The 57,671-nt window shown below is 61.0% G+C and carries 53 protein-coding genes (1 of these 53 running past the window's edge); 22 read left to right on the top strand and 31 right to left on the bottom strand.

Going from position 1 to position 57,671, the window contains the following annotated elements; translation table 11 throughout:
* Positions 1-243, top strand: partial view of a beta-ketoacyl-ACP synthase gene (locus KGB28_RS20220; protein ID WP_223447454.1) — the 3' portion only. It extends 984 nt beyond the left edge of the window; the window shows 243 of its 1,227 coding nt (coding positions 985-1,227); its start codon lies beyond the left edge, outside the window; its stop codon occupies positions 241-243.
* 139 nt (positions 244-382) lie between these two features.
* Here KGB28_RS20220 and KGB28_RS20215 read toward each other — a convergent pair whose 3' ends face one another.
* Positions 383-649: a DUF6124 family protein gene (locus tag KGB28_RS20215; RefSeq protein WP_223447453.1), complete on the bottom strand. Its 267-nt coding sequence runs from the start codon at positions 647-649 to the stop codon at positions 383-385.
* A gap of 521 nt (positions 650-1,170) precedes the next feature.
* Positions 1,171-2,073, bottom strand: a complete 903-nt coding sequence (locus KGB28_RS20210) for a LysR family transcriptional regulator (RefSeq protein ID WP_223447451.1) — start codon at positions 2,071-2,073, stop codon at positions 1,171-1,173.
* 118 nt (positions 2,074-2,191) lie between these two features.
* On the opposite strand from KGB28_RS20210, the gene KGB28_RS20205 reads away from it, so the two are divergent.
* Entirely contained in the window at positions 2,192-3,472 is a 1,281-nt protein-coding gene (locus tag KGB28_RS20205; RefSeq protein WP_223447449.1) for an MFS transporter, read from the top strand.
* Here the strand turns inward: KGB28_RS20205 and gspM are convergent.
* From gspM to KGB28_RS20090, 23 genes are all read right to left on the bottom strand, one after another.
* On the bottom strand, positions 3,465-3,896 hold the full coding sequence (gene gspM / locus KGB28_RS20200; protein WP_223447447.1) for a type II secretion system protein GspM: 432 nt from the start codon (positions 3,894-3,896) through the stop codon (positions 3,465-3,467). The two genes, KGB28_RS20205 and gspM, sit on opposite strands and share 8 nt — an antisense overlap.
* On the bottom strand, positions 3,893-4,999 hold the full coding sequence (gene gspL, locus KGB28_RS20195) for a type II secretion system protein GspL (protein ID WP_223447445.1): 1,107 nt from the start codon (positions 4,997-4,999) through the stop codon (positions 3,893-3,895). The genes gspM and gspL overlap by 4 nt, the downstream gene beginning before the upstream one ends.
* A complete protein-coding gene (locus KGB28_RS20190) occupies positions 4,996-5,847 on the bottom strand; it encodes a general secretion pathway protein GspK (RefSeq protein WP_223447443.1) in 852 nt (283 codons plus the stop codon). Before KGB28_RS20190 ends, gspL begins: the two co-directional genes overlap by 4 nt.
* Positions 5,844-6,386 carry a type II secretion system protein GspJ gene (locus KGB28_RS20185; RefSeq protein ID WP_223447441.1) on the bottom strand — a complete coding sequence of 181 codons (543 nt, stop codon included), beginning with the start codon at positions 6,384-6,386 and terminating at the stop codon, positions 5,844-5,846. The genes KGB28_RS20190 and KGB28_RS20185 overlap by 4 nt, the downstream gene beginning before the upstream one ends.
* Positions 6,379-6,762 carry a type II secretion system minor pseudopilin GspI gene (gspI, locus tag KGB28_RS20180; RefSeq protein WP_223447439.1) on the bottom strand — a complete coding sequence of 128 codons (384 nt, stop codon included), beginning with the start codon at positions 6,760-6,762 and terminating at the stop codon, positions 6,379-6,381. The genes KGB28_RS20185 and gspI overlap by 8 nt, the downstream gene beginning before the upstream one ends.
* Complete coding sequence (gene gspH / locus KGB28_RS20175) at positions 6,755-7,222, bottom strand: type II secretion system minor pseudopilin GspH (protein WP_223447437.1); 468 nt, start codon at positions 7,220-7,222, stop codon at positions 6,755-6,757. Before gspH ends, gspI begins: the two co-directional genes overlap by 8 nt.
* 3 nt (positions 7,223-7,225) lie before the next feature.
* Positions 7,226-7,681, bottom strand: a complete 456-nt coding sequence (gene gspG / locus KGB28_RS20170; RefSeq protein ID WP_223447435.1) for a type II secretion system major pseudopilin GspG — start codon at positions 7,679-7,681, stop codon at positions 7,226-7,228.
* Between the two features lie 3 nt (positions 7,682-7,684).
* The gene (gspF, locus tag KGB28_RS20165) at positions 7,685-8,893 is read right to left on the bottom strand and encodes a type II secretion system inner membrane protein GspF (protein ID WP_223447433.1); all 1,209 of its coding nucleotides are present in this window, start codon (positions 8,891-8,893) and stop codon (positions 7,685-7,687) included.
* 3 nt (positions 8,894-8,896) lie between these two features.
* Positions 8,897-10,369, bottom strand: coding sequence for a type II secretion system ATPase GspE (gene gspE, locus KGB28_RS20160; protein WP_223447431.1), 1,473 nt, complete (start codon positions 10,367-10,369; stop codon positions 8,897-8,899).
* Positions 10,370-10,373: 4 nt separating this feature from the next.
* A complete protein-coding gene (gene gspD, locus KGB28_RS20155; RefSeq protein WP_223447430.1) occupies positions 10,374-12,293 on the bottom strand; it encodes a type II secretion system secretin GspD in 1,920 nt (639 codons plus the stop codon).
* Positions 12,294-12,301: 8 nt separating this feature from the next.
* Positions 12,302-12,844 carry a hypothetical protein gene (locus KGB28_RS20150; RefSeq protein ID WP_223447428.1) on the bottom strand — a complete coding sequence of 181 codons (543 nt, stop codon included), beginning with the start codon at positions 12,842-12,844 and terminating at the stop codon, positions 12,302-12,304.
* A gap of 249 nt (positions 12,845-13,093) precedes the next feature.
* On the bottom strand, positions 13,094-14,560 hold the full coding sequence (gene gbpA, locus KGB28_RS20145; RefSeq protein ID WP_223447426.1) for an N-acetylglucosamine-binding protein GbpA: 1,467 nt from the start codon (positions 14,558-14,560) through the stop codon (positions 13,094-13,096).
* A gap of 294 nt (positions 14,561-14,854) precedes the next feature.
* Positions 14,855-15,922, bottom strand: coding sequence for a uroporphyrinogen decarboxylase (gene hemE, locus KGB28_RS20140; protein WP_150726584.1), 1,068 nt, complete (start codon positions 15,920-15,922; stop codon positions 14,855-14,857).
* 253 nt (positions 15,923-16,175) lie between these two features.
* Positions 16,176-17,594: an FAD-dependent oxidoreductase gene (locus KGB28_RS20135; RefSeq protein WP_223447425.1), complete on the bottom strand. Its 1,419-nt coding sequence runs from the start codon at positions 17,592-17,594 to the stop codon at positions 16,176-16,178.
* A 32-nt stretch (positions 17,595-17,626) separates the two neighbouring features.
* Positions 17,627-22,072, bottom strand: coding sequence for a glutamate synthase large subunit (gene gltB / locus KGB28_RS20130; protein WP_150756780.1), 4,446 nt, complete (start codon positions 22,070-22,072; stop codon positions 17,627-17,629).
* Between the two features lie 350 nt (positions 22,073-22,422).
* Positions 22,423-24,024 (bottom strand): AAA family ATPase, encoded by a 1,602-nt coding sequence (locus KGB28_RS20125; RefSeq protein WP_223447423.1) that lies wholly within the window; start codon positions 24,022-24,024, stop codon positions 22,423-22,425.
* Positions 24,025-24,034: 10 nt separating this feature from the next.
* Positions 24,035-25,135, bottom strand: a complete 1,101-nt coding sequence (gene aroB, locus KGB28_RS20120) for a 3-dehydroquinate synthase (RefSeq protein WP_223447422.1) — start codon at positions 25,133-25,135, stop codon at positions 24,035-24,037.
* Between the two features lie 151 nt (positions 25,136-25,286).
* Positions 25,287-25,805: a shikimate kinase AroK gene (aroK, locus tag KGB28_RS20115; RefSeq protein WP_057712350.1), complete on the bottom strand. Its 519-nt coding sequence runs from the start codon at positions 25,803-25,805 to the stop codon at positions 25,287-25,289.
* 4 nt (positions 25,806-25,809) lie between these two features.
* A complete protein-coding gene (pilQ, locus tag KGB28_RS20110; RefSeq protein ID WP_223447420.1) occupies positions 25,810-27,879 on the bottom strand; it encodes a type IV pilus secretin PilQ in 2,070 nt (689 codons plus the stop codon).
* Positions 27,880-27,892: 13 nt separating this feature from the next.
* Positions 27,893-28,420, bottom strand: a complete 528-nt coding sequence (locus KGB28_RS20105; protein ID WP_223447418.1) for a pilus assembly protein PilP — start codon at positions 28,418-28,420, stop codon at positions 27,893-27,895.
* Complete coding sequence (pilO, locus tag KGB28_RS20100; protein WP_223447416.1) at positions 28,417-29,040, bottom strand: type 4a pilus biogenesis protein PilO; 624 nt, start codon at positions 29,038-29,040, stop codon at positions 28,417-28,419. Before pilO ends, KGB28_RS20105 begins: the two co-directional genes overlap by 4 nt.
* Positions 29,037-29,603, bottom strand: a complete 567-nt coding sequence (locus tag KGB28_RS20095; RefSeq protein WP_223447414.1) for a PilN domain-containing protein — start codon at positions 29,601-29,603, stop codon at positions 29,037-29,039. Before KGB28_RS20095 ends, pilO begins: the two co-directional genes overlap by 4 nt.
* A complete protein-coding gene (locus tag KGB28_RS20090) occupies positions 29,603-30,667 on the bottom strand; it encodes a pilus assembly protein PilM (RefSeq protein WP_223447412.1) in 1,065 nt (354 codons plus the stop codon). The genes KGB28_RS20095 and KGB28_RS20090 overlap by 1 nt, the downstream gene beginning before the upstream one ends.
* 216 nt (positions 30,668-30,883) lie before the next feature.
* Between KGB28_RS20090 and KGB28_RS20085 the strand changes: the two genes are divergently transcribed.
* Entirely contained in the window at positions 30,884-33,322 is a 2,439-nt protein-coding gene (locus KGB28_RS20085) for a penicillin-binding protein 1A (protein ID WP_411740593.1), read from the top strand.
* A 265-nt stretch (positions 33,323-33,587) separates the two neighbouring features.
* Here the strand turns inward: KGB28_RS20085 and KGB28_RS20080 are convergent, their stop codons facing one another.
* From KGB28_RS20080 to rpmE, 3 genes are all read right to left on the bottom strand, one after another.
* Positions 33,588-34,856 carry a malic enzyme-like NAD(P)-binding protein gene (locus KGB28_RS20080; protein ID WP_223447408.1) on the bottom strand — a complete coding sequence of 423 codons (1,269 nt, stop codon included), beginning with the start codon at positions 34,854-34,856 and terminating at the stop codon, positions 33,588-33,590.
* 182 nt (positions 34,857-35,038) lie between these two features.
* The gene (locus tag KGB28_RS20075) at positions 35,039-35,839 is read right to left on the bottom strand and encodes a thermonuclease family protein (RefSeq protein ID WP_223447406.1); all 801 of its coding nucleotides are present in this window, start codon (positions 35,837-35,839) and stop codon (positions 35,039-35,041) included.
* A gap of 14 nt (positions 35,840-35,853) precedes the next feature.
* Positions 35,854-36,084 carry a 50S ribosomal protein L31 gene (rpmE, locus tag KGB28_RS20070; protein ID WP_053153366.1) on the bottom strand — a complete coding sequence of 77 codons (231 nt, stop codon included), beginning with the start codon at positions 36,082-36,084 and terminating at the stop codon, positions 35,854-35,856.
* 294 nt (positions 36,085-36,378) lie between these two features.
* Between rpmE and KGB28_RS20065 the strand changes: the two genes are divergently transcribed.
* The 10 genes from KGB28_RS20065 (at position 36,379) to KGB28_RS20020 (ending at position 49,402) form a co-directional block, all read left to right on the top strand.
* Positions 36,379-38,598 (top strand): primosomal protein N', encoded by a 2,220-nt coding sequence (locus KGB28_RS20065; RefSeq protein ID WP_223447404.1) that lies wholly within the window; start codon positions 36,379-36,381, stop codon positions 38,596-38,598.
* Positions 38,599-38,837: 239 nt separating this feature from the next.
* Positions 38,838-40,574, top strand: a complete 1,737-nt coding sequence (argS, locus tag KGB28_RS20060; RefSeq protein WP_223447402.1) for an arginine--tRNA ligase — start codon at positions 38,838-38,840, stop codon at positions 40,572-40,574.
* A 1-nt stretch (position 40,575) separates the two neighbouring features.
* The gene (locus KGB28_RS20055) at positions 40,576-41,289 is read left to right on the top strand and encodes an SPOR domain-containing protein (RefSeq protein ID WP_057712359.1); all 714 of its coding nucleotides are present in this window, start codon (positions 40,576-40,578) and stop codon (positions 41,287-41,289) included.
* Between the two features lie 230 nt (positions 41,290-41,519).
* Positions 41,520-42,050 (top strand): ATP-dependent protease subunit HslV, encoded by a 531-nt coding sequence (gene hslV / locus KGB28_RS20050; RefSeq protein ID WP_046031180.1) that lies wholly within the window; start codon positions 41,520-41,522, stop codon positions 42,048-42,050.
* Between the two features lie 54 nt (positions 42,051-42,104).
* Positions 42,105-43,442: an HslU--HslV peptidase ATPase subunit gene (hslU, locus tag KGB28_RS20045; protein ID WP_008047842.1), complete on the top strand. Its 1,338-nt coding sequence runs from the start codon at positions 42,105-42,107 to the stop codon at positions 43,440-43,442.
* 154 nt (positions 43,443-43,596) lie between these two features.
* A complete protein-coding gene (locus KGB28_RS20040; protein WP_223447400.1) occupies positions 43,597-43,974 on the top strand; it encodes a gamma-butyrobetaine hydroxylase-like domain-containing protein in 378 nt (125 codons plus the stop codon).
* Positions 43,975-44,233: 259 nt separating this feature from the next.
* Entirely contained in the window at positions 44,234-45,913 is a 1,680-nt protein-coding gene (gene phaC / locus KGB28_RS20035) for a class II poly(R)-hydroxyalkanoic acid synthase (RefSeq protein ID WP_223447398.1), read from the top strand.
* 156 nt (positions 45,914-46,069) lie between these two features.
* Positions 46,070-46,924, top strand: a complete 855-nt coding sequence (gene phaZ, locus KGB28_RS20030) for a poly(3-hydroxyalkanoate) depolymerase (protein WP_150726566.1) — start codon at positions 46,070-46,072, stop codon at positions 46,922-46,924.
* A 115-nt stretch (positions 46,925-47,039) separates the two neighbouring features.
* Complete coding sequence (gene phaC, locus KGB28_RS20025; protein ID WP_223447396.1) at positions 47,040-48,722, top strand: class II poly(R)-hydroxyalkanoic acid synthase; 1,683 nt, start codon at positions 47,040-47,042, stop codon at positions 48,720-48,722.
* Between the two features lie 59 nt (positions 48,723-48,781).
* Positions 48,782-49,402, top strand: a complete 621-nt coding sequence (locus KGB28_RS20020) for a TetR/AcrR family transcriptional regulator (RefSeq protein WP_223447394.1) — start codon at positions 48,782-48,784, stop codon at positions 49,400-49,402.
* Between the two features lie 193 nt (positions 49,403-49,595).
* On the opposite strand, the gene KGB28_RS20015 is transcribed toward KGB28_RS20020, so the two are convergent.
* The 3 genes from KGB28_RS20015 to KGB28_RS20005 form a co-directional block, all read right to left on the bottom strand.
* A complete protein-coding gene (locus KGB28_RS20015; RefSeq protein ID WP_223447392.1) occupies positions 49,596-50,417 on the bottom strand; it encodes a phasin family protein in 822 nt (273 codons plus the stop codon).
* Between the two features lie 10 nt (positions 50,418-50,427).
* Positions 50,428-50,850, bottom strand: coding sequence for a phasin family protein (locus KGB28_RS20010; RefSeq protein ID WP_150726562.1), 423 nt, complete (start codon positions 50,848-50,850; stop codon positions 50,428-50,430).
* Between the two features lie 244 nt (positions 50,851-51,094).
* On the bottom strand, positions 51,095-51,370 hold the full coding sequence (locus KGB28_RS20005; protein WP_150756793.1) for a polyhydroxyalkanoic acid system family protein: 276 nt from the start codon (positions 51,368-51,370) through the stop codon (positions 51,095-51,097).
* A gap of 155 nt (positions 51,371-51,525) precedes the next feature.
* Here KGB28_RS20005 and ubiE point away from each other — a divergent pair, with 155 nt between their 5' ends.
* The 9 genes from ubiE to KGB28_RS19960 all read left to right on the top strand — a co-directional run bounded on the left by ubiE (position 51,526) and on the right by KGB28_RS19960 (position 57,595).
* On the top strand, positions 51,526-52,296 hold the full coding sequence (ubiE, locus tag KGB28_RS20000; RefSeq protein ID WP_223447390.1) for a bifunctional demethylmenaquinone methyltransferase/2-methoxy-6-polyprenyl-1,4-benzoquinol methylase UbiE: 771 nt from the start codon (positions 51,526-51,528) through the stop codon (positions 52,294-52,296).
* A complete protein-coding gene (locus tag KGB28_RS19995) occupies positions 52,296-52,919 on the top strand; it encodes an SCP2 domain-containing protein (RefSeq protein WP_223447388.1) in 624 nt (207 codons plus the stop codon). The genes ubiE and KGB28_RS19995 overlap by 1 nt, the downstream gene beginning before the upstream one ends.
* Positions 52,916-54,520, top strand: coding sequence for a ubiquinone biosynthesis regulatory protein kinase UbiB (gene ubiB, locus KGB28_RS19990; RefSeq protein ID WP_223447386.1), 1,605 nt, complete (start codon positions 52,916-52,918; stop codon positions 54,518-54,520). Before KGB28_RS19995 ends, ubiB begins: the two co-directional genes overlap by 4 nt.
* A 92-nt stretch (positions 54,521-54,612) precedes the next feature.
* Positions 54,613-55,014 carry a phosphoribosyl-AMP cyclohydrolase gene (gene hisI / locus KGB28_RS19985; RefSeq protein WP_007989281.1) on the top strand — a complete coding sequence of 134 codons (402 nt, stop codon included), beginning with the start codon at positions 54,613-54,615 and terminating at the stop codon, positions 55,012-55,014.
* Positions 55,007-55,339 carry a phosphoribosyl-ATP diphosphatase gene (locus tag KGB28_RS19980; protein WP_008047820.1) on the top strand — a complete coding sequence of 111 codons (333 nt, stop codon included), beginning with the start codon at positions 55,007-55,009 and terminating at the stop codon, positions 55,337-55,339. Before hisI ends, KGB28_RS19980 begins: the two co-directional genes overlap by 8 nt.
* Before the next feature lie 25 nt (positions 55,340-55,364).
* Complete coding sequence (locus tag KGB28_RS19975; protein WP_007989280.1) at positions 55,365-55,637, top strand: twin-arginine translocase TatA/TatE family subunit; 273 nt, start codon at positions 55,365-55,367, stop codon at positions 55,635-55,637.
* 10 nt (positions 55,638-55,647) lie between these two features.
* Entirely contained in the window at positions 55,648-56,100 is a 453-nt protein-coding gene (tatB, locus tag KGB28_RS19970; RefSeq protein ID WP_150755665.1) for a Sec-independent protein translocase protein TatB, read from the top strand.
* Entirely contained in the window at positions 56,097-56,891 is a 795-nt protein-coding gene (gene tatC / locus KGB28_RS19965; protein ID WP_223447383.1) for a twin-arginine translocase subunit TatC, read from the top strand. Before tatB ends, tatC begins: the two co-directional genes overlap by 4 nt.
* Positions 56,888-57,595 carry a 16S rRNA (uracil(1498)-N(3))-methyltransferase gene (locus KGB28_RS19960; RefSeq protein WP_223447381.1) on the top strand — a complete coding sequence of 236 codons (708 nt, stop codon included), beginning with the start codon at positions 56,888-56,890 and terminating at the stop codon, positions 57,593-57,595. Before tatC ends, KGB28_RS19960 begins: the two co-directional genes overlap by 4 nt.
* Positions 57,596-57,671 lie beyond the last annotated feature (76 nt).

The raw sequence follows: 57,671 nt of genomic DNA, 5'->3' as shown, positions 1-57,671 counted from the left end.
CAGAAAAGCTTCCTCGGCCACACCCTCGGCGCCTGTGGTGCGCTGGAGTCCTGGTTCAGCATTGAAATGATGAACCGCGACCTCTATGCGCACACCTTCAACCTCGACGAAGTCGACCCGCATTGCGGCAAGCTCGACTACTTGCGCGGCGAGTTTCGTCAGATGAAAAATCAGTACGTGATGAACAATAATTTTGCGTTTGGCGGGGTGAATACTTCGCTGATTTTCAAGCGCTGGTCGTAACCTAAAATATTTCCCCTGTGGGAGCGAGCTTGCTCGCGATGGACGTCAACGATAACGCGCGGTGCCTGAATGACCGCGTTGTCTGGACGTTTTTCGCGAGCAGGCTCGCTCCCACAAGGGTTCTCGCCTCCCCGGACGATCACGGTGGGTCGAGGTTATCCAACACCCGATTCACCGCCATTTCCCCCAGCATGATCGACTGCTGAATACCCAGCAGGGCATTGCTTTGCGCTCCGTTCAGACTCCTCGCGAAGTCGCTCGCCATGGCATTGGCTGATGCCAGTGACACACATGCGTACTCCAGCAGAGTGTGGTTGTCGACTTCAGGAGCGACGAGGAAGATTTTGCCGGGTTGGCGTGAGGTATCCGGATCGGTGCCCGACCGGTTTTTTGCTTTATTGGTCATGATTCGGTGTCCATAAAAGTGAAGCCAACACCGAGTCGCTACTAAACAAAAGGGTGGCAGCTGTACGCAGGTTAGTAGACCGGGGACACGAAACCGGCGCGCCCGAGGGCGCCCTGCGCATAGCTGCCATCAAGTGCAGGTATAGAAAATACCTGACTGTCAGAAGTGCAAATGCGCATCGTGTAAACACGGGCTACTAAACCCGATCACTGACAATCAGTGACGCGGATCAAGTTAGCGATGGCCCTCAAAGCGCACAAGCCGGCGGATTCTGGAGTAGTTGCAGGCAACGTCGCAAGGCGCTGTAGCCTTTACGAAGGATTTCGGAAATGTCCCACGGCGGGTGGTAAAGCGTCCGGCAGGACTGGTGTTTCTTGCCCATACAGATGGTCTTTTTGGTGTTCTCTCGGACGCCATCGCGAGCAAGCTCGCTCCCACAGGGTTTCCCGGCGCTTCCAAAATCGTGTTCACACCGCTGAAACCTGTGGGAGCGAGCTTGCTCGCGATTGACTGCGCAGCAGTCACGCCTCTAACGGCTCGACCTTCCTCGTCAACAACTCCACAAACGCCCGCGCCATCGCCGACTTCTGATCCTTGCGCTGCACCAGCCACACCGCCGACACCGCCGCCGGATCGAGCAAAGGCCGATAGACCACGCCATCAATACGCATCCGCTGATAAGACGCCGGCATCACCGACACACCCAGCCCCGCTGCGACCAGGCCGATGATGGTCATCGCCTCGCCAGCCTCTTGTGCAAAATGCGGAGTGAATCCGGCATCCCGGGCCAGGCTGAGCAACTGCGCATACAAGCCACTGCCGTAGCTGCGCGGAAAAAACACAAAGGGCTCAAGCGCCAGGGCTGACAGGAACAATCCCTCCTCGCTGCCCTCTACCAACGGGTGCTTTGAGCTGAGCACCGCAACCAGCGGCTCGCGCATCAACTCGACCACACTGAGGCAGTCCGGCAGCCCGAGCGGGCGCATGATGCCGACTTCAATCGACTCGTCCACCAGCGCATCGGCCACTTGGGTGCTGCTCATCTCCCGCAGGTTCAGATGCACCGCCGGGAAGCGCTGGCGGAAAGAGAAAATCGCCTGGGGGATGGTCGAGTTGAAGGGTGCCGACGAGGTGAAGCCGATTTTCAGCTCACCCAACTCACCCAGTTGCGCCCGTCGCGCGACATCTGCCGCCTTGTCGACCTGCGCCAGCACCAGCCGCGCCTCTTGCAGAAACAGCCGACCGGCCTCGCTCAGCTCGACCCGACGATTGGTACGCTCGAACAGCCGTGCGCCGACTTCCTGTTCCAGCGCCTGAATTTGCTGGCTCAGCGGTGGCTGGGAGATGCCCAGCACCTGTGCGGCGCGGCCGAAGTGCAGTTCTTCGGCGACGGCGATGAAGTAGCGCAGATGACGCAATTCCATGGAAACCCCATTAGGTCGTAAAAGCTATCAAACAGGTCGAACAATATATTGGATTGAATCATTAGCCAGCTATATGCTTTTTTCATTGCCTGACCGGCTGCGCCCTCCGAGGTCCCACGTGAAAACTGCTGTCGCCCCACTCGCCCATGAAGTTCCTCCCGCAGCACCGGACGCTATCGCCGCTGAGCTGGCGGAAATCTACATCGAAAAAGGCACCCCGGCGTTCATGCGCACGGTGTTGGCGTTGTTCTGTGGCGGCTTCGCGACTTTCGCCCTGCTCTACTGCGTGCAGCCGATGATGCCGCTGCTGTCCCACGAGTATTCCATCAACGCGGCGCAGAGCAGCCTGATCCTGTCTATCGCCACCGGCATGCTTGCCATCGGCCTGCTGATCACTGGTCCGATTTCCGACCGCATCGGGCGTAAACCGGTGATGGTGGCCGCACTGTTCGCCGCTGCGCTGTGCACCATGGCCAGTGCGATGATGCCGAGCTGGCACGGTGTGCTGCTGATGCGTGCGCTGATTGGGTTGTCGTTGAGCGGTCTGGCGGCGGTCGCCATGACCTACCTGAGCGAAGAGATCCACCCACAGCACATCGGCCTCGCCATGGGTTTGTACATCGGTGGCAACGCGATTGGCGGGATGAGCGGACGCTTGATCACCGGGGTATTGATCGACTTCGTCAGCTGGCACACAGCGATGCTGGTGATCGGTGGCCTGGCGCTGATTGCCGCGGCGGTGTTCTGGAAAATCCTCCCCGAATCGCGCAACTTCCGCGCCCGCTCGCTGCACCCGCGCAGCCTGCTCGACGGTTTCACCATGCACTTTCGCGACGCCGGCCTGCCGCTGCTGTTTCTTGAAGCCTTTGTGTTGATGGGCGCGTTCGTCACGCTGTTCAACTACATCGGCTATCGCCTGCTGGCCGCGCCGTACCACATGGAACAGGCCTTCGTCGGGTTGCTGTCGGTGGTGTACCTGTCGGGCATCTACAGCTCAGCGAAAATCGGCTCGCTGGCCGACAAACTCGGTCGCCGCAAAGTGCTCTGGAGCACCATCGCGCTGATGATCGGTGGCCTGGCCCTGACGATGTTCACGCCATTGCCGCTGGTAATCATCGGCATGCTGATCTTTACCTTCGGCTTCTTTGGCGCCCACTCGGTGGCCAGCAGCTGGATCGGCCGCCGCGCCACCAGGGCCAAGGGGCAAGCATCGTCCTTGTATCTGTTCAGCTACTACGCCGGGGGAAGCATCGCCGGTACGGCGGGTGGCGTGTTCTGGCACCTGGGCGGCTGGAACGGCATCGGGTTGTTCATCGGCACGCTGCTGGTGATTGCCCTGCTGGTCGCGTTGAAGCTGGCGAAGTTGCCGTTGTTGCCACAGCACACCTCGGCTACTTGAGTACCAGCCGCGCCTCCAGGGCATCGTCACGCTTCTCCAGCGTCAGGGTTTGCAGCACGACTCCATCGCGCTCCATGCCATCGAGCCACTGCATCAACGGCTGCGCATTGCCATTGAGGGTCAGGCGCAGCAGATCGCTGTCGCTCTCCATCTGACGGATTTCCAGCCCCGCCGCCGCGGCGCTTTCGCTGATGCGCAGCGATAGCGGTTTTTCGCTGTCGACGGGGACATGGCTGCGCGGTAACGCCCGCTGCAGTTGCGCGGCCAGCCCCGCCTGCTGTTGATACTGTCGCTCGAAAGTTTCCAGCCGCTGCCGGGTTGGTTGCCAGATCAGGCTGAAAGCCACAACCGCCAACAAAAAAGCCCCCAACACCTGCAACAGCCGTTGTTCGCGCACGGAAATGCGCCGCCATGCCTGCTTCATGCCTCGTCCTCCACGGTGAGGGTGGCGTGCACCCGGTCAGCGGCTTTGTTCGCGCTATCGAGCCGGACGGGCATGCCTTGTTGTCGCCCGCGTTCCCGCAACTGCTCCAGTTCGGTAAAGCCGCTGGCGGTCAGCTGGATTTTCCAGCCTTCGCCTGCTCGAAACTCGATGCGCTGGACCTCGACCGGACTGGCACCGATCACCTGCTCAATCAACTGGAGCAGCCCTGCAATGCGGGTGTTTTGCGAATCCACAGGCTGGCTTTGCAGGGCCTTGAGTTGTGCTGCCATATCGACGATGCGGCTTTGCTCCGGATAAAGCGCCTTGAATCGCTGTTCATTTTGGGCGGCCAGGCGACGGGCTTCGCTGTCGAGGAAGCGGATCCGCGTCTCGCTGGCACCCCAGGTCAACAGTGTCAGCATCAACAGCGCCCACCCGCCGGCACGCCATGGCAGACGCTTGCCCGGTGGGGCGAATGCGCCTTGCAGCAGGTTGATGGCCCGGGTCGGGCGCTGGGTCAGGCATTGGTCGATGACGGCGGGGACCTCACGCTCATCCAGCCATTGCATGTCCTTGGGCAATAACGGAGTGAGCAGCGCCAAGTCGTCTTGCGACAATGCCAGGCGCGCCGACAGACCTCCACCCAACAACCAGCGACCGAACCACCATGTGCCGCACGGCTGATCGCCGGACAACACATCGGCATCGACGAACACCCCGCGCACCTCGATACCCGCCTCGCGCAGCAAGTCGAGCACGGCGGCCAACCGTTCGCGGCCAATGACCATGACCGGGTAGCAGCCGTCACGATCACGAGCGCCAACGCTCAGATGCACAACTTCCAGCGCTTCACTCAGTTGATCTTCCACGGCGTAGGCCATGGCCTGGGCTTCGGGCCTGCGTCGCGACGGCCATGGCTCGCTGCGAACCCAACTGCACATTTCCATGGGCAGTAGCACATCGACCGCCTGCCCCTGCAATGCCGAGGCCGCCTGATTCAGTGGCATCGGCTGGCGTTGACCGGTTTGTGACCACAGGACGCAGGGCCAGAGGCTGGATGGCGCGTCGTGCCCCTCGGCGGTCAGGTAAAACCAAGTGTTCATCGCGGTCTCTCGTGGCTACTCATGGGAAGAAAACGTCGTTGCAGCACCGTCAGCTGTCGAGTCTTGGGGTCGTGCCCGACATCCGTGGCCAGATGCAGTTCGCGCCCGCCCCGGGTCACCTGCACCCTTATCCGATACCAGCGGCTTTGGATGCCAAGTCCGTGATTGCTCAGGCCCTGCCCGGAGAGCAACGGGTCCTGCGTAAACGCCTGGACGCTCGCCCAGGGTGTCGTTGCTACCTGACGCGCCAGCGCATCGGCGGTCGCGGCGTCCACCTCGCCGAGCGTTCTCAACAGCAGCGCCGGTGCGGTGTTGATGTTCAAGGCGGCGTCGGTGGGCAACAGCGCCACCCAGGGTTCCAGCCGCTGCAGCAGGCGAGCGTCAATGCCAGGCAGCAAGCGCAGCTGGCTCAGTTCCTCCAGCGGCCCGACCTGGCTCAGTTGCAGAGGAGGCAGTTCGAGCAGCTCGAGCAGGCGCGCCCAACGGTTGAGGGTGACCTGGTTCACCTGCCCCTGGCGTAACAACGCATTGAGATTGAAGCGCCCGGCAAGGTCATGGATATCGATTCGGATCTGCGCATCTTCAACCTCGAAACCCGGTGCCATGGCCGTCCAGCCTTGAATCCGCTCGACGGGTTTTTTCGCGTCCTGCAACGCATCGCGCAACAGCAACAACGCCCAGGTTTCCCCGCCCAATGCGAGTTGCCGCAGCTGTATCTGCTGCAACTGTTGCCCACTGCTTTGCAGCGCAAGGTGATGGCTGCGCAACACGCCACCAATGATCAGCAGTGCCAGGCTCATGACCAGCAATACACTGATCAACGCAATGCCGCGTTGCCGCCCGTTCACGGCAATGCACCCGGCATCGGCAACACCCGACGAATCGATTCGAAGCGCCCGACCGACACTTGCACTTCCAGCGCCATGGGCGCCTTCGCGTCCTTCCCGGCCGGCCAATGAGCAACCCAGCCGGACTGACTGTCGAACAGACGCCAGCGCAACTCACGAATATCTTCGAGCAGTTTTTGCCGCTGCACGAACTCCGTACCTTCACCCTGGCTTTCGCGCCACAGCACGCCGCCATCGAGTCGATAGGTCAGCGCCTGACGCTCACTGCGCGGTTGGTCCAGAGGATTGCGCCAGTGACTGCGCTGGAACTGCAAAAGCGCCGGTGCGAGCACCATCGGCTGTGCGGTGACGTGCAGCAGATCCCGCTCGATCACCGCCATCGCTCGTTGCAGGCTCCTGAGTGCTCGCTCGTGGGCTGTCGTGCCCTGTTGCACTCGCAGCACGCTATCGAACAAGCCCCAACTGGCCAGCCCCAGCACGGCGAAGATGGCCATGGCGATGACCAGCTCCAGCAAGGTGAACCCGCGCTGCTTATTCATGAACCGCGAGTATCCAGCCGCTGGCACGATGCAAGGCGTGCGCACTGTTCGCCGGGCTGACCTGAATGTCGACCTGGAGCAAACGCGGATCGCCGGTGGCGCTGATGCGCTGTTGCAGCACCCAGTCGCGCTGATCCATAGACACGACCTGTTGTTGCTGACCGGCCGCCAGGCCGGATTGCAGGCGTAGCTCGCTCAACCGGTTGTCCGCCAGCCACGCCGCAAACAGTCGCTCCTCAACCGCGCCGCGCTGCTTCACCGCGTATTGACTGGCCGACAGCACGGCTGCCGCCAGTGTCGCGAAGACCGCCAGGGCCACCATGATTTCCAGCAGCGTGAAGCCATCCATGGACGACAAGGATGGCCGGCTAGTCATCGATCGCCACCTCGCCGATGCCATCGCCGGACAGGCTCAGCCAGGTCCTGTTGCTGGACTCGAATGTCAGCGTGAAGGCACTGGTTTCATCGTTGCTGAGCAACAGCAACTGCGGCGGTCCTTCATCAGCGTCCAGCTCTACCCCATAGCCGTCCTGCTGCAAACGTACTCGCACGCTCAAAGGCCAGGCAGTCAGCTCCTCCACCGGCTCCCACCCGCCATCACTCCGGCGCATCACCCGATGGCCATCAGTACCCAGCCGCAAGCCATACTCCTGCCCCTCGAACACCGCACGCTCACGCAATTGATGAATCACCTGCACCATCGCCTCGGCTTCCTGCCTGACCTCGCGCGCGGGACTGCCCCCACCGACAAAGCTCACCATGCCCAGCAAGACGCCAACCACGACAATCACGATCATCAGCTCCAATAACGTAAACCCCCGACAGCGGTAGCCCACGGATCAATTGCCCCAATTGCCGATTTCGGCTGCAAACCCTTCGCCGCCCGAAACGCCATCAGCGCCCAGGGAAAAAAGGTCGTAAGTGCCATCTGCCGATCGCACACCCGGATTGAGGTACTGGTAAGGCGTACTCCACGGGTCGACCGGCATGCTCTTGAGGTAACCCTGAGGGTTCCAGCCCCGTGCCGCGGGCAGTCCGGAGGGACGTTTGACCAACGCTTCCAGGCCTTGCTGGGTCGAAGGGTAATGAGCGTTATCGAGGCGATACATTTCCAGGGCGGTGGCGATGGCCTGGATATCGATTCTGGCGGCGGTAACCTTGGCTTGATCAGGGCGGCTCATGAACTGTGGCACCACGATAGCCCCCAGCACGCCGATGATGACCACCACCACCATGATTTCGATCAGGGTAAAACCACGTTGCGCGCGGGAAAGGTTTTTACGGACAGGTTGCATGGATCAATTCACCAATTGGTTGAGGCTGAGAATCGGCAGCAGGATGGCCATGACGATCAGCAGCACGACGCCGCCCATCAGCACCAGCATTGCCGGCTCGAAGAGGCTCACCACCAGCGCAATGCGCGCGGCGAGGCTGTTTTCCTGTTGTTCGGCGGCCCGGGCCAGCATGCGGTCGAGTTCGCCGGCACGTTCGCCGCTGGCGATCATGTGCAGCATCATCGGCGGGATGTCCCCGCTCAGTTCAAGGCCACGGGTCAGCGTTCCGCCTTCGCGGACGGAGCGGGCGACATCGACCATCCGCGCGCGGATGGTCAGGTTGCCGATGACCGCGGCGGCAATCTCCAGTGCGTCCACCAACGGCACGGCACTTTTGCCGAGGATTGCCAGGGTGCTGGCAAACCGCGCGGCTTCCATGGCACGCAGCACTTCACCAATGACTGGTGCATTCAGCACCCAACGATGCCAGCGCAGGCGCCACTGCGGCTGCTGCCAGCTCCAGCGCCACAGGCCGAACAGCGTCGCCAGCACGCTCATCAACAACAGGAAATGGTTGCGCAGGCCGTTGCTCACACCGATCAGCGCCTGGGTCAGCCAGGGCAACGGCTGGCCGCTGTCGACGAAGATCTTCACCACATCCGGCACCACATAACCGAGCAGAAAACCGACGATTGCCAGGCTGGCCAACATCAGGATCAACGGGTACACCAGGGCCATCTGGATCTTTTGCCGCGAGGCCTGGCGGGCCTGGGTGTAGGCCGCCAGTTGCTCCAGCACATGGCCCAGATGCCCCGAGCGTTCTCCAGCGGCAACGGTGGCGCGGAACAACTCGGGGAAAGCCCTGGGAAATTGCCCCAGTGCCGAGGCCAGGGCGTGGCCTTCCATCACCCGGCTCCTGACCGCCGAGAGCAAGCCCGCCACCTTGCGCTTTGAGCTCTGCTTCGCCACCGCATCAAGCGCTTCTTCCAGGGGCAGTCCGGCCTGAACCAGCGTTGACAATTGCAACGTCAACAGCGCCAGATCAGCTGCGCTCAGGCTTCTTCCGCGAGGTTGCCTGCCTGTGCCACTGCCGATCCGGACTTCGGTCAACACACGTGGCCACAAGCCGCGCTCACGCAACAACTGTCGCGCATGGCGGGGTCCATCGGCCTCCAGTCGTCCCCTGCAGGATCGTCCCTGGGCGTCGTGGGCGCGGTAGTCGAAGGTCGGCACCGGTCAGTTCTCCTGCGTCACACGCAGCAACTCATCGAGGCTGGTCAATCCTTCCAGCACCCGCTGGCGCCCGTCCTGGAACAGGCTGCGCGAGACCTTGCGCGTTTCGTCGACGAGGATTTGCTCGCGGGCGCCCTGATGGATCAGCGCCGAGACGGTGGGTGTCACGCTGATCAGTTCGTAAATGCCGATGCGTCCGCGATAGCCGTGCTGGCACTGTTCACAGCCCGAGGCCTTGAACAGGGTGTGCGGCGTGCTCGTGTCGAGCCCCAGGCGCTGGCAGGCCGCCGCGTCGGCGATGTACGAAACCTTGCAATGAGGGCACAAGGTGCGCAGCAGGCGCTGGGCCAGAATACCCACCAGCGAGGACGCCAGCAGGTAGGCATCGACACCCATGTCCACAAGCCGCGTGACTGCGCCGGCCGCGCTGTTGGTGTGCAGGGTCGAGAGCACCAGATGCCCGGTCAAGGACGCCTGGACAGCGATCTCAGCGGTTTCGCGGTCACGGATTTCGCCAACCATCACCACATCCGGGTCCTGGCGCAAAATCGCCCGCAGGCCCCGGGCGAAGGTCATGTCGACCTTCGGATTGACCGGCATCTGGCCGACACCCGGCAGGTGATATTCGATCGGGTCTTCGACCGTGAGAATATTGCGGGTCTGGTCATTCAGGCTGCTCAGCGCGGCGTACAGGCTGGTGGTCTTGCCGGAACCGGTCGGCCCGGTCACCAGCAAAATGCCGTGGGGTTTGCCCAACAACTGGCGCAGGACCGCGAGGGTATCGTCCGGCATGCCCAGCCGATGCAGGTCCAGGCGCCCGGCCTGCTTGTCGAGCAGACGCAGCACCACCCGTTCGCCATGGGCCGAAGGCAGCGTCGAGACCCGCACATCGACTTCATGCCCGGCCAGGCGCAAGGCCATTCGCCCATCCTGGGGCACGCGCTTTTCCGCAATGTCCAGGCGCGCCATGACCTTGATCCGCGACACCAGCAGCGTCGCCAGTTCGCGCTTGGGCCTGAGCATCTCACGCAGTTGGCCATCCACCCGCATGCGCACCGACAGATAATGCTCGAAGGTTTCCAGGTGCACATCCGAGGCATGCTCACGCACCGCTTCACCGAGCAGCGCGTTGATCAGGCGAATGATCGGTGCGTCGCCCTGTTGCTCCAGCAGGTCGGCGGTTTGCGGGACCTGATCGACCAGGCTGAGCAAGTCCAGTTCTTCGTCCAGCCCCTGGGCAACTTGCTCCACCGCACTGTGCCCCTCGCGATAGGCCGCCGCCAGGCGCGAGGCGTACTCATCGGCCCCGACGATTTGAAACGGCAATGCCCGCCCGCACACCCGGCGCGCTTCCGCCAATGCGGTGAGCGGCGCATCACTGCGCAGGGCAAGACGCAGATCGTCGCCGTCATGCTCCAGCAACACGCCAAAACGCCGGGCGAAGCCGAAGGGCAATTGCTCGCAGAGTTCGCTCATGGATTCACTGCGCCTTGCCGCGCAAATCGAACACTGGCGCGTCGCTGGCCGGTTCGAACAACCCGCGCGCCTCGGACGGCAGCAACAACGAGTTGTTTTCCCCCGCCCCTGATTTGCTCAAGTCACGCAGCGCGTTGTAACGCTGCTGGCTGACCTGGGACAGGTCTTCCTTGCTGCGCACGATGGTCGGGCGCAAGAACACCATCAGGTTGCTTTTGGTCTGGGTGTCGCGGCTCCAGCGGAACAACGCGCCGAGGTAGGGAATGTCACGCAGCAGCGGCACGCCGCTTTTCTGGGTGCGCACGCTGTCCCTGATCAGGCCGCCGATCACGATGATTTCGCCATCGTCGGCGAGGATGGTGCTCTTGAGCGCCCGCTTGTTGGTGATCAGGTCCGAGGAATCGATGCCCGACACCGACGGTGCGATGTCCGACACTTCCTGCTCGACCTCCAGGCGTAACGTCGAGCCTTCGTTGATGTAAGGCTTGATCTTCAGGCTGATGCCGACGTCCTTGCGCTCGACGGTGGTGAACGGATTCTCCGCGCCGTTGCTGTTGGTGGCGTAGGAACCGGTCTTGAACGGCACGTTCTGGCCGACGATGATCTCGGCTTCCTGATTGTCCAGGGTCAACAGGCTTGGCGTGGACAGCAGGTTGCTGTGGGTGTTGCTGGCCAGCGCCGAAACCAGCGCACCGAAGCGGTCGCTGCCCAGTTGCAGGATCGCCCCTTCAGGCGCCGATCTTTTCTCGTCGAACTTCAGCCCGCCGACGATCGGAATGTCGGTGCCGGGAAAGTTGATGAAGCCCTTGGCGTCACCCGTGTTGAGGTTCCACTGCACGCCGACGGCCTCGGCGATGTCGCCGGAAATCTCGACGATGGCGGCATGGATCAATACCTGGGCCCGTGGCTGGTCCAGCTGACGCACGATGTTTTCGATGGTCCGCACCTGCGCCGGCTCGGCGATCAGCACCAGCGCGTTCTGGCTTTCGTCGGCCTTGATCATGAAGGTTGCAGCGCCAGACGTGTCCTTGGCGCTGCCGATGGCGGATGTCTGCTTTCTGCCCTGCCCCATCGACTCCAGGATCTCGGCCAACTGCTTGGCATCGCTGTGACGCAGGCGAATCACCCGTGCATTGTCGAGGGTCGTGGTGGCCGGCGTATCCAGACCTCGGGCCAGTTCGATCAAGCGCTGGCGAACGACCGGCGGGCCGATGAAAATCAGGCGATTGGTCCTGGTGTCGGCCAGTACCTGTATCGCTGACTCGGCATTGCGCTTGCCCATGGAGGCCTCGATCACCGGCGCGACATCGCCCGCCTGGGCATGCTTGAGCTGAACCACCGCGTGCAGGTTGTTCTGCCCGGAGTCCAGCTCGCGGATCACCCGGGCAATGCGCTTCACATTGGCAGCCGTATCGGTCAGCACCAACGCATTGGCCGACACCGAAGGGCCGACATAACCATTGGCAGACACCAACGGTCGCACCAGCCCGGCGATATCGGAGGCACTGCTGGTGTTCAAGCCGATGACCTCGGTCACGAACTGCGACGCCGTAGTGGTTTTCACCGTGCCCTGGCCGGCCCGGGTCTTGGCCTCGGCAACCGGGGTGATGAGAATCCGGTCGCCCTCATCGATCACCGTGAAGTTGTGGGCGTCGAGCACCGAATAGAACAACCGACGCACCCCTTCACGATCGAGGGCCTGCCGGGACATGACGGTGATACGACCGGAGACTTTGGGGTCCAGCACCACGGTGGTTCCCAGAATGCCGGAGATCTCTTCGACGATGTCGCGCAGCTCAGCGTTGTTCATCGCCAGCTGCCATTTTTCTTCCTCGGCCTGAAGCGCGCCGTGGGAAAGCGTTACCACCATGGCGACGAAAAAAATCACCGGTCGCAGTGCTTGTGCACCGAGAAAGCTATTCATGAACTTGATCACTCTGTCGACCCGGCAAACGGGCTAAAAAAACGCGGAGAACCGCTGGGCACTTGGGGCTTGCCGTGAGGGTCGAGCCGTTGCAGAAAACCCGTGACGGGAGGCTGCAGCGTCAACAGTTCTTCCCGGCCCTTGCTCCACAACACCGCATGATCGGCCTCGATGCGACGCAAGACGCTTCCCCCCGGCAAGCGCTCGCCGACCTGGTAGATGCGCGCGCCTTGCGAGTCCGCCAGCAGCACCCGGGACAAACCGTGGGTGACGACGAAGCTTGCCTGCAAGGTCAGCGGTTCCGCGCTTGGCAGCAATTCGGCACCCGTCGTCAGACCGAGCACCGTTGCAACCGCCGTTGCGTCGAGCGCTTGACGGGGTGCGGGAGCGGTTCGCGATGTTTCGACCGGAGTTGGCAACACCAACTGTTCGCGATAGCGCCACTCCTGCCAGCCCAGGAATGCCCCATAGACCAGCGGCACAACCAGCAGGCTCGCCTTGCTCAGAAGCAAGGCCAGCCCAGTCAAACGTTCGCGCGAAAACCTCACCATGGGCTCACTCAAGTCGCTCGGACACAGGCTTGCCGCACAGCCGCAAAGACATCCGTCGCAGCACCCGGTGGTTGCAGGCCTCATACAGGATGACGGCGCCGATGTGGGCGGCCACTTCCGCAGACAACCAATGCAGCAACACGCGCCGTCTGGAATAACCCGAAACCGTCATTTTCAACTCGATCAACGTCAGGGGAATAAAGCTTCAGGCGATCGTCTACCGATCGCCTGAAGTACTACGAGGGGGACTTACAACTTGTTCCACGCCATGTGCCAGTGAGCACCGACACTCGGTTCGAAGCCGTTGGCGGAGGGGCTGTACTGCTTGCAGAAACCCGACTCAGGGAATGGCTTGCACTCAAAGACTTCGTTGGTCTTCGGATGCAACACCTTGGTGCCCGCGGTGTAGTCGCTGAGGCCTTCAGGGAACACGAAGTCGTATTCGATGCCGGCGCCTTCACCGGTCAGTTGGGTGGTCTGGGTGTCCTGACGGGTCGTGCGACCTTCCAGAGTGGTGCCGACCAGGGTCAGAGTGTGTGCGCCCGGGTTGCTGCTCACATCCATGGACAGCGAGGTAGAGCCACTGGCCACTTGTTTAGAGGTGGCGCCTACCGGTTTGTTGTTCTGGTCGAGCAAGGTGGCTTCAACGTTCATCGCACGGTTCGCGATCATGCTGAACTCGACCTTCGCCCGGCCTTTATCCAGAACGTATTCGGCTTGCTGCGAGGCCACCGCCATGCGCGCAGCGGTGTCTTCCTTCATGTCCAGTTGCACTTCGTAGCGGACCACTCCGCTTTCTTTTTGTGCGTAGAGGCTGTTGGTGCCTTTGATCGGCTCGACATTGCCGCTCTCGTCGCGGATACCGGCGCGAACAAGGGTGTGGGTCTGGTTGATTTTTTCGGCCAGCTTGAACGACCAGTTTTGCGGCGTGCCGTCTTCAGCGTTATCGATGCTGATTTCGACGCTGTAGTCCGGGCTCTCGCCATTGGCGGTGAACGCGCGGGCCTTGACCTTGTCGCCCACCAGCAATGCAGTCGAAGGAGCAATGCTGCCTACGGAAGACCAGCCGCCAGGCAGCTCAGGCTCCGCCAGGATGTTCAGATCCGTAGCGTTGTAGAACGCGGCATCGGTATCGCCCACGGTCCAGATGGCCAGGACGACATGATGGCCAGACTTGTCTGCCGGAATGTTGCAGTTGTGCTTGTCGCTGGACTCAGGACGCTGGTTGCCGCCGTCGATGGTGCAGAACGGCGTGCTTTCGAAGGTGGCGCGTTTGAGCGATTCGTTCGGATTCCAGCCGTTGCGGGTGATGAAATACTCGTGCTTGGTCGCTGGGTGAACCGCTGTGTAATGCCATTTGAAATCGATGTTGCGGTCCTTGATTTCCGTCAGGTGCCAGCGGGTGGCGGACTGTGCGTCCATGGCGGAGAACAGCGCGTGACCACCGCTGGCGATCTTGCCATCGACCGGCCCCTGCAAGGGAGCACCGCCGATGCCTGCCGGAAAGCCTTTGAAGGTTTCACCGACACTTTGCGGCTCGTACTGGGCGCCACCGCAGTTTGTGTTCAAACCTTTCTGGCAAGCCAACGCACGCGAAGGCGGCACTTCCAGATAGCCATGGGCGGAAACGGTTTGAGAGGTCAGCATTGCCGATAACAGGATCATCGATGAAGTGCAGGCCGTTAAAGCACTTCTTTTATCAAATGTAATTTTCATGACGGATTCCAGACTGCTTATCGAAAACAACGCACCTTGCAGGCGGCGATGTTCCCTTCGTTATTGTTCAGAATTGCGCTGAACAGGGGTCTGGAACCTTACGGGGATGACGATGAGTTCTATGTAGGAGTAATCATCGAACCAGGCGGGAATAGTCTGCGCCTTCGGATTTCCGACAAAGAAAGGAAACACGCTTACAGGAAGAAACGCTTTATCCGGGCCGTGTTTCTGCAGGAAATAAAAAAGCCTGTCCGGCACGAGGCGGGACAGGCTTCTGGAATACGGTGTTGACCGTTACTCGTGATATTGCGCCGACAATTCATGCACGGCACGCAGGAATGCACCGGCGTGTTCCGGATCGACTTCCGGCGTGATGCCATGGCCGAGGTTGAACACGTGGCCGCTGCCCTTGCCGTAGCTGGCCAGAATACGCCCGACTTCTGTGCGGATCGCTTCCGGTTTGGCGTAGAGCACGGTCGGGTCCATGTTGCCTTGCAGCGCGACCTTGTCGCCGACACGGGCACGGGCGTTGCCGATGTCGCAGGTCCAGTCCAGACCCAATGCATCAGCACCGGCGTCGGCGATGCTTTCCAGCCACAGGCCGCCGTTCTTGGTGAACAGGATCACCGGCACCTTGCGCCCTTCGTGCTCGCGGATCAGGCCGCTGACAATTTTCTTCATGTAGGCCAGGGAGAATTCCTGGTACGCCGCCGCCGACAGGCTGCCGCCCCAGCTGTCGAAGATCTGTACCGCTTGCGCACCGGCCATGATCTGGCCGTTGAGGTAGCTGGTGACCGTCTGCGCGAGCTTGTCCAGCAACAGGTGCAAGGCTTGCGGGTTGTCGTAGAGCATGGTTTTGGTCTTGCGGTAGTCTTTCGACGAGCCGCCTTCGACCATGTAGGTGGCCAGGGTCCATGGGCTGCCGGCAAAGCCGATCAGCGGCACACGGCCGTTCAGTTCGCGGCGGATGGTGCTGACCGCGTCCATCACGTAGCCAAGGTCTTTCTGTGGGTCAGGAATCGGCAGGGCTTCGATGTCGGCCAGGGTGCTGACGACTTTCTTGAAGCGCGGACCTTCACCGGTTTCGAAGTACAGGCCCTGGCCCATGGCATCGGGGATGGTCAGGATGTCGGAGAAGAGGATCGCCGCGTCCAGTTGTGGATAGCGGTCGAGCGGCTGCATCGTGACTTCGCAAGCGAACGCCGGGTTCATGCACAGACTCATGAAATCGCCGGCCTTGGCACGGCTGGCGCGGTATTCAGGCAGGTAGCGACCGGCCTGACGCATCATCCACACGGGGGTGACGTCTACAGGTTGCTTGAGCAGGGCGCGCAGGAAACGGTCGTTCTTCAGGGCAGTCATGTCGGCATCCGGAAAAAAAGTGAGGGCATTTTCTCAGAGCCGGGCGCAAAAGGCACGGCAAGAGCGGAGGCTTTTGTCTTTCGGGTCAATTTGTCGCAATGAAATACAGAGTTTAGCAACACCACGAAACAACTGTGGGAGCGGGCTTGCTCGCGAATGCGGTGTGTCAGGCAACAAAACTGTCGACTGATACTCCCTCTTCGCGAGCAAGCCCGCTCCCACATTTTTACTGCATTCGGCTCAGGATCAGGGTTTAGACCCCCAGATAATCCAGGATCCCTTCGGCGGCATTACGGCCTTCGAAGATCGCCGTCACCACCAGATCGGAACCGCGCACCATGTCGCCACCGGCGAAGATTTTCGGGTTGCTGGTCTGGTGCTTGTACTGACCTTGTTCCGGCGCCACCACGCGGCCCTGGCTGTCGGTCTGGATCTCGAACTGCTCGAACCACGGCGCCGGGCTTGGGCGGAAGCCGAAAGCGATGACCACGGCGTCGGCCGGGATGATCTCTTCGGAACCCGGGATTGGCTCGGGGCTGCGACGGCCACGGGCGTCCGGCTCGCCGAGACGGGTCTCGACCACTTTCACGCCCTCGACCTTGTCTTCACCGACAATGGCGATCGGCTGGCGGTTGTAGAGGAACTTCACGCCCTCTTCCTTGGCGTTCTTCACCTCTTTGCGCGAGCCCGGCATGTTCGCTTCGTCACGACGATAGGCGCAGGTCACCGACTTGGCGCCCTGACGGACCGAGGTGCGGTTGCAGTCCATCGCCGTGTCGCCACCACCGAGTACCACGACCTTCTTGCCTTTCATGTCGACGAAATCTTCCGGCGACTTTTCAAAGCCCAGGTTGCGGTTGACGTTGGCGATCAGGAAGTCCAGTGCGTCGTACACGCCCGGCAGGTCTTCACCGGCAAAGCCGCCTTTCATGTAGGTGTAGGTGCCCATGCCCATGAATACCGCATCGTATTCTTCGAGCAGTTGCTCCATGGTCACGTCCTTGCCGACCTCGGTGTTGAGGCGGAACTCGATGCCCATGCCGCTGAAGACTTCGCGACGATTGCTCAGCACGGTCTTTTCCAGCTTGAACTCGGGGATACCGAAGGTCAGCAGACCGCCGATTTCCGGGTTCTTGTCGAACACCACCGGGGTTACACCACCGCGCACCAGCACGTCGGCACAGCCCAGGCCCGCAGGCCCGGCACCGATGATCGCGACACGCTTGCCGGTCGGCTTGACCTTGGACATGTCCGGGCGCCAGCCCATGGCGAACGCGGTGTCGGTGATGTACTTCTCCACCGAACCGATGGTCACCGCGCCGAAGCCGTCGTTGAGGGTGCAGGCACCCTCGCACAGACGGTCCTGCGGGCACACCCGACCGCAGACTTCCGGCAGGGTGTTGGTCTGGTGCGACAGTTCGGCGGCCTGGAGGATGTTGCCCTCGGCCACCAGTTTCAGCCAGTTGGGAATGAAGTTGTGCACCGGGCACTTCCATTCGCAATACGGGTTACCGCAACCCAGGCAGCGGTGGGCCTGGTCGGCCGACTGCTGGGGTTTGAAGGGTTCGTAGATTTCCACGAACTCTTTCTTGCGTTGACGCAACAGTTTCTTCTTCGGATCCTTGCGCCCGACCTCGATGAACTGGAAGTCATTATTCAGACGTTCAGCCATTTTAAAACCTCATCAAACTCTTCAGGCGCATATCACTGCGGGTTGGCACGGGTGCTGGAAAGCAACGACTTCAGGTTGGCAGCCTTGGGCTTGACCAGCCAGAAACGGCGCACGTAATCATCGAGGTTCTCGGCGAGTTCACGACCCCACTCGCTGTCGGTCTCCTCGACGTACTCGTTCAGCACGCGTTGCAGGTGGCTACGGTAGGCTTCCATCGCCTCGCCGCTGATCCGCTGGATTTCCACCAGTTCGTGGTTGACCCGGTCAACGAAACTGTTGTCCTGGTCGAGCACGTAGGCGAAACCACCGGTCATGCCAGAGCCGAAGTTGTAACCGGTCTTGCCCAATACGCAGACGAAACCACCGGTCATGTACTCGCAGCAGTGATCGCCAGTGCCTTCCACGACAGTGTGGGCACCGGAGTTACGCACGGCGAAACGTTCGCCCGCGGTACCAGCGGCGAACAGCTTGCCGCCGGTGGCGCCGTACAGGCAGGTGTTGCCGATAATGGCACTGTCCTGGGTGCGGTAGACACTGCCCTTCGGCGGAACGATGACCAGCTTGCCGCCGGTCATGCCCTTGCCGACGTAGTCGTTGGCGTCGCCTTCCAGGTACATGTGCAGGCCACCGGCGTTCCACACGCCGAAGCTCTGCCCGGCCGTGCCTTTGAAGCGGAACGTGACCGGCGCGTTGGCCATGCCCTGGTTGCCGTGCTTGCGCGCGATTTCGCCGGAGATCCGTGCACCGATGGAACGGTCGCAGTTGCAGATTTCCAGGTCGAAATCGGCGCCGCTCAGGTCATTGATCGCCGAGGTGGCCATGGTGACCATTTTCTCGGCCAGCAGGCCTTTGTCGAACGGCGGGTTGCGTTCCACACCGCAGAACTGCGGTTTGTCCGCCGGCACGTGGTCGCTGCCCAGCAACGGGGTCAGGTCCAGGTGATGCTGCTTGGCGGTCTGGCCTTCGAGGACTTCCAGCAGATCGGTACGACCGATCAGCTCTTCGAGGGAGCGCACGCCCAGCTTGGCCAGCCACTCACGGGTTTCTTCGGCGACGTAGGTGAAGAAGTTCACCACCATGTCGACGGTACCGATGTAGTGATCCTTGCGCAGCTTCTCGTTCTGGGTCGCAACGCCGGTGGCGCAGTTGTTCAGGTGGCAGATGCGCAGGTATTTGCAGCCCAGGGCGATCATCGGCGCGGTGCCGAAGCCGAAGCTTTCAGCGCCGAGGATGGCCGCCTTGATCACGTCGAGGCCGGTTTTCAGGCCGCCGTCGGTCTGCACCCGGACTTTGCCGCGCAGGTCGTTGCCGCGCAGGGTCTGGTGGGTTTCGGCCAAGCCGAGCTCCCACGGAGCGCCTGCGTATTTGATCGAGGTCAGCGGCGATGCACCGGTGCCGCCGTCGTAGCCGGAGATGGTAATCAAGTCCGCGTAGGCCTTGGCCACACCGGCAGCGATGGTGCCGACGCCCGCTTCTGCAACCAGCTTCACCGAGACCAGTGCCTTCGGGTTGACTTGTTTCAGGTCGAAAATCAGCTGCGACAAGTCTTCGATCGAATAGATGTCGTGGTGCGGCGGTGGCGAGATCAGGGTCACGCCCGGCACTGCGTAACGCAGCTTGGCGATCAGACCGTTGACCTTGCCGCCCGGCAGTTGACCACCTTCGCCGGGCTTGGCGCCCTGGGCGACCTTGATCTGCAGCACTTCAGCGTTGACCAGGTATTCCGGGGTTACACCGAAACGACCGGTGGCAACCTGCTTGATTTTCGAGCTCTTGATTGTGCCGTAGCGCGCCGGGTCTTCGCCGCCTTCACCGGAGTTGGAACGCGCACCGAGGCGGTTCATGGCTTCGGCCAGGGCTTCGTGAGCTTCTGGCGACAGGGCGCCCAACGAAATACCGGCGGAGTCGAAGCGCTTGAGCACCGATTCCAGCGGTTCGATCTCGCTGATATCCAATGGAGTGTCGAGGGTTTTGACTTTCAGCAGGTCACGGATCATCGACACCGGGCGGTTGTCCACCAGCGACGTGTATTCCTTGAACTTGCTGTAGTCGCCCTGCTGCACAGCGGCTTGCAGGGTGTTGACCACGTCCGGGTTGTACGCGTGATATTCGCCACCGTGGACGAACTTCAGCAAACCACCCTGCTGGATCGGCTTGCGCGGGCTCCAGGCTTCGGTGGCCAGGGCTTTCTGCTCGGCTTCGATGTCGACGAAACGCGCGCCCTTGATGCGGCTTGGCACACCACGGAAGCTCAGGTTGCAGACTTCCTCGGACAGGCCGATGGCTTCGAACAACTGCGCACCACGGTACGAAGTGATGGTCGAGATGCCCATCTTCGACAGGATCTTGAGCAAGCCCTTGGTGATGCCTTTACGGTAGTTCTTGAACACCTCGTAGAGGTCGCCCAGTACTTCACCGGTACGGATCAGGTCACCCAGCACTTCATAGGCCAGGAATGGGTAAACGGCAGAGGCACCGAAACCGATCAACACGGCGAAGTGATGCGGATCGCGAGCGGTCGCGGTTTCCACCAGGATGTTGGAGTCGCAACGCAGGCCTTTTTCGGTCAGGCGGTGATGCACCGCGCCGGTGGCGAGCGAAGCGTGGATCGGCAGCTTGCCCGGGGCAATGTGACGGTCACTCAGCACGACCTGGGTACGACCAGAACGCACGGCTTCTTCAGCCTGATCGGCCACGTTGCGGATCGCCGCTTCGAGACCGACGCTTTCGTCGTAGTTGAGGTCGATGATCGCGCGCTCGAAGCCCGGACGATCGAGGTTCATCAGCGAGCGCCACTTGGCCGGGGAAATGACCGGCGAGCTGAGGATCACGCGCGAAGCGTGTTCCGGCGACTCCTGGAAAATGTTGCGCTCGGCACCGAGGCAGATTTCCAGCGACATGACGATGGCTTCACGCAGCGGATCGATCGGCGGGTTGGTGACCTGCGCGAACTGCTGGCGGAAATAGTCGTACGGCGTGCGCACGCGCTGGGACAGCACGGCCATCGGCGTATCGTCGCCCATCGAGCCCACGGCTTCGTAGCCCTGTTCGCCGAGCGGACGCAGCACCTGGTCTCGCTCTTCGAACGTGACCTGGTACATCTTCATGTATTGCTTGAGCTGATCGACGTCGTAGAACGCCGAACCGTGGTCGTTGTCTTCCATGGTCGCCTGAATGCGCAGGGCATTCTTGCGCAGCCATTGCTTGTACGGATGACGGGACTTCAGGCGGTTGTCGATCGCATCGGTGTCGAGGATCTGACCGGTTTCGGTGTCCACGGCAAAGATCTGGCCCGGTCCCACACGGCCCTTGGCGATCACGTCTTCAGGCTGGTAGTTCCAGACACCGATTTCCGAGGCCAGGGTGATGAAGCCGTTCTTGGTAGTGACCCAACGCGCCGGACGCAGACCGTTACGGTCGAGCAGGCACACCGCGTAACGACCATCGGTCATTACCACGCCAGCCGGGCCATCCCACGGCTCCATGTGCATCGAGTTGTATTCGTAGAACGCACGCAGATCCGGGTCCATGGTCTCGACGTTCTGCCACGCAGGCGGAATGATCATCCGCACACCGCGGAACAGGTCGATGCCACCGGTGACCATCAACTCGAGCATGTTGTCCATGCTCGAGGAGTCGGAACCGACGCGGTTGACCAGCGGGCCGAGTTCTTCCAGGTCCATCAGGTCGTTGGTGAACTTGGTGCGACGGGCCACGGCCCAGTTGCGGTTGCCGGTGATGGTGTTGATCTCGCCGTTGTGCGCCAGGAAGCGGAACGGTTGAGCCAGCGGCCATTTCGGCAGGGTGTTGGTGGAGAAGCGCTGGTGGAACACGCAAATCGAGGTTTGCAGGCGCTCATCGCTCAGGTCCGGATAGAAGGCGGTCAAGTCCGCCGGCATCATCAGGCCTTTGTAAATGATGGTCTTGTGGGAAAAGCTGCACACGTAATGATCGGTGTCGGCGGCGTTGGCCACGGACGAACGACGACGGGAGGTGAACAGCTTGACGGCCATGTCCTGATCGCTCAGGCCTTCACCGCCGATGAACACTTGCTCGATCTGCGGCAGGCGCTCAAGGGCCAGGCGGCCGAGGACGCTGGTGTCGATCGGAACTTTGCGCCAGCCGACCAGTTGCAGGCCGGCGGCCAGGATCTCGCGGTTCATGTTCTCGCGAGCGGCTTCGGCTTTGACCGGGTCCTGGTTGAAGAAGACCATGCCCACTGCATATTGCTTGGGCATTTCGACGCCGAACGTTTCCTGGGCGATGGCTCGCAGGAACACGTCCGGCTTTTGAATCAGCAGACCGCAACCGTCACCGGTCTTGCCGTCGGCATTAATCCCACCGCGGTGGGTCATGCAGGTCAGGGCCTCGATGGCCGTTTGCAAAAGGGTATGACTGGGCTCGCCCTGCATATGGGCTATCAGGCCGAAACCGCAGTTATCCTTGAATTCATCTGGTTGGTACAGACCTGCTTTCATAGACACTTTCTCACCAGGCTGCCTCTTCTCGAGGCAAATTTCTTTTCAATTCAACCACTTGCCATCCGCGCCGAACGTACGCCAGCTTTGCGGGAGCAAAAGGGAGGTCATTGTACACACCGACACTTGGCCCCACAAATTTGACGACGAAATGTCGCAAATCTATGTCGCATTTGTGAAAGGTTTAAAGCGATCTGCTGTGCTAGTCAAAACTTTTTTTAATTTTGACCGCTACGACTCAAAAGCTACTATGACGCAGACACCACAAGGCACGCAGCCCGGAAGGCGGCGCGCACTTGTAGAAATTTTGAGGTGCTTGGAGAGGCGGCCTGGGTAAGGCCGCCGAATCTTCAGCGAGTTGTTGCCAGTTCCTGTTGGACGCTGGCGACAGTGCGAGGCCAAGGTTTACCAGCCTGAACCTTCGCTGGCAAGGCCTTGATGGCGGTTACGGCTGCATCGCGGCTGGCGAAGTTACCGTAGGTGATGACGTAAAGCGGCTTGCCATTGAGGACTTTCTTGAAGTAACGGTACTCGCCGCCCTGCTCCTTGACGAAGTTTTGTGCGGACGCTTCGGAGCTGGTGCCGAGGATTTGCACCACGTAGTTGCCCGGTGCCTGACCGGCGTACCAGGTTCCGCCTGCAGCCTTGGCCGCCGGAGCCGGAGCCGGTTTCTCGGCAGGCTTGGCCGCCGCAGCAACGGCTGGCTTGGCTGGGGCTGGGGCTGGAGCAGGTTTGGCCACTGGAGCAGGCGCTGGCTTGGCGGTGGCGACCTGAGTTGGCGCAGGCGTTGGCTTGGCCGCTGGCGTTGGCGCAGGGCCGGCAGGAACGCCCACAGGCGGCGCAGTGGTGGTTACCGTCGGCGGTGTGGCGCTGGAGCCTTCAACCGGCACGCCGTCGTCGCCCTCGGTAATGCCACCCGCGGCTTCAGCCAGCGGACCGCGCATGACCGGTTGCGAGTTACCGACCAACGGCAATGGCATCGGCTGCGTATTGCCGGCGAATTCGACGGCCGGAGCACCGCCATTTGCTGTTGGCTGCCCCTGACCAAGCGGCAATTGCGCCTGTTCGTTGGCCGGTGCACCTGTGGTCGGTGCCTTGTTGCGACCCGGCATCAACCAGGCGGCAGCTACCGCGACCACGACGACGGCGGAAATCGCCAATACGTGTTTCTTCGGCATATTGAACCCCATTTTTGGACGCTTCACCGCTGAGCGGCTGGCAATCATGGCTTCGATCATTGCATCGCGGGCAACCTGGTTGATGTTGCCAGGCCAACCGTCGGAGCTTTCGTGAATATCAGAGATCTGATCCGCGGTGAAAAGTTCGATACCCCGACCCGCCCCCTCAAGCCGTTGATCCAGATATTCGCGGGTCTCTTCTTCGGTGTAGGGCTGCAACTCGATGACGTGAAAACGCTCTTCCTCAAGGTGCAAGGCATCAAGCTGAGCGATCAGCGACGACTCGCCGAACAGGAACACATGGGGTCGCCCTTCCGGCGCACCAGCAGCCAGGGCCATCAAGGCTTCGAGCGCAGATTCGTCGAGCTGCTCGGCATCATCCACCAGCAAATAAACTTCCTGACCGGTAAGCGCAAGCTGCACCACCTGACCCAGGATCGTGTCGATCTCGGCGTGGGCCACGTTCAGCGCCTGGGCGACCTGGCGCAGGATGCCCGCTGCATCACCGGCACCACGGGCGGAAACCACCACACTCTGTACCGATTGCTTATTGGTGCTGGCCACCAGGGCCTGGCGCAGCAGAGTCTTGCCACTGCCCTGAGGGCCAGTGACCACCAGCAACAACTGGCTATAACGCGCCAGGTGATGCAGTTGCCCCAGCACGGGTTTGCGCTGGGCCGGGAAAAATTTGAAGCCAGGCACCCGTGGAGCAAAAGGGTCATGACTCAACTGGTAATGGCCGAGGAAAGCCTCGTCGGCATGCAAACTAGTCATCGTGTTCTTATTAACCTTTAAGCTGGGCCAGGGCGCGGTAGTCTGCCCCCAGCGTGGCCTGTAGAACCTCTTTCGGATAATCGTCGGTCACCACCGCTTCACCCATGTGGCGCAGCAGCACCAGGCGCAAACGACCGTCGATCACTTTTTTATCAATGGACATATGTTCGAGGAAATCGGCTTCTGTCATCTCTTCCGGCGGAATGACCGGCAGCCCCGCACGCCGGAACAGACGAATGCCGCGATCACGTTCCTGCTCGCTGATCCAGCCCAGTCGCGCGGACATTTCCAGCGCCATTACTGTGCCAGCAGCCACCGCCTCACCATGAAGCCATACACCATAGCCCATGTGGGTTTCGATGGCGTGGCCAAACGTGTGGCCCAGGTTCAATGTGGCACGAACGCCCGTCTCTTTCTCATCGGCACCGACCACCGCCGCCTTGGCCGCGCAGGAGCGCTCGATGGCATAGGTCAGAGCTTGCTGATCCAGACTGCGCAGGCGATCGACGTTGTCTTCGAGCCAGGTCAGGAACGGCTCATCACAGATCAGCCCGTACTTGATGACTTCGGCCAGCCCGGCGGACAGTTCGCGCGCCGGCAGGGTATTGAGGCTGGCGGTATCGATCAGCACCACGTTCGGCTGATAGAAGGCGCCGACCATGTTCTTGCCCAGCGGATGGTTGATCCCGGTCTTGCCACCCACCGAGGAGTCGACCTGCGACAGCAGCGTGGTCGGAACCTGGATGAAATCGACGCCGCGCTGGTAGCAGGCGGCGGCAAAGCCGGCCATGTCACCGATCACACCGCCGCCAAGGGCGATCACCGTGGTGCGGCGGTCATGCCGGGCGGTCAGCAGACCATCGAAAATCAGCTGCAGGGTTTCCCAGGTCTTGAAGGCTTCACCGTCCGGCAGTACCACGGAAATCACCGAGAACTGCGCCAGGCTGCGGGTCAGACGCTCGAGATAGAGCGGCGCAACAGTCTCGTTGGAGATGATCGCTACTTGCCGTCCGCGAATGTGCGGGGCCAGCAGTTCGGGCTGATCCAACAAACCTTCGCCAATATGAATCGGGTAGCTGCGCTCGCCTAGATCGACCTTGAGTGTCTGCATGTGTCCCCACAGTGAAGATGGAATCAGGCGTTCTGCCTTGAGTTAACGAATATCCACGGCCTCTGCTGGTGTGACGCCGTTCCGTAGCCATCCGCCACAACCTTGAGCGGTCATGGCGGGACGCCGAGGATAGCGCATTTCGCGCGGCGCTTTAACGGGGTGGCAACTGCTGCAAGCGCTCTAGAATGTCGAGTACGACCATTCGTGGCGGCCGCTCATCGGTTTCGACCACCAGGTCGGCAATTTCCCGATAAAGCGGATCGCGGATCGCCAACAGATCCCGAAGGGTCTTGGCCGGATCGGCGGTACGCAACAGTGGTCGATTGCGGTCGCGGGACGTGCGGCCGACCTGCTGCTCGACCGACGCATGCAGATAAACCACCCGCCCACCGGCATGCAGTGCCCGACGATTGGCTTCGCGCATGACCGCGCCCCCGCCTGTCGCCAGCACCACACCGTCGCAATCGCACAGCTCGGCAATCATTGCCTGCTCGCGATCACGAAAGCCCGGTTCGCCTTCTTTATCGAAGATCCAAGGGATATTGGCGCCCGTGCGCAATTCAATTTCCTTATCGGAATCTTTGAATGGCAGGCGCAGCTCTTTGGCCAGCAACCGGCCGATGGTGCTTTTTCCAGCACCCATCGGTCCAACAAGAATCAAATTTCGCACAGAATCAATGACTCACAGCAATCGCCTGATTATTCATGATACGCGGAGTGAGGAATACCAACAGCTCGGATTTTTTCTCCGAAACCACATCACGCCGGAAAAGGCGGCCAAGATACGGCACATCGCCAAGAAATGGCACCTTATCTACAACCTTGCTCTGAGTATTTGAGAAAACACCGCCAATGACGATGGTCTCGCCATCGTTGACCAGGACCTTGGCGTTGACTTCGTTTTTCTTGATGGGCGGTACATCCTGGACCTTGTTCAGGAAGTCCGGTTCGTCCTTGGTGACCTTGACCTCCATGATGATCCGGTTGTCGGGCGTGATCTGCGGCGTCACCTCCAGCGACAGCGAAGCCTCCTTGAACGACACCGAAGTCGCGCCGCTGGAACTGGCTTCCTGATAGGGAATCTCGGTGCCCTTGAGGATTTTCGCGGTTTCCTTGTCGGACGTGACCACCTTGGGCTGCGAGACGATTTCCCCGTTACCGGTTTTCTCCATCGCCGTCAGCTCCAGGTCCAGCAAGACGTTATCGGTGATGAACGCGATGCCGATTCCCGAGGTGTTGTTGGCTACACCCATGTCGACGAACGGTGAGTTGGTGCTGGTACTGCCGGGCGTGCCGATGGTCGATGACCCATTCAGTCCGTTGCTGACGCCGGAGGTGTTCCAGTTGCCCTTGTTCTGTATCGAACCGCCCCAGCGCACCCCAAGGCTTTTGTCATAGTCGACGTTGGCTTCGACAATGCGCGCCTCGATCATCACCTGGCGCACCGGGATATCCAGTTGCGTGACGATCCTGCGCAGCTCATCAAGCCGGTCTTGAGTCTGGTAGGCGATGATGTTGTTGGTGCGCTCATCGACGGTGATCGACCCTCGTTCGTCGGGTTTCGCTTCGGCACTGGTCACCGACTGAAAGAGCTTGGCGATGTCCGCCGCCTTGGCGTAATTGACCTGCAACAGCTCCCGACGCAACGGCGCCAGATCGGCAATCTGCTTCTGTGATTCGAGCTCCTGACGCTCACGGGCAGCAATTTCATCGGCCGGCGCAACAAGCAGGACATTACCGACCTTGCGCTTGTCCAGCCCCTTGGTTTTCAGCACCAGATCCAGCGCCTGATCCCACGGCACGTTCTGCAAGCGCAGGGTAATTCCCCCCTGTACCGTGTCGCTGGCCACCAGATTGAGGTTGGTGAAATCGGCGATCAGTTGCAGCACCGAGCGCACATCGATGTCCTGGAAATTCAGCGAAAGCTTCTCGCCGCTGTAGGCCTGTTGCCCGGCATTGCGCTTTTGCAGCTCGTCGACCGTCGCCGGGCGAACGCTGACCGTGAGCTTATTGTCAGTTTGATAGGTCGAGTAATCGAACGTGCCACCGGGTTCAATGCTGATGGTGGCTCGATCGCCGCTCGCGCTGGCATTGACGAACTGCACTGGCGTGGCGAAATCCTTCACGTCCAGACGCACGCGCAACGGCTCGGGCAACCGGGTTTTGGCAAATCCGACGATGATCCGGCCCTCGCGCTCTTGTATGTCCGGCGCAATCGATGGATCCGACAAGTCGATCACCACGTTGCCTTCGCCCTGGGTTCCCCGCTGGAAATCCACACCCCGAATGGCCTTGCCTGCCGTCGCGGCGGCTCGTGGCGGAACCGGCATTGCTGCGGCAGCCGGACTGGATGTCGACGGTTTGACTCCCTGCCCGACAACTACCAGCAAATTGTTGCCTTCAATTCGCGAGTCGTACGGGGCCGGCTGGGTCAGGTTGATGATCAATCGCGTACGGTCCCCGGCTTCCACCACCGTTGCACTGCGGGCATTTCCACTGCCGAGATCGCGAGTCTTGCTGGCCAGCCGACTGGCGACACCCGGCAAATCCAGGGCAATCCGGGCCGGTGAATCCGTTGTGTAGCCGTGGGGCACCGGGGGCGGCGCATCGAACGACAACTTCAACTCGACACGGTCACCGGGCAGCGCCGCGACATCCAGCGCCTTGAGATTGGCCGCTTGTACCATCGGCGACAACAACGCTATCCATAGCGAAAGGCCAACGGTGGAAAGAATCCTGTTCATTTTTGGAGTTCCACTATGAGTGCTCTTTCAAGGAAATGGTCCGGGGACGCTCCAGCCAAGCACCCTGACCATCAGGGACAATTTCAACCACATCGACTTGCGAGCCGCTGATCGCAACGATCCGTCCGTCGTTACGCCCCAGGTAATCGCCGACTTTCAGCCGGTGCACCCCACCCGCCCCGCGCAGCAGGGCATAGGAGCCCGTTGCATTGGAAAGGGTGCCGACCATTTCAAACTGCTCGATGTTGAAGCCTTCGAGGTATTGCCTGACCCGACCCGGGTCGGGTTTAACGTTGCGTGAGCCCCTGCGCTGAGCCGCCAGTTCAGTGCTGATCTGCGGTGAGAACGGGCTACGCAGATTCGCCGCGTTGTAAGTGAATGCCGGGTAAGACCGGAATACTGGCGTTGGTTCAATCCTCCCCGGCCCATGCAGGCGCATTTCGTTCATGTACGCGTCCAGATCGGTGTAGTCATCGCCTGCGCCACAACCGAACAGGGCAGACAGCAACACCACCACAAAAAAACAACGTGCCGGGCTCATTGATGCTGTCCCTTGTCGTTGTAGCGGTAGGTCTTGGCGAGGATGGTCAAGCGCAGCTTCGGAGCACCCTCGGGGCTGACGGGCGCAAGATCGAAATCGTGCAAGGTGACGATTCGCGGCAATCCGGCCACACCACTGACGAAGGTGGCCAGGTCGTGGTAATCCCCGGTGACCGTGATCTGGATCGGCAATTCGATGTAGAACGGCTGGGCGACCTCGGGCAGCAGCTTGATCTCTTCGAACTCCAGGCCACTGCCCAGGCCCGTACGCGTGATGTCTTCCAGCAAGCCGGGCACTTCGGTGTCGCCGGGCAGTTGCCGCAACAGCACGCCGAAGGCGTCCTCCATCTCCTTCAACTGCCGGGTGTAGAGATCCAGATTTGCCGCCATGCGGGCTTTGTCGGCGAACTGTTCCTTGAGTGTCGACTCTTCCTCGCGCTTGAGATCGAGCTGGCTCACAAGGTCGCGGGTGGAAAAGTTATAGCCCAGGGCCAGCACCAGAAGCACGAGCAAACCAGCCACCAGAAACTTGATCGCCGGCGGCCAGGAACCCATGTTGCTGGTATCCAGATCATTGATGTCGATCTTGCGCAGCCCTTCGAACCATTCGGACGGACTCATTTGCCCCCCTCCGGTGTTGCGGGCTGAACCTGGCGAACGGTCAACTGGAAGACATTAGCCTGTACCACCTGGCCGGCAGCTGTGGCCTTGACTTCGGTCAGACTCGGCGCATCGAACCAGTCTGATGCCTCGAGGTTGCGCATCAAGTCTGAAACACGGTTGTTGGATTGCGCAGCGCCGGTGATGGACAAGGTCTTTGCGGTCATTTTCACTTCGGTGAAATACACGCCGTCGGGCAGGGCTCGCGCCAGCTGGTCAAATATTCGCCCGCTGATTTGGCGATTGCCTTGCAGGCCCTGGATGATGCGCATGCGCTCGACCAGTTGCTGACGGCGCGCCTTGAGATCATTGATCTGTTTGATCCGCTCATCGACCACGGCGACTTGCTTGCCGATGTAATCGTTACGGGCGACTTGCCGGTCGATGGCGCCGCTGATGGCCTGGTTCGCGACCAGCACCGCGCCCATCGTGCCCACCATCACGGCCACCAGGACCAGCAGGAAGCGCTTGCGACGGACTTCACGCCGCTCCTCACGCCAAGGTAAAAGGTTGATCCGTGCCATCAGACGAAGCTCCTGAGGGCCAGACCACAGGCGATCATCAACGCCGGGGCATCACTCGCCAGGGCAGCACTATTGACCTTGCTGCCCAGAGTCATTTCGCAAAAAGGATTCGCGACCTGGGTCGGCGTACCCAATTGCTGCTCGATCAAACGGTCCAGCCCCGGGATCGACGCGGTACCGCCGGCCAGCAGGACATGGTCGACGGCGCTGTATTGGCCTGAGGCAAAGAAGAATTGCAACGAGCGCGACACCTGCTGCACCAGTGCCTCTCGAAATGGCTGCAAGACCTCAGCGGCATAGTTATCCGGCAGACCGCCCTTCTTTTGTGCCAGCCCCGCCTGCTCCAGCGTCAGGCCGTAGCGTCGCTGGATTTCTTCGGTCAGTTGCCGACCGCCGAACAGTTGTTCGCGGGTGTAGATAATCCGCCCGTTGTGCAGCACGCTCAGGGTGGTCATGGTGGCGCCGATGTCCACCACTGCGACCGTCAAACGCTCCTCGGCAACCGCGAGTCGACTGGCCAGCAATTCGAATGAACGCTCCAGCGCGTAGGCCTCGACATCGACCACGCGGGCGGTCAGCCCCGCCAGGGCCAGGGCTGCCTCACGGACTTCGACGTTTTCCTTGCGGCAAGCCGCTAGCAGTACGTTGACGCGATCCGGATTGCGCACGGAGGTGCCCTGGACTTCAAAGTCGATCGCGACTTCATCCAGGGGATAAGGAATGTACTGATCAGCCTCGATCTTCAGCTGGCTTTCCATCTCGTCCTCGGAAAGACCGGCATCCATCTCGATGGTCTTGGTGATCACCGCTGAGCCCGCCACGGCCACGGCCACGTTCTTGAGGCCGGTTCTGGCCTTGGCCAGCGCGCGCGCGAGGGCCAGCCCCACGCCTTCAAGCTCAGCGATATTCTTTTCGATCACCGCGCCGACCGGCAACGGCTCGACCGCATAGGCCTCAACTCGAAAACGCTCACCCTGACGGCTCAACTCAAGAAGTTTCACCGAGGTGGAGCTGATGTCGATTCCCAGGAGCGTATTGGATTTTTTGTTGAAGAGTCCTAGCACTACCAATTCCCTATGACTTTCCGTGAGTTACGGACTCTGCAATATCCATTGCGTTCAATCCACCCGTCTTGACAGCAGCGCCAATGACGCTCCCGATCAGAAAAATGCTTATAATGCCCAACGTTTTTTTCCGCATTTGCTCAAGCGCAGGTCGTTCTCATTTAGCCTGAACCCTGTTGCCCAATTCATTTTTGCCCTGGATATCCAAAAGCCTTGATTCGTCTGCTGAAGTTTTTCGGTTGGTCCATCGTCGCGGTTTTCTGCGGACTCCTTCTGGGTCTGAGCGGGGCGTACCTTTACCTTAGTCCCGGACTACCGTCCGTGGAGGCGCTGAGAAGCATCCAGTTGCAGATCCCTTTGCGGGTCTACAGCAGCGATAACAAGTTGATCGCAGAGTTCGGCGAAATGCGCCGCACACCGATCCGTTTCGCCGACATTCCCCCCAACTTCATCAATGCGTTACTAAGTGCTGAAGACGACAATTTCGCCAACCACTACGGCGTCGATCCGAGCAGCCTGATGCGTGCCGCGACCCAGCTGATCAAAAGCGGACACATCCAGTCCGGCGGCAGCACGATCACCATGCAGGTAGCAAAGAACTTCTTCCTGACCAGCGAACGCAGCTTTTCGCGCAAAACCACCGAGATCCTGTTGGCCCTGCAGATCGAACGGCAGCTGACCAAGGACGAGATCCTCGAGCTGTACGTCAACAAGATCTATCTGGGTAACCGTGCCTACGGCATCGAGGCGGCGGCACAGGTCTATTACGGCAAATCGATCCGCGATGTCAGCCTGGCGCAGATGGCGATGATCGCCGGCCTGCCCAAGGCGCCGTCGCGTTTCAACCCGCTGGCCAATCCGGCGCGCAGCAAGGAGCGTCGTGACTGGATCCTGGGACGCATGTACAAGCTCGGAAAAATCAGCGAGGCCGACTACACCACTGCGATCAACGAGCCGCTGAACGCCAGCTATCACGTGCCGACCCCGGAAGTGAACGCCCCGTACATCGCCGAAATGGCCCGTGCTGAAATGGTCGGGCGTTATGGCAGCGAGGCGTATACCGAAGGCTTCCGCGTCACCACCACGGTGCCGAGCGACCTCCAGGAACTGGCCAACACTGCGGTCCATGAAGGCCTGATGACCTACGATCAGCGCCACGGCTATCGCGGGCCAGAGTCGCGGCTGCCGGGCAAGACTCGCGAAGCCTGGGCCACCGAACTGACCAAACAACGCACCATCAGCGGCCTGGAACCGGCCATCGTGACCCAGGTCGACAAGAACGGCCTGCAAGTGCTGACCCGCACCGGCCAGGAACACGTGAACTGGGACACCATGAAGTGGGCCCGGCCGTTCCTGAATACCAACAGCATGGGCGCCAACCCGAAACAACCCTCGGACGTGGCCCAGGTCGGCGATCTGATTCGCGTGCAGCGTCAGCCGGACAATTCGCTGAAGTTCAGCCAGATCCCGCAGGCCCAGGGCGCGCTGGTATCCCTGGACCCACAGAACGGTGCCATTCGTTCGCTGGTCGGCGGTTTTGCCTTCGAGCAGAGCAACTACAACCGTGCATTGCAGGCCAAGCGCCAGCCGGGTTCGAGCTTCAAACCCTTCGTCTACGCCGCCGCACTGGATAGCGGCTACACCGCCTCCAGCCTGGTGAACGACGCACCGATCGTGTTCGTCGACGAGTACCTGGACAAGGTCTGGCGGCCGAAGAACGACACCAACACCTTCCTCGGCCCGATCCGCCTGCGTGAAGCGCTGTACAAGTCGCGCAACCTGGTATCGATCCGCCTGCTGCAAGCGATGGGCGTTGGCAAGACCATCGACTACATCACGCGCTTCGGCTTCAACAAACAGGACCTGCCACCCAACCTGTCCCTGGCGCTGGGCACCGCGACCCTGACGCCAATGGAAATCGCCACTGGCTGGAGCACCTTCGCCAACGGCGGCTACAAGATCACCCCGTACATCATCGACAAGATCGAAAGCCGCAACGGCGACACACTGTTCGTCGCCAACCCGCGGAGCGTACCTCAGGGCGGTGCGGCCAGCGATGGCATTGCCGTGCCCGCCCCTCAAGCCTTCACGGTCAGCGCAACGCCAGGCGAAGCCCCGGGCGCTACGCAGGCGCCACAAGCTCCCGCCGTGGCCGAACGCATCGTTGACGGGCGCACCACGTACATCCTCAACAGCATGCTTGAGGACGTGATCAAGCTCGGTACCGGTCGCCGCGCACTGGCCTTGGGCCGCCCTGACATTGCCGGCAAGACCGGTACGACCAACGAATCCAAGGACGCCTGGTTCTCCGGTTACAACGCCGATTACGTGACCACCGTGTGGACCGGTTTCGATCAGCCGGAAAGCCTGGGTCGCAAGGAGTTCGGTGGCACCGTCGCGCTGCCGATCTGGATGAACTACATGGGCGCCGCGCTCAAAGGCAAACCGCCGCATACGCAACAGGAGCCGGAAGGCATCCTCAGCCTGCGAGTCGACCCGATCAGCGGCCGCGCAGCCAGCCCGGGCACGCCGGGGGCCTACTTCGAACTGTTCAAGGTCGAAGATACGCCACCGTCGGGGAACGAACTGGGCAACGGCCTGGCACCTGGCAGCCCGCTGCCGGCGGATGAAGCGGCGCCGATCGATTTGTTCTGATTGCCGCAGCACTGAAAAGCCCCGTCTTCGAAAGAAGTGCGGGGCTTTTTTTGCCTGCCGGTTTTGATGCTGTCTGGCCCGGCCTCTTCGCGAGCAAGCCCGCTCCCACATTGGGCGATGGTGAGCACAGGTTTTATGTACGCTTCTAACCCTGTGGGAGCGGGCTTGCTCGCGAAGAGGCCCTCACAGGCGGCACAAAACTGTCAGGTACAAAAAAGCCCCGACTCTCACAAGCCGGGGCTTTTCGCTGAAGCGCTACAACGGCTTAGCCGTTGAACACGTCATCCACGCTTTTGAGCGGGTAGTTCTTCGGATACGGCAGGGTCGCCACACCGGTCTCGATGGCGGCTTTAGCCACGGCATCGGAGATCAGGGTGATCAGACGGGCATCCATTGGCTTCGGAATGATGTACTCACGACCGAATTCCAGCTTGATGCCGCCGTAGGCGTCGCACACTTCCTGAGGTACTGGCAGCTTGGCCAGTTCACGCAGGGCGTTGGCCGCAGCCACTTTCATTTCTTCGTTGATGCGCTTGGCGCGAACGTCCAGGGCACCACGGAAGATGAACGGGAAGCCCAGTACGTTGTTGACCTGGTTCGGGTAATCGGAACGACCGGTGGCCATGATCACGTCGTTACGGGTGGCGTGCGCCAGTTCCGGGGAGATTTCCGGATCCGGGTTGGAGCAGGCGAACACGATCGGGTTAGGCGCCATCGACAGCAGGCCTTCAGCGCTCAGCAGGTTCGGGCCGGACAGGCCAACGAACACGTCAGCGCCTTGCAGGGCGTCAGCCAGGGTGCGCTTGTCGGTCGCGTGAGCGAACACAGCCTTGTACTGGTTCAGGTCGTCACGGCCGGAGTGGATCACGCCGGTACGGTCGACCATGTAGATGTTTTCGATGTTGGCGCCCATGCTCACCAGCAACTTCATGCAGGAGATGGCGGCAGCGCCGGCACCCAGGCAAACGATCTTGGCTTCCGACAGGGTTTTGCCAGCGATTTCCAGGGCGTTGATCATGCCGGCCGCGGTCACGATAGCGGTGCCGTGCTGGTCATCGTGGAACACCGGAATATCGCACTGCTCGATCAGAGCGCGTTCGATTTCAAAGCACTCTGGTGCCTTGATGTCTTCCAGGTTGATGCCACCGAAGGTGATGGAGATGCGCTTGACGGTGTCGATGAAGGCTTGTGGGCTTTCGGAGTCGACTTCGATGTCGAAAACGTCGATGCCGGCGAAGCGCTTGAACAGCACGCCTTTACCTTCCATCACTGGCTTGGAAGCCAATGGGCCGAGGTTACCCAGGCCGAGAATCGCGGTGCCATCGGAAATGACTGCAACCAGGTTGCCTTTGCCGGTGTACTTGTAGGCCAGTTCAGGATCGCGGGCGATCTCGCGTACTGGTTCGGCTACGCCCGGGCTGTACGCCAGCGACAGGTCGCGAGCGGTAGCAGTGGCCTTGGTGAGCTCGACACTCAGCTTCCCTGGACGAGGATTGGCGTGATATTCGAGAGCGGCAGTTTTCAGATCAGACATTTTGGCATTCCGCTTTTACTGTTGGACAGACTGGTCAGCGAGGATACGCGCCTCGCAAAGTCCCCACAAGACTGACCGGTCACCCCTGTCAAGCGCCCGGCCCTACGACTTTGGGCCAAGAGCCACGGAACACAAGGGATAGACTGTTCACAATCGACATAAAAAATGTCTACAATTTTTTATTACTGTACCGCTTGAAGCATCGCCGGGTCGGTCAGGGGCAACATCCAGCGCGGCTGGCCTTCCTTGAGTCCGCCGCGGCGCGAACGGTCCAGCACCCAGCCGCGTGCCTCGACCTGCTTGCCTTCCAAGCGTTCCAGCGAGGCGATATCGAATCGCGCCAGTTGATTGGGTGCAACACGCAATACAACCGAATCCTGCAACTCGATCCAAACCCCGCCGCGATTGCGCTGAACCTTGCTCACACGACCACTGAGTACGGCAAACCCGGACGCACTGATCTGATCCGCCTTCAGTACAGGTGACTGGCGCCACACACCGAGCCCGGCCTGACGGGCGCTACGCTCCGCCGCCTGCTGACACGCGACCAGATCGACATTCGGCGCTACCGCCACCAGGAAACCGAGGCCCTCGGCGAGCATTTGCGCCTCAAGGTTAGCGCCATCTGCACCATAGACGTGGGCCAGGGTGCGGCCGTAACGATCCTTGCTTTCTTTACCGGGCAACAAACCGACCTGCCCGTCGCTGGCCGCCACCAACGCTTCGAGACGCTTGCGCGCCGCCACTGCGAACGGTTCGTCGGAGCGACCCTTCTTGCCCAGCTCCGGCGTATTAAGGCCGATCATGCGCACGTTGCGGCCATCGTCCAGGCGCAGAGTGTCGCCATCGACCACCCGCTCCACGGCGACAGAGGCCAGCCCCTCGGGTGCCGGGCAGAAAGCCTGGGCGCCGGAGAGCCAAATCGCGGACACAAAAAAGGCGCCCGCAAGGGACGCCTTTTTTAACAGCAAGGAAAAGCCCATAAGGCTTTTTAACCTTACTCTGCAGCAGCTGGAGCTTTCTTGCCGAAAGCACCGAAACGGTCTGCGAAGCGCTGAACGCGGCCGCCAGTGTCCAGAGTCTTCTGCTTACCGGTGTAGAACGGGTGGCATTCGTTGCAAACGTCGATCGCCAGGGCTTTGCCGAAGGTCGAACGGGTTTCGAACTTGTTGCCGCAGCTGCAGGTAACAGCAACTGCTGGGTATTCTGGATGGATATCAGCTTTCATGGTGTCTTCCTCGGGCTAGCGTGCCGCCACCCAACACTATTGTTGAATACCGCACGTAATTAGGCCGCGGATTCTACCAGACAATCCCATTCACGCAAGCTGTCCCTGAGACCGACCGTCTGCTAGGCTCCCGGCTTCAAGCGCATTCCCATGTGGGAGCGGGCTTGCTCGCGAAAGCGGTGTGTCAGGCGATAAATGCGTTGACTGACAATCCTTCTTCGCGAGCAAGCCCGCTCCCACAATTGATCCGCGTCCACCTCTTCTTTTGTTGCCTGCTAATCGAGATCCCCCCGCGTGCCCGACGCCATTCTGCGCCTTGCCCTGCCTTCGCCGCTGCGCCGCCTGTTCGACTACCGCGCTCCGGCCGGCGTCCTGCGCACCCAGCTGCACCCCGGCATGCGCCTGCGGGTACCGTTCGGCCGGCGCGAGATGATCGGTATTCTGGTGGAAGTCACCAACACCAGCGAAGTCCCGGCCGAGAAGCTCAAGCCGGCCCTGGCCCTGCTCGACGCTACACCACCGCTGCCGCCAGCGCTGTTCAAGCTGTGCTTGTGGACCTCCCAGTATTACCAGCACAGCCTCGGCGACACCTTGAGCTGGGCGCTGCCGGTGCTGCTGCGCCAGGGCGAGCTGGCCGAAGCGCGCCAGGAGCGTTTCTGGTCCGCCGCGCCGGGGGCCAGCCTCGATGATCCGCGTATCGCCCGCGCCCCGCGCCAGCGCGAAGCCCTGGCCACGCTGGCCCAGCATCCCCACGGCGTCGCCCATCAATTGCTGAGCAAACTGATGCTGAGCAAGGACAGCCTGGATTTGCTGCTGGCCAAGGATCTGGTGCAAGTCGAGATCCGCCGGCACGCCCCGGGCGCACGCCACGAACACTGGCTGGCGCAACCGGAACTCCCGCTGAACCCGGAGCAACGCGCCGCCTATGAGGCAATTCGCGCCGGCTTCGACAGTTATCACGCGTTCCTGCTGGCCGGCGTCACCGGCAGCGGCAAGACCGAAGTCTATCTACAGTTGATCCGCGAAACCCTGGAGGCCGGCAAGCAGGCGCTGGTGCTGATCCCGGAAATCAACCTCGGCCCGCAGACCCTGGCGCGCTTCGAACAGCGTTTCAATGCCCGTATCGCGCTGATCCATTCGGCGGTCAATGACCGCGAACGCCTCGAGGCCTGGCTGGCCGCCCGGGACGGTGAGGCCGACATCATCATCGGCACCCGCTCGGCCCTGTTCACACCGATGAAGAACCCCGGCCTGATCATCATCGACGAAGAACACGACGGTTCCTATAAACAGCAGGAAGGTTTGCGCTACCACGCTCGCGACCTGGCATTGGTGCGGGCGCGACAGGAAAACATCCCGATTGTCCTCGGCTCTGCCACCCCTTCGCTGGAAAGCCTGCACAACGCCTACACCGGCCGCTATGGGCTGTTGCGCTTGAACGAGCGCGCCGGCGGCGCCAAACAGCCGCGCTTCCTGCGTCTGGATGTCAAAAGCCGCCCGCTGGACAGCGGCATTTCCGGGCCAATGCAACAAGCCATCGGCCAGACCCTGGCCGCCGGACAACAAGTCCTGGTGTTCCTCAACCGGCGCGGCTTCGCCCCGACCCTGCTGTGCCATGACTGTGGCTGGATGTCCGAGTGCCAGCGCTGTGACGCGCGGATGACCGTGCATCAGCGTTACGGCGAGCTGCGCTGCCACCATTGCGGCTACGTCGAACGCGTGCCGCGCCAGTGCCCGAAGTGCAACAAGGTCGATCTGCGCCCCGTTGGCGCCGGCACCGAACGGGCCGAGGAGCGCCTGGCGATTCTGTTCCCGGACTATCCGGTGCTGCGGGTCGACCGCGACAGCACATCGCGCAAGGACGCGATGAACCAGCTGTTCGCGACCATTCAAAAAGGCCAGCCGTGCATCCTGATCGGCACGCAAATGCTTGCCAAAGGTCACCACTTTCCACGGGTGACGCTGGTGTCGATCCTTGACGCCGACGGTGGCCTGTTCTCCGGCGACTTCCGCGCCAGTGAGCGCATGGCTCAGCTGATCGTGCAGGTCGCCGGCCGCGCAGGTCGCGCCGAAGAGCCGGGCAAGGTGATTATCCAGACGCACCTGGCCGACCACCCGCTGCTGGTGCAGTTGACCGAACAGGGCTATTTCGCCTTCGCCGAACAGGCCTTGAGCGAACGCCGCGCGGCCGGGTTGCCGCCGTTTGCGCACCTGGCGCTGCTGCGGGCCGAGGCGCATAAACCGGGTCAGGCCGAAGGCTTCCTGGATGAGGCTTGCAGCGAGGCGGAGCGTTTGCTGGGCGAACAGAATCTGACCGGGATCGAGTTATTGGGACCAGTCCCGGCACCGATGGAGCGCCGAGCCGGGCGTTATCGTGCGCAACTGTTGGTACAGGCTACGGCGCGGGCACCCTTGCATCGATTGCTGGCCAGTTGGTTGCTGGTACTGGAGCAGATGCCGAGCGGGCGGGCGGTGCGCTGGTCTTTGGATGTCGATCCCGTAGATCTATATTGATTTTGAGATCGCTTTCGCGAGCAAGCCCGCTCCCACAGGGGGAATTGTGCTGAATGCAGAACCTATGCACACCCAGGATCTACTGTGGGAGCGGGCTTGCTCGCGAAGAGGCCCTAATTGTCACCACACATCCATATCCTGCCTGCTAAGGTTGGCAAGCCCGTCTTCGCAACGGATAATGCCCAGTTTTTCCACCAGCGCATGATGCGCCGCCGCACCTGCGGTCGAAAGAGAAGACCATGAAAGACACCATTCGCCAGCTGATCCAACAAGCCATCACCCAACTCGTCAACGAAGGTGTGTTGCCTGAAGGCCTGTCGCCGGCGATCCAGGTGGAAAACTCCCGCGACAAGAAGAACGGCGATTTCGCCAGCAACATCGCCATGATGCTGGCCAAGCCGGCCGGCATGAAGCCGCGTGATCTGGCGGAAAAAATCATCGCCGCGCTGCCGGCTGACGAAAATGTCGCCAAGACCGAAATCGCCGGCCCGGGCTTCCTGAACTTCTTCCAGAACACCGACGCACTGGCGACCCGCCTCGACGCCGCCCTGGCCGACGCCCACATCGGCGTGCGCAAGGCCGGTCCGGTGCAGCGCACCGTGGTCGACCTGTCGGCGCCGAACCTGGCCAAAGAGATGCACGTCGGCCACCTGCGCTCGACCATCATCGGCGACGGCGTGGCCCGTGTGCTGGAATTCCTCGGCGACACCGTGATCCGCCAGAACCACGTCGGCGACTGGGGCACCCAGTTCGGCATGCTGATGGCTTACCTGCAGGAAAACCCGATCACCAGCGACGAGCTGTCGGACCTGGAGAACTTCTACCGCGCCGCCAAGCAACGCTTCGACGAATCCGCAGAGTTCGCCGACCGCGCCCGTGGCCTGGTGGTCAAGTTACAGGCCGGCGACGCCGATTGCCTGGCGCTGTGGACCAAGTTCAAGGACATCTCGCTGTCCCACTGCCAGAAGATCTACGAACTGCTCAACGTCAAACTGACCATGGCCGACGTGATGGGCGAAAGCGCCTACAACGACGACCTGATCAACGTGGTCAACGACTTGAAGGCCGCAGGCATGCTGGTCGAGAGCAACGGCGCCCAGTGCGTGTTCCTCGACGAGTTCAAGAACGCCGACGGCGACCCGCTGCCGGTGATCATCGTCAAGGCCGACGGCGGCTACCTCTACGCCACCACCGACCTGGCCGCCGTGCGCTACCGCAGCGGCAAACTCAAGGCCGATCGCGCGCTGTACTTCGTCGACCAGCGTCAGGCCCTGCACTTCCAGCAAGTGTTCGCCGTGGCGCGCAAGGCCGGTTTCGTGACCCATCCGATGGAAATGGAACACATGGGCTTCGGCACCATGAACGGCGCGGACGGTCGTCCGTTCAAGACCCGTGATGGCGGCACCGTGAAGCTGATCGACCTGCTGACCGAAGCCCAGGAGCGCGCCTACACCCTGGTCAAGGACAAGAACCCGGAACTGGCCGAGACTGAGCTGCGCAACATTGCCAAGGTGGTGGGCATCGGCGCGGTGAAATACGCGGACCTGTCCAAGCACCGCACCAGCGACTACAGCTTCAACTTCGACCTGATGCTCAACTTCGAAGGCAACACCGCGCCGTACCTGCTGTACGCCTACACCCGCGTGGCCGGCGTGTTCCGCAAGCTCGGCAAGGACTTCAGCGAAGTCGACGGCCAGATCGTTCTCGAAGCGGCGCACGAACACGAACTGGCGGCGAAGCTCGCGCAGTTTGGCGAGATCCTGAACAACGTGTCCGAAAAAGGCACCCCGCACATCCTCTGCACTTACCTGTACGACGTCGCCGGCCTGTTCTCCAGCTTCTACGAGAACTGCCCGATCCTCGCCGCCGAGACCCCGGCACAAATGCAGAGCCGCCTGCGCCTCGCCGCGCTGACCGGACGCACTCTCAAGCAAGGCCTGGAACTCTTGGGCCTGGAAACTCTGGAGCGTATGTAAGTTGGCTGCCAAGAAAAAACCTGCACCCAAGCGTGGCGCCAGCCGTTACCAAGCTCCTGCAAAGCAACCGATTCCGGGTTGGTTGTGGATGGTCATCGGCCTCACGGTCGGCGCCTTCCTGGTGTTTTTGATGAAACTGGAGCCGGGCAAGGGCAGCGACACGGTCAAGCGTGAAAAAGTCGAGCAACAGCAACAGCAGAAAGCCAGCAAGATCGCCGAGGCCAACAAGACCCCGCCGAGCCCGACGCAGCCGGTGAAGCCGAAGTACGACTTCTACACCTTGCTGCCGGAATCGGAAGTCATCGTGCCGCCGGATGCCGTGCCGGAAAAAACCCTGCCGACGCCGCAAGTACCGGCCATCCCGACAACGCCGGTCACCCCGGCCGAAGCGGCGAAGATCGACACCGCGCGCGCCCAGGCAGCTTTGGCCGGGATTACTCCGCCTCCTGCGCCACCGGTCAAGGCTGCGCCTGTGACGAAGTTTTTCCTGCAGGCTGGCTCGTTCCGCAAAGAGACTGATGCGGACAAGGTGCGGGCGCAGATCATCCTGCTGGGTCAGGCCGTGGCGGTTGAGTCCGGCACGGTAAAAGACGAAACCTGGTATCGGGTACTGGTCGGACCGTTCAGCAACCGCGAACAACTGACGACCGCCCAGAAACAATTGGCGGGCGCCGGCTTCAGCAACTTGCTGTTACAACAACGCCAGAGCCGCTGACTCCTTCAGGATCACCGCGTTATCGTTCTTCGCGAGCAAGCCCGCTCCCACATTCGACCGCATTCCAATGTGGGAGCGGGCTTGCTCGCGAAGGGGCCCTGACAAACACCACAGCCCCATCTGACTCACACCACTCGTCCCCTCTCCCTTCCTACAGTTGAAATCCACTCCAGCACCCCCATATGAATGGTCATAAGGCATTTTCGCCCCGCTGCGTGGAGACTCTTCCCTTGACCACCATCGTTTCAGTTCGCCGCCACGGCAAAGTCGTCATGGGCGGCGACGGCCAGGTTTCCCTTGGTAACACCGTGATGAAAGGCAACGCGAAAAAAGTTCGCCGCCTGTACCACGGTCAGGTCATTGCCGGGTTTGCCGGCGCTACCGCTGACGCCTTTACCCTCTTCGAACGTTTCGAAGGCCAGCTTGAAAAACACCAGGGTCACCTGGTGCGCGCCGCCGTCGAACTCGCTAAAGAATGGCGCACCGACCGCTCCCTGAGCCGCCTCGAAGCCATGCTCGCCGTCGCCAACAAAGACGCCTCCCTGATCATCACCGGCAACGGCGATGTGGTTGAACCCGAAGAAGGCCTGATCGCCATGGGTTCCGGCGGCGGTTACGCCCAGGCCGCTGCCAGCGCGCTGCTGAAGAAAACCGATCTGTCGGCCCGGGAAATCGTCGAAACCGCCCTCGGCATCGCCGCCGACATCTGCGTATTCACCAATCACACCCAGACCATTGAGGAGCAGGACTGCGCCGAGTAAGCCCGTGCAGCCATCGCACCACGGCTCATTCTTGCTTGAGGTCCACTGAATATTATGTCCATGACTCCCCGTGAAATCGTCCACGAACTCAATCGCCATATCATCGGCCAGGACGATGCCAAGCGCGCCGTCGCCATTGCCCTGCGCAACCGCTGGCGCCGCATGCAGCTGCCAGAAGAGCTGCGAGTTGAAGTAACGCCAAAGAACATCCTGATGATCGGCCCGACCGGTGTCGGTAAAACCGAGATCGCCCGTCGCCTGGCAAAACTGGCCAATGCGCCGTTCATCAAGGTCGAAGCGACCAAGTTCACCGAAGTCGGCTATGTCGGCCGCGACGTCGAATCGATCATTCGTGACCTGGCCGATGCCGCGATCAAGCTGTTGCGCGAGCAGGAAATCGTCAAGGTTCGCCACCGTGCCGAGGACGCCGCCGAAGAGCGCATCCTCGACGCCCTGCTGCCACCGGCACGCATGGGCTTCAGCAACGACGATGCCCCGACTGCCGACTCCAACACCCGCCAGCTGTTCCGCAAGCGCCTGCGCGAAGGTCAGCTGGATGACAAGGAGATCGAAATCGAAGTCGCCGAAATGGCCGGCGTCGATATCTCCGCGCCACCGGGCATGGAAGAAATGACCAACCAGCTGCAAAGCCTGTTTGCCAACATGGGCAAGGGCAAGAAGAAAGCCCGCAAGCTCAAGGTCAAGGAAGCGCTGAAACTGGTGCGCGACGAAGAAGCCAGCCGCCTGGTCAACGATGAAGAGTTGAAGGCCAAGGCCCTGGAAGCGGTCGAGCAGCACGGCATCGTGTTCATCGACGAAATCGACAAGGTGGCCAAGCGCGGTAATTCGGGTGGCGTCGATGTGTCCCGTGAAGGCGTGCAGCGCGACCTGCTGCCGCTGATCGAAGGCTGCACCGTCAACACCAAGCTGGGCATGGTCAAGACCGACCACATCCTGTTCATTGCTTCCGGTGCGTTCCACCTGAGCAAGCCGAGCGACCTGGTGCCCGAGCTGCAAGGCCGCCTGCCGATTCGTGTCGAACTCAAGGCCCTGAGCCCGGAAGACTTCGAACGCATCCTCAGCGAGCCTCACGCTTCGCTCACCGAGCAATACTGCGCACTGCTGAAAACCGAAGGCCTGGGCATCGAGTTCCAGCCGAGCGGCATCAAGCGCATTGCGGAGATCGCCTGGCAGGTCAACGAGAAAACCGAAAACATCGGTGCCCGTCGCCTGCACACCCTGCTCGAGCGCCTGCTCGAAGAGGTGTCGTTCAGCGCCGGCGACCTGGCCAGCGTTCATGACGGCAAGGTGATCCAGATCGACGCCGACTACGTCAACAGCCACCTGGGCGAATTGGCACAGAACGAAGACCTGTCCCGTTATATCCTGTAAGCCATACTTACAACGATGACGGACCCTGTGGGAGCGGGCTTGCTCGCGAAAGCGGTCTGACAATCAACATCACTGTTGAATGTTAAGGCCCCTTCGCGAGCAAGCCCGCTCCCACATTTGAATCGGGGTCCCACACACAATCGGACATCCGCTCATGACTCAACTCCCCACCGACATCAAGCTGCACAAAGCCTCGAAAACCCTGTCGCTGAAATACGCGTCCGGCGAGGAATACACCCTGCCCGCCGAGTTCCTGCGCGTGCACTCGCCTTCCGCCGAGGTCCAGGGCCACGGCAAACCCATCCTGCAATTCGGCAAGATCAATGTCGGCATCACCAAGGTAGAACCGGCCGGTCAGTACGCACTGAAACTGACCTTCGACGACGGCCACGACAGCGGCTTGTTCACCTGGGAATATCTGTACGAGCTGGGGCGACGTTATGACGCACTCTGGGAAGATTATCTGGCCGAGCTCAAAGCCGCCGGAAAAACCCGCGATCCGAACGAATCCGTCGTCAAGCTGATGCTCTAATCCGAGCCTCTTGCTCTTTAGAGGGCATTTTCTAATTTCATCTGTTTGAATGCTCCGCTTCAGGGCCGCCGATTGGCCTGCTTGCGAAAAAAATTAAACTCGGGTAACCAATGGAACTGGCAAGTTCCCTGCAGTGCTCTCTGCATTAAAAAAGCAGCGATGCAGTATTAACGGTCACCCCGAGCAGTAGTACCTGGCATTGGCTGTGTGACTACACAGCAGGACCCGGTACTCGTCTCAGGACAATGGAGCGTCGTAGATGAGTAACAAGAATAACGATGACTTGAAGAGTCAAGCCTCGGAAAACACCTTGGGGCTGAATCCTGTCGTTGGACTGCGTGGAAAGGATCTACTGGCTTCTGCTCGAATGGTGCTCAGGCAGGCCATCAAACAACCGATTCACAGCGCCAAACATGTCGCTCATTTCGGCCTTGAACTCAAGAACGTGCTGTTCGGTAAATCCGAGCTGCAACCGGGCAGCGATGACCGTCGCTTTGCGGATCCGGCCTGGAGCCAGAACCCGCTCTACAAACGTTATCTGCAAACCTACCTGGCGTGGCGCAAGGAACTCCACGACTGGATCGACGACAGCAACCTGCCGCCCAAGGACGTCAGCCGCGGGCACTTCGTGATCAACCTGATGACCGAAGCCTTCGCCCCGACCAACACGGCGGCCAACCCGGCGGCGGTCAAGCGCTTCTTCGAAACCGGTGGCAAGAGCCTGCTCGATGGCCTCTCGCATCTGGCCAAGGACCTGGTGCATAACGGCGGCATGCCGAGCCAGGTCAACATGGGCGCATTCGAGGTCGGCAAGACGCTTGGCGTGACCGAGGGTGCGGTGGTCTTTCGCAACGACGTGCTGGAATTGATCCAGTACAAGCCGATCACCGAACAGGTGCATGAACGCCCACTGCTGGTGGTACCGCCGCAGATCAACAAGTTCTACGTTTTCGACCTGAGCCCGGAAAAGAGCCTGGCGCGGTTCTGCCTGCGCAACAACGTGCAGACCTTCATCGTCAGCTGGCGCAACCCGACCAAGGAGCAGCGCGAGTGGGGCCTGTCGACTTACATCGAAGCGCTCAAGGAAGCGGTTGATGTGGTCACCTCGATCACCGGCAGCAAAGACGTGAACATGCTCGGTGCCTGCTCCGGCGGCATCACCTGCACCGCGCTGCTGGGCCACTACGCGGCAATCGGCGAGAACAAGGTCAACGCCCTGACCCTGCTGGTCAGCGTGCTCGACACCACCCTGGACAGCGACGTGGCCCTGTTCGTCGACGAGCAAACCCTCGAAGCCGCCAAGCGTCACTCCTACCAGGCCGGTGTCCTCGAAGGCCGCGACATGGCGAAAGTCTTCGCCTGGATGCGCCCCAACGACCTGATCTGGAACTACTGGGTCAACAACTACCTGTTGGGCAACGAACCGCCGGTATTCGACATTCTGTTCTGGAACAACGACACCACCCGGTTGCCCGCTGCGTTCCATGGCGACCTGATCGAGATGTTCAAAAGTAACCCACTGACCCGTGCCGATGCACTGGAAGTGTGCGGCACGCCAATCGATCTGAAGAAGGTCACCGCCGACATCTTCTCGCTGGCCGGCACCAACGACCACATCACCCCGTGGCGTTCCTGCTACAAATCGGCGCAACTGTTCGGCGGCAACGTTGAATTCGTGCTGTCCAGCAGCGGGCACATCCAGAGCATCCTGAACCCGCCGGGCAATCCGAAATCGCGTTACATGACCAGCACCGAAATGACCGCCAATGCCGATGACTGGCAAGAGGAGTCGACCAAGCACGCCGACTCCTGGTGGCTGCACTGGCAGGCGTGGCAGGCACAGCGTGCGGGCAACCTGAAAAAAGCACCACTGAAGTTGGGCAACAAGGCCTATCCAGCGGGTGAAGCCGCGCCAGGCACCTATGTGCATGAGCGGTAACTGACACACCTCATCCTCCTGTGGGAGCGGGCTTGCTCGCGAAAGCAATTGATCATTCAACATTGATGTCGATTGACCTGACGCATTCGCGAGCAAGCCCGCTCCCACAAGGGGATCGAGGAAGAATTTGAGATAGCGACCCACAGGGCCAGAAGCATGCCGCAACCCTTCATATTCCGTACCGTCGATCTGGATGGCCAGACGCTCCGCACGGCGGTACGCCCCGGCAAGCCTCACTTGACGCCCCTGCTGATTTTCAACGGCATCGGCGCCAACCTGGAGCTGGTGTTTCCGTTCATCGCGGCGCTGGACCCGGACCTGGAAGTCATCGCCTTCGACGTACCCGGCGTCGGCGGTTCGTCGACACCGAACCGGCCGTATCGTTTTCCGAGCCTGGCGAAACTTACGGCGCGGATGCTCGACTATCTCGACTACGGGCAGGTCAACGTCATCGGCGTGTCCTGGGGTGGCGCCCTGGCCCAGCAGTTCGCCTTCGACTATCCGGAGCGCTGCAAGAAACTCGTGCTGGCCGCAACGGCGGCAGGTGCGGTGATGGTGCCGGGCAAACCGAAAGTGCTGTGGATGATGGCCAGCCCGCGACGTTACATCCAGCCGTCCCACGTGATCCGCATTGCGCCGATGATCTACGGTGGTGCGTTCCGTCGCGACCCGACGCTGGCCGCCAGCCATGCGGCCAAGGTGCGTTCAGCGGGCAAGCTCGGTTACTACTGGCAGCTGTTCGCCGGCCTCGGCTGGACCAGCATTCACTGGTTGCACAAGATCCGCCAGCCGACCCTGGTACTGGCCGGCGACGATGACCCACTGATCCCGTTGGTCAACATGCGCTTGCTGGCCTGGCGAATTCCCAACGCCCAGCTGCACATCATCGATGACGGGCATCTGTTCCTGATTACCCGGGCCGAAGCGGTGGCCCCGATCATCATGAAATTCCTGGAAGAGGAGCGCCAGCGCGCGGTGATGCATCCGCGTCCGGCGCCATTGGGCAGCTAAACCGCTGCCTCAGCGGTCGGCAGGACGCCACGCCGCGCAACAACCCGTTACAGCGTCTATGGTGTTCTGGTTCGGTGTATTTGTTTTTGGCCTGAAGACGAAGGAGTGTTGACTCATGCGCGAGAAACCAGCGAGGGATTCCCTGCCGACTCCCGCCGCGTTCATCAATGCACAGAGTGCGATTACCGGCCTGCGCGGTCGGGATCTGTTGTCGACCCTGCGCAGTGTGGCCGCCCATGGCTTGCGCAATCCGGTACACAGCGCCCGACATGCCCTCAAACTCGGCGGTCAACTTGGCCGTGTGCTGCTGGGCGAAACCCTGCATCCGACCAACCCGCAGGACGCTCGCTTCACCGATCCGGCGTGGAGCCTCAACCCGTTTTATCGCCGTAGCCTGCAGGCCTATCTGAGCTGGCAGAAACAGGTCAAGAGCTGGATCGACGAGAGCAACATGAGCCCGGACGACCGCGCCCGCGCCCACTTCGCTTTCGCCCTGCTCAACGATGCCGTATCGCCCTCCAACACCCTGCTCAATCCACTGGCGGTCAAGGAGCTCTTCAATTCCGGCGGTAACAGCCTGGTGCGGGGCATCAGCCATTTGGTGGACGATCTGCTGCACAACGATGGCCTGCCCCGGCAAGTCACCAAGCAAGCGTTCGAGGTTGGCAAGACGGTCGCCACCACCACCGGTGCCGTGGTGTTTCGCAACGAGCTGCTGGAGTTGATCCAGTACAAGCCGATGAGCGAAAAGCAGTATTCCAGGCCCCTGCTGGTGGTGCCGCCGCAAATCAACAAGTACTACATTTTCGATCTGAGCCCCCATAACAGCTTTGTCCAGTACGCCCTGAAAAACGGCCTGCAAACCTTCATGATCAGTTGGCGCAACCCGGATGTGCGTCACCGCGAATGGGGGCTCTCGACCTACGTGGAAGCCGTGGAAGAGGCCATGAATGTCTGCCGGGCGATCACCGGCGCACGCGAGGTCAACCTGATGGGCGCCTGCGCCGGCGGGCTGACCATAGCCGCGTTGCAAGGACACCTGCAGGCCAAGCGGCAGCTGCGCAGGGTGTCCAGCGCGACTTATCTGGTGAGCCTGCTCGACAGTCAGATGGACAGCCCCGCTACGCTGTTCGCCGACGAGCAGACTCTGGAGGCTGCCAAGCGCCGCTCCTATCAGAAAGGTGTACTGGACGGCCGCGACATGGCCAAGGTCTTCGCGTGGATGCGCCCCAACGACTTGATCTGGAGCTACTTCGTCAACAACTACCTGTTGGGCAAGGAGCCACCGGCGTTCGACATTCTCTACTGGAACAACGACAACACACGCCTGCCGGCCGCCCTGCATGGCGACCTGCTGGACTTCTTCAAGCACAACCCGCTGACCCACCCGGGCGGGCTGGAAGTGTGTGGCACGCCGATCGATTTGCAAAAGGTCACCGTCGACAGCTTCAGCGTCGCCGGTATCAACGATCACATCACACCGTGGGACGCGGTGTATCGCTCGACGCTGTTGCTCGGTGGCGAGCGACGCTTCGTGCTGTCCAACAGCGGTCATGTGCAGAGCATCCTCAACCCGCCGAGCAACCCGAAAGCCAACTACGTCGAGAATGGCAAACTGAGCAGCGACCCCCGAGCCTGGTACTACGACGCCAAGCATGTCGACGGCAGCTGGTGGACCCAATGGCTGAGCTGGATTCAGGAACGTTCCGGCGCGCAGAAGGAAACCCACATGGCGCTCGGCAACCAGAACTATCCACCGATGGAGGCAGCACCCGGTACTTACGTGCGCGTGCGCTGACGTTCAACGAGCCACGGCCTCTGCCGGCCGTGGCAAGACCCGATCATTAAGAAGACTGGATGAAAACCCGCGACCGGATCCTCGAATGTGCCCTGCAGTTGTTCAATCAAAAGGGCGAACCGAATGTCTCCACCATGGAAGTTGCCAATGAGATGGGCATCAGCCCGGGCAACCTCTACTACCACTTCCACGGCAAGGAACCGCTGATTCTCGGGCTGTTCGAGCGTTTTCAGGGCGAACTGGCGCCCTTGCTCGATCCACCGGCCGATGCTGAACTGGCACCCGAAGAATACTGGCTGTTCCTGCACCTGATCGTCGAACGCCTGTCCCACTACCGGTTCCTGTTCCAGGACCTGTCGAACCTCGCCGGGCGTCTGCCGAAACTGGCCAAGGGCATTCGCAACCTGCTCAATGCACTCAAGCGCACACTGGCATCGCTGCTGGCACGATTGCAGGCGCAAGGGCTGCTGGTCAGCGATACCCAGGCACTGGGGCAACTGGTGGAACAGATCACCATGACCCTGCTGTTCTCGCTGGATTACCAGCGGATTCTTGATCGTCAGGGCGAGGTGCGATTGGTGGTTTACCAGATCATGATGCTGGTGGCGCCGCACCTGCTGCCGTCGATGAAGGCTGCAACCGAACAGATGGCAATGGAGTATCTGGAAGACCACGAATAACCCTGACCACATCGAAACCCTGCGGGAGCGAGCTTGCTCGCGATGGCGTCTGTTCAGCCAACATCAATGTTGAATGTGATGGCCTCATCGCGAGCAAGCTCGCTCCCACAGTGGGCTTGTGTCGCTCAGAGATTCGCGCACAAACAAAAACGCCCGGCCTTCACAGGCCGGGCGTTTTCTTGAGCCCTGAAAATCAGGACTGACTGGTTGGCGTCGATGGAGCCGGCGCGACAGTCGGGGTGACAGCAGGGGTCGGTGCGGTAGCGGAGTTCGATGCGCTGACCGGAGCTGCCGGCGTTGCCGGTTTGGCAGCTGCCACTGCTGGTTTTGGCGCGGCGGCTTTTGGAGCGGCCGGCTTTTTCACCGCTGGTTTTTTCGCCGCAACGGGTTTGGCCGCTGCAGTTTTCGCTGCAGGCTTGGCGGCCGGTTTAGCCGCTGGTTTGGCGGCGGCTTTTGCGGCGGCCGGTTTGGCGGCTGCAGTTTTAGCCGCAGGCTTGGCAACAGGTTTGGCCGCTGCTTTTGCCAGTGGCTTGGCTGCGGTTTTGGCGGCCGGCTTGGCAGCAGGCTTGGCTGCCGCGGTTTTCGCCGCAACAGGCGCAACCTTGGCACCGGTCAGTTTTTCGATTTGCTTGGTCAGGGTATCGACCTTGCTGTGCAGTGCCTTGACTTCGTTGCGGCTCGGTACGCCCAGACGCGAAATGGCGCTGTTCAGACGCTTGTCGAAAGCACCTTCCAGCTCATCCCACTTGCCCAGTGCGCGATCTTTCACGCCGCTGATACGCGACTTGGCCGAAGAAGCGGAGTCCTTGGCGGCGTCGACAGTCTTGCCAACAGCGCTCTTGGTGAGCTTCTCGGCTTTCTCGCCGTCCTTAACCAATGCATCGAAGAGTTTGCTGCCGTCAGTGTCGATCTTCGAGTACACGCCTAAACCAGCCAGCCAGATTTTTCGGGAGTAATCTTCAACCTTCCCGATCCACGAGCTGCCTTCTTTTTCGGTGTTCTTTTTAACAGCCATCCCGTTCTCCTTAAGATTTACGCGCGACACGTTCGAGCAATGCCGTCAGCTCATCGAGCTTAGCAGAGAGTGCCTCAACGTCATGTTTAGACGGAATACCGATACGATTCAAGGCACTTGCGACACGCGTGTCAAACGCCTTCTCGACCTTGTCGAGTTGAACTTCGACGCGGCCTTTGAAAGTACTGACTTCACTCTTGGCTTCATCGATCTCGGCATTGGCCGCTTCAAGTTTCTCAGCAACTACCTTTTTGCCTTTTTTTTCAACAACCTGACCCGCTTTGATCAGCTCTTGAAAGTACTCGCTACCCTCTTGGCCGACCTTGGTGTAGGCACCCAGGCCTGCCAGCCAGATCTTGCGGGCATAGGATTTGACGTCGCTCAGCGTGCCGGTCGACGGGTCGATTTTTTTCTTCAAAATAACTTTGGCCATGGTGCACCTCACGCGCAGAAGGTTTGAGGAACTGCCCGGGTAAGTGTCGGGCTCTGGCACAAAGTAGGGAGAAAAATTAGAAACGGCACCCTAACAAATGACATAAAGCCTTGGTCACACCACAAACCAAAATGTGGGAGCGGGCTTGCTCGCGAAAGCGGTGTATCAGTTGATAGAAATTTCACTGACACACCGCTTTCGCGAGCAAGCCCGCTCCCACAGGGGATCTCATTTCAAGGGGAAGTCAGACCAGGACCTTATCCAGCGCCTTTTCGATTTCCGCTTTGATCATGCCGCTCATGGCCGACATCATCAGGCCCAGTTCCACGTCGACCTTGATCGAGTCTTCACTGATATGCACTGCGCCCTTAACACCCGAGCGCTTGAGGTTCAGGGTGTCGCCGGACCACTGCGGCTCCAGGCCATACTGGTCGGAAAGTTTCTGCGCCAGCTTGTCGGCCTTTTCGCGAGCGGCTTCCTTACCCAGGCCATGGGCACGTTCAACACTAATACGGGCCATCGAATGACTCCTGCTTTATGGATGCTTTCTCGAGGCATCTTGACCTCTGCTGCGTCAAAACGTCCCGATGGTTGCCCATCTTACCTTCAGCCTTGCCAAGACAAAGCATGCCTTGGGGATTAGAATGTCGCGCATTCTCTTTTGGTGACAGCGATATGACTGATCAGCGCAAAGGCAACGATGCCGAACCCACCACTCACTTCGGTTTCAAAAACGTTCCGGAAAGCCAGAAAGCGGAAAAAGTCGCTGAAGTTTTCCACTCGGTAGCCGCCAAGTATGACCTGATGAACGACCTTCTGTCGGGCGGTATGCACCGTCTGTGGAAGCGCTTTGCGATCGAACTGTCGGGCGTTCGCGCCGGTAACCGCGTGCTGGACATCGCCGGCGGTACCGGCGATCTGACCCGCAAGTTCTCGCATCTGGTAGGCCCGACCGGCCAGGTCGTATTGGCCGACATCAACGAATCCATGCTCAAGGTCGGTCGTGACCGCCTGCTGGACCTCGGTGTGGCCGGCAACGTCGAATTCGTCCAGGCCGACGCGGAAAAGCTGCCGTTCCCGGACAACCATTTCGACTGCGTGACCATCGCCTTCGGCCTGCGCAACGTGACCCACAAGGAAGATGCCCTGCGCTCGATGCTGCGCGTGCTCAAACCTGGTGGCCGCCTGTTGGTGCTGGAATTCTCCAAGCCGACCAACGCGCTGATGTCCAAGGCCTACGACGCCTACTCGTTCGCCTTCATGCCGCTGATGGGCAAGCTGATCACCAATGACTCGGAAAGCTATCGCTACCTGGCCGAATCGATCCGCATGCACCCGAACCAGGAAACCCTGAAGTCGATGATGGTCGAGGCCGGTTTCGACCGCGTGACCTATCACAACATGACCGCAGGCATCGTTGCCCTGCACCGCGGCATCAAACCCTGATGCTGCTCGCCGGCCTGCTCGCCAGCGTTGAAGTCGGCCTGAACCGGGTGCTGCGCCTCGACAGCACGGCGCTGCCGCGGCTGGCGCATTTGAGCGGCAGAGTGATTGCCATCGACTGTCGCAGCCCGGCGCTGCAACTGTTCATCCTGCCCAGCGACGAAGGCCTGATGCTCGCCTCCCAGTGGGAAACCGGCGCCGACTGCACCTTGCGTGCACCGGCCTCGAGCCTGCTGAAGCTGGCCATGAGCAAGGACAAGACCTCGATCCTGCACAGCCCTGAAGTCGAACTCGACGGCGACAGCGGCGTGCTGCTGGAACTGGCGGCGATCCTCCAGGACCTTGAGCTGGACTGGGAGTACGAACTCGCACGCGTGCTGGGCCCGGTGGCCACGCAACTGGTCGGCGGTCACCTGCGCAGCCGCGCCCGCTGGTATCAGCAAGGCTTTGCCAGCCTGGGCCAGAACCTGGGCGAATACCTGGCCGAAGAATCGCGCACCCTCGTCGGCCAGCGCGAAGCCGAAGCCCGATTCAGTGAACTGGACCAGATCAAGCTCGATCTGGAACGTCTCGAGGCGCGTTTCGAGCGCCTTTCCCGATCCCTCGACCCAAGCGATAACGCATGAAGCTGCTTGCCGTCCGCCGTTTGTTGCGCATTCAGCGCGTCGTGATCCGCTACCGCCTCGATGACCTGCTGTTCGCCCTGCCGCTGCCCTGGTTCTTGCGGGCGCTGCGTTATGCCTTGCCGTGGCGCTGGTTCCCGCGCAAGACCCTGGACCTGAGCCGTGGCGCGCGCTTGCGCCTGGCGTTGCAAGACCTGGGGCCGATCTTCATCAAGTTCGGGCAGATCCTGTCCACCCGTCGCGACCTGTTGCCCGAAGACATCGCCGACGAACTGATGAAGCTGCAGGACCGCGTACCGCCGTTCGACTCGCAAGTGTCGGTCAAACTGATCGAAGAACAGCTGGGCAAGAAAATCAGCGACGTGTTCAGCCGTTTCGACGTCGAGCCGCTGGCCTCGGCCTCGGTGGCGCAGGTACATGCCGCGCAACTGAAAACCGGTGAAGAAGTGGTGGTCAAGGTGATCCGCCCGGGCCTCAAACCGGTGATCGCCCAGGACCTGGCGTGGCTGTTCATCCTCGCCCGCGCCGCCGAAACACTCTCCGCCGATGCGCGCCTGCTGCACCCGGTGGACGTGGTCAGCGATTACGAAAAAACCATCTACGACGAACTCGACCTGTTGCGCGAGGCGGCCAACGCCAGCCAGTTGAAGCGCAACTTCGACGGCTCGCCGCTGCTGTACGTGCCGCAAGTCTATTGGGACTGGTGCCGGCCGAAAGTGCTGGTAATGGAACGCATCTACGGCATTCAGGTCACCGATCTGGCGACCCTGGCCGACCAGCGCACCGACATGAAAATGCTCGCCGAACGTGGCGTGGAGATTTTCTTCACCCAGGTGTTCCGCGACAGCTTCTTCCACGCCGACATGCACCCCGGCAACATTTTCGTCAGCACCGTGAACCCGTGGAGCCCGCAATACATTGCGATCGACTGCGGCATCGTCGGCAGCCTGACCCCGGAAGACCAGGATTACCTGGCGCGCAACCTGTTCGCCTTCTTCAAGCGCGATTACCGTCGCGTGGCGCAGTTGCACATCGATTCGGGCTGGGTGCCGGCGGAAACCAAACTCAACGAATTCGAAGCAGCGATCCGTACCGTGTGCGAGCCGATCTTCGAAAAACCGTTAAAAGATATTTCCTTCGGCCAGGTGCTGATGCGCCTGTTCCAGACCGCACGCCGCTTCAACATGGAAGTGCAGCCACAGTTGGTCCTGCTGCAAAAAACCCTGCTGAACATCGAAGGCCTGGGCCGTCAGCTGTACCCGGACCTCGATCTGTGGAACACCGCGCAGCCGTTCCTCGAACGCTGGATGCGCGAGCGGGTCAGCCCCAAAGCCCTGCTCGGCAACGTGCACAGCCAGTTCGAACAGATCCCGCACCTGGCCAACATGGCCCGCGACCTGCTCGAACGCATGTCCCAACCCTACGCCTACGTCCCGCCGCCAGCGTGGCATCGACGCCGTGACGACTGGTTCCTGCGCCTGCTCGGTACGGCCCATCTGGCCGGTGGCGCCATCCTTGCCGCTGGCGGACCGCTGAATCAGTTGGACTATTGGCCAGCTGGCATCATGATGGCGGTCGGTTTGTATCTGGTCGTGCGCCGATAGCCAGTCGCGCAACACGCTGGCACACTGTTTGGACGCTGCATTGAACGTAGGCCCCCCGATTATTGAAGTGCGGGCCCGTATCGGAGTCGTAGATGAAAAACTGGCTGGACGAGATCAAGTGGGACGCTGACGGCCTGGTGCCGGCCATCGCCCAGGATCACAAGACCGGGCGCGTCCTGATGATGGCCTGGATGAACCGCGAAGCACTGGAACTGACCGCTGCCGAGAACCGCGCCATTTACTGGTCACGCTCCCGTGGCAAGCTATGGCGCAAGGGCGAAGAGTCCGGCCATGTGCAAACCCTGCACGAGATGCGCCTGGACTGCGACGCCGACGTCATCATCCTGATGGTCGAGCAGATCGGCGACATCGCCTGTCATACCGGCCGCCAGAGCTGCTTCTACCGCGTCTATGAGAACGGCGACTGGACAACCGTCGACCCGGTCCTGAAAGATCCGCACGCCATCTATTCCGCAGGGCATAAACATGAGTGACACTCTCACCCGCCTCGCCGAGGTACTGGAGGAGCGCAAAGGCGCCGCCGCCGACAGCTCGTACGTCGCCAGCCTGTACCACAAGGGCTTGAACAAGATTCTGGAAAAAGTCGGCGAAGAGTCGGTCGAAACCATCATTGCCGCCAAGGACGCCGCCATCAGCGGCGACTGCAGCGATGTGATCTACGAAACCGCCGATCTGTGGTTCCACAGCATGGTCATGCTCGCCCAATTGGGGCAGCATCCACAGGCTGTACTCGATGAACTGGACCGTCGTTTCGGTCTCTCCGGACACGCCGAGAAAGCCTCGCGCCCGTCCGCCTGAATAACTATTAGAGAGGAGCAGCAGCATGGGCATTTTTGACTGGAAACACTGGATCGTCATCCTGGTTGTCGTGGTACTGGTGTTCGGCACCAAGAAACTGAAAAACCTCGGCACCGACGTCGGCGAGTCGATCAAGGGCTTCAAGAAAGCCATGAACGACGACGAAAAGCCGGCCGATCCGAATGCGACCCCGGCCCAACCGGTTCCACCGGTTCAGCCACAGGCATCCGTGAACCAGCCGCACACCATCGACGTGCAGGCACAGAAAGTCGAAGAGCCGATCCGCAAAGACGTGTGAGCACTGACTAATGTTTGGTATCAGCTTCTCTGAACTGCTGCTCGTCGGCCTCGTCGCCCTGCTGGTGCTGGGCCCCGAGCGCTTGCCGGGCGCTGCGCGCACCGCTGGCCTGTGGGTCGGGCGTCTGAAGCGCAGCTTCAACGCAATCAAACAGGAAGTTGAACGTGAAATCGGTGCCGACGAGATTCGTCGGCAACTGCACAACGAGCACATCCTGTCGCTTGAGCAGGAGGCGCGGAAGATCTTCACGCCGACCCAGCAGGAGCCGACGCCGGTGGAGCACGTGGGTGCGCAGACGATTCATGCGCCTGCCGCTGCCGTCGACCCGACACCTGCTCCCGTTGTCGCGCCTGTCGAGCCCGCGCCTGTTGTTGCAGCCACTCCGGTTGAACCCGTTACACCCGCGGCTGCGCCCGTTGCGCCGGCCCCTCATGACCCAACACTGCCGCCGCGAGCCCCATGAGCGATCTTCCTGAAAACGACCAGCACATGCCGCTGGTTTCGCACCTCACCGAGTTGCGTACCCGTCTGCTGCGCTGCGTAGCGGCGATCTTCATCATCTTTGCCGGGCTGTTCGCCTTCACCCAGCAGATCTACACCTTCGTCTCCACGCCACTGCGCGCGTACCTGCCCGCCGGCGCGACGATGATTGCCACCGACGTGTCGTCGCCGTTCCTGACGCCACTGAAGCTGACGATGATGGTTTCGCTGTTCCTGGCGATCCCGGTGATCCTGCACCAGATCTGGGGTTTCATCGCCCCGGGCCTGTACAAGCATGAAAAACGCATCGCCGTGCCCTTGCTGGTCTCCAGCATCTTTCTGTTCTACGCCGGCATGGCGTTCGCCTATTTCCTGGTGTTCCCGCTGATCTTCAAGTTCTTCGCCGCCGCCACCCCGGCCGGCGTGGAAATGATGACCGACATCACCAGCTACCTCGATTTCGTCATGACGCTGTTCTTCGCCTTTGGCGTGGCGTTCGAAATCCCGGTGGCCGTGGTGCTGCTGGTGTGGATCGGCGTGGTCGACGTCAAGTACCTGAAGAAGATCCGCCCGTACGTGATCATCGGCTGCTTCGTGGTCGGCATGATCCTGACGCCGCCGGACATCTTCTCGCAGACCCTGCTGGCCGTGCCGATGTGGCTGTTGTTCGAGATTGGCATCCTGTTTGGCAGCCTGATCAGCAAACGTGGCGAGCACCCGGATGATCAGTCGGCTGACGACCATAACGACCAGCCGCCAGCGACCCAAGCGTGAACCTGCTGCTCCTCATCGATGCCGATTTCATTGCGGCCGACCGGGTGGTCCTGCGTGATCGCCGGTTGACCCACATGCAGGAAGTCCACCGCTGCGAAGTCGGTGACAGCATGCGCGTCGGGCGGATCGGCGGGCTGATGGGCTCGGCCGAAGTGCTGCGCCTGGACGCCAACGAAGCGGAATTGCGCGTCACCCTCGACCAGCCGCCACCAGCCAAGCTGCCATTGACCCTGGTATTGGCCCTGCCACGGCCCAAGATGCTGCGCAGGGTGTTCCAGACCGTGGCGGCCATGGGTGTGCCACGGATCGTGCTGGTCAACAGCTATCGCGTCGAGAAGAGCTTCTGGCAGACCCCCTTCCTGGAACCAGAGGCGATTCGCGAGCAGTTGATCCTCGGCCTCGAACAGGCGCGGGACAGCGTGCTGCCGGAAGTCGTGATTGAGAAGCGCTTCAAGCCCTTCGTCGAAGACCGTCTGCCCGCGATCACCGAAGGCACCCTCGGCCTGGTGGGGCATCCGGGCAATTACCCGCCCTGCCCTCGCGCACTCAGCGAACCGGTGACCCTGGCCATCGGCCCGGAGGGTGGCTGGATTCCCTACGAAATCGACCTGCTGGGCAAGTCCGGCCTGCAACCGGTGCAACTGGGCGAGCGCATCCTGCGCGTCGAAACCGCCGTGACCGCGCTGCTGGCACGCCTTTTCTAAATCCCCTACACAATTCCCCCTGTGGGAGCGGGCTTGCTCGCGAAGGCGGTGTATCAGCTGTCTCTTATACACATCT

The organism is Pseudomonas sp. BF-R-19 (assembly GCF_019956445.1).
GTDB classification, from domain to species: Bacteria; Pseudomonadota; Gammaproteobacteria; order Pseudomonadales; family Pseudomonadaceae; genus Aquipseudomonas; species Aquipseudomonas fluorescens_BH.
The sequence above is the reverse complement of the archived record's forward strand: the minus strand, read 5'-3'. Positions and strand labels throughout refer to the sequence as shown.

Coding starts and splice junctions, on each gene's coding strand:
- KGB28_RS20215 (WP_223447453.1), bottom strand. CDS start 649: ATGACCAATAAAGCAAAAAACCGGTCGGGCACCGATCCGGATACCTCA.
- KGB28_RS20210 (WP_223447451.1), bottom strand. CDS start 2,073: ATGGAATTGCGTCATCTGCGCTACTTCATCGCCGTCGCCGAAGAACTG.
- gspM (WP_223447447.1), bottom strand. CDS start 3,896: ATGAAGCAGGCATGGCGGCGCATTTCCGTGCGCGAACAACGGCTGTTG.
- gspL (WP_223447445.1), bottom strand. CDS start 4,999: ATGAACACTTGGTTTTACCTGACCGCCGAGGGGCACGACGCGCCATCC.
- KGB28_RS20185 (WP_223447441.1), bottom strand. CDS start 6,386: ATGAATAAGCAGCGCGGGTTCACCTTGCTGGAGCTGGTCATCGCCATG.
- gspI (WP_223447439.1), bottom strand. CDS start 6,762: ATGACTAGCCGGCCATCCTTGTCGTCCATGGATGGCTTCACGCTGCTG.
- gspG (WP_223447435.1), bottom strand. CDS start 7,681: ATGCAACCTGTCCGTAAAAACCTTTCCCGCGCGCAACGTGGTTTTACC.
- gspE (WP_223447431.1), bottom strand. CDS start 10,369: ATGAGCGAACTCTGCGAGCAATTGCCCTTCGGCTTCGCCCGGCGTTTT.
- gspD (WP_223447430.1), bottom strand. CDS start 12,293: ATGAATAGCTTTCTCGGTGCACAAGCACTGCGACCGGTGATTTTTTTC.
- KGB28_RS20150 (WP_223447428.1), bottom strand. CDS start 12,844: ATGGTGAGGTTTTCGCGCGAACGTTTGACTGGGCTGGCCTTGCTTCTG.
- gbpA (WP_223447426.1), bottom strand. CDS start 14,560: ATGAAAATTACATTTGATAAAAGAAGTGCTTTAACGGCCTGCACTTCA.
- hemE (WP_150726584.1), bottom strand. CDS start 15,922: ATGACTGCCCTGAAGAACGACCGTTTCCTGCGCGCCCTGCTCAAGCAA.
- KGB28_RS20135 (WP_223447425.1), bottom strand. CDS start 17,594: ATGGCTGAACGTCTGAATAATGACTTCCAGTTCATCGAGGTCGGGCGC.
- gltB (WP_150756780.1), bottom strand. CDS start 22,072: ATGAAAGCAGGTCTGTACCAACCAGATGAATTCAAGGATAACTGCGGT.
- KGB28_RS20125 (WP_223447423.1), bottom strand. CDS start 24,024: ATGACTAGTTTGCATGCCGACGAGGCTTTCCTCGGCCATTACCAGTTG.
- aroB (WP_223447422.1), bottom strand. CDS start 25,135: ATGCAGACACTCAAGGTCGATCTAGGCGAGCGCAGCTACCCGATTCAT.
- pilQ (WP_223447420.1), bottom strand. CDS start 27,879: ATGAACAGGATTCTTTCCACCGTTGGCCTTTCGCTATGGATAGCGTTG.
- KGB28_RS20105 (WP_223447418.1), bottom strand. CDS start 28,420: ATGAGCCCGGCACGTTGTTTTTTTGTGGTGGTGTTGCTGTCTGCCCTG.
- pilO (WP_223447416.1), bottom strand. CDS start 29,040: ATGAGTCCGTCCGAATGGTTCGAAGGGCTGCGCAAGATCGACATCAAT.
- KGB28_RS20095 (WP_223447414.1), bottom strand. CDS start 29,603: ATGGCACGGATCAACCTTTTACCTTGGCGTGAGGAGCGGCGTGAAGTC.
- KGB28_RS20080 (WP_223447408.1), bottom strand. CDS start 34,856: ATGTCTGATCTGAAAACTGCCGCTCTCGAATATCACGCCAATCCTCGT.
- KGB28_RS20075 (WP_223447406.1), bottom strand. CDS start 35,839: ATGGGCTTTTCCTTGCTGTTAAAAAAGGCGTCCCTTGCGGGCGCCTTT.
- rpmE (WP_053153366.1), bottom strand. CDS start 36,084: ATGAAAGCTGATATCCATCCAGAATACCCAGCAGTTGCTGTTACCTGC.
- argS (WP_223447402.1), top strand. CDS start 38,838: ATGAAAGACACCATTCGCCAGCTGATCCAACAAGCCATCACCCAACTC.
- hslU (WP_008047842.1), top strand. CDS start 42,105: ATGTCCATGACTCCCCGTGAAATCGTCCACGAACTCAATCGCCATATC.
- KGB28_RS20040 (WP_223447400.1), top strand. CDS start 43,597: ATGACTCAACTCCCCACCGACATCAAGCTGCACAAAGCCTCGAAAACC.
- phaC (WP_223447398.1), top strand. CDS start 44,234: ATGAGTAACAAGAATAACGATGACTTGAAGAGTCAAGCCTCGGAAAAC.
- phaZ (WP_150726566.1), top strand. CDS start 46,070: ATGCCGCAACCCTTCATATTCCGTACCGTCGATCTGGATGGCCAGACG.
- phaC (WP_223447396.1), top strand. CDS start 47,040: ATGCGCGAGAAACCAGCGAGGGATTCCCTGCCGACTCCCGCCGCGTTC.
- KGB28_RS20020 (WP_223447394.1), top strand. CDS start 48,782: ATGAAAACCCGCGACCGGATCCTCGAATGTGCCCTGCAGTTGTTCAAT.
- KGB28_RS20015 (WP_223447392.1), bottom strand. CDS start 50,417: ATGGCTGTTAAAAAGAACACCGAAAAAGAAGGCAGCTCGTGGATCGGG.
- KGB28_RS20010 (WP_150726562.1), bottom strand. CDS start 50,850: ATGGCCAAAGTTATTTTGAAGAAAAAAATCGACCCGTCGACCGGCACG.
- KGB28_RS20005 (WP_150756793.1), bottom strand. CDS start 51,370: ATGGCCCGTATTAGTGTTGAACGTGCCCATGGCCTGGGTAAGGAAGCC.
- ubiE (WP_223447390.1), top strand. CDS start 51,526: ATGACTGATCAGCGCAAAGGCAACGATGCCGAACCCACCACTCACTTC.
- KGB28_RS19995 (WP_223447388.1), top strand. CDS start 52,296: ATGCTGCTCGCCGGCCTGCTCGCCAGCGTTGAAGTCGGCCTGAACCGG.
- ubiB (WP_223447386.1), top strand. CDS start 52,916: ATGAAGCTGCTTGCCGTCCGCCGTTTGTTGCGCATTCAGCGCGTCGTG.
- hisI (WP_007989281.1), top strand. CDS start 54,613: ATGAAAAACTGGCTGGACGAGATCAAGTGGGACGCTGACGGCCTGGTG.
- KGB28_RS19980 (WP_008047820.1), top strand. CDS start 55,007: ATGAGTGACACTCTCACCCGCCTCGCCGAGGTACTGGAGGAGCGCAAA.
- KGB28_RS19975 (WP_007989280.1), top strand. CDS start 55,365: ATGGGCATTTTTGACTGGAAACACTGGATCGTCATCCTGGTTGTCGTG.
- tatB (WP_150755665.1), top strand. CDS start 55,648: ATGTTTGGTATCAGCTTCTCTGAACTGCTGCTCGTCGGCCTCGTCGCC.
- tatC (WP_223447383.1), top strand. CDS start 56,097: ATGAGCGATCTTCCTGAAAACGACCAGCACATGCCGCTGGTTTCGCAC.